Source organism: Providencia sp. wls1922 (assembly GCF_009706505.1).
GTDB classification, from domain to species: domain Bacteria; phylum Pseudomonadota; class Gammaproteobacteria; order Enterobacterales; family Enterobacteriaceae; genus Providencia; species Providencia lanzhouensis.
Genome location: NZ_WLUG01000089.1, coordinates 1 through 57,671, shown reverse-complemented (window position 1 = coordinate 57,671; position 57,671 = coordinate 1). Strand labels below are relative to the sequence as shown.

General features: G+C 42.5%; 52 protein-coding genes and 2 pseudogenes (1 of these 54 running past the window's edge). 21 read left to right on the top strand and 33 right to left on the bottom strand.

The annotated features are described in order from the left end of the window. From GKR71_RS10625 to GKR71_RS10615, 3 genes are all read right to left on the bottom strand, one after another. A protein-coding gene (locus GKR71_RS10625) for a helix-turn-helix domain-containing protein (protein ID WP_154609512.1) crosses the window boundary here: on the bottom strand, nucleotides 1-205 show its beginning. It extends 428 nt beyond the left edge of the window; only the first 205 of its 633 coding nucleotides appear in the window; the start codon lies at nucleotides 203-205; the stop codon falls past the left edge of the window. Nucleotides 206-422: 217 nt separating this feature from the next. Next, on the bottom strand, nucleotides 423-1,757 hold the full coding sequence (gene rimO / locus GKR71_RS10620) for a 30S ribosomal protein S12 methylthiotransferase RimO (protein WP_036955655.1): 1,335 nt from the start codon (nucleotides 1,755-1,757) through the stop codon (nucleotides 423-425). A gap of 165 nt (nucleotides 1,758-1,922) precedes the next feature. After that, a complete protein-coding gene (locus GKR71_RS10615) occupies nucleotides 1,923-2,852 on the bottom strand; it encodes a DUF7916 family protein (RefSeq protein WP_036955657.1) in 930 nt (309 codons plus the stop codon). A 266-nt stretch (nucleotides 2,853-3,118) separates the two neighbouring features. Here GKR71_RS10615 and GKR71_RS10610 point away from each other — a divergent pair, with 266 nt between their 5' ends. The 5 genes from GKR71_RS10610 to efeB all read left to right on the top strand — a co-directional run bounded on the left by GKR71_RS10610 (nucleotide 3,119) and on the right by efeB (nucleotide 7,163). Further along, nucleotides 3,119-3,676, top strand: a complete 558-nt coding sequence (locus GKR71_RS10610) for an iron transporter (protein WP_036955660.1) — start codon at nucleotides 3,119-3,121, stop codon at nucleotides 3,674-3,676. A gap of 101 nt (nucleotides 3,677-3,777) precedes the next feature. After that, entirely contained in the window at nucleotides 3,778-4,116 is a 339-nt protein-coding gene (locus tag GKR71_RS10605; protein WP_036955670.1) for a cupredoxin domain-containing protein, read from the top strand. 8 nt (nucleotides 4,117-4,124) lie between these two features. Beyond that, entirely contained in the window at nucleotides 4,125-4,982 is an 858-nt protein-coding gene (locus GKR71_RS10600; protein WP_036955673.1) for an FTR1 family iron permease, read from the top strand. Continuing rightward, entirely contained in the window at nucleotides 4,975-5,862 is an 888-nt protein-coding gene (locus tag GKR71_RS10595) for an EfeM/EfeO family lipoprotein (protein ID WP_154634270.1), read from the top strand. Before GKR71_RS10600 ends, GKR71_RS10595 begins: the two co-directional genes overlap by 8 nt. A gap of 11 nt (nucleotides 5,863-5,873) precedes the next feature. After that, on the top strand, nucleotides 5,874-7,163 hold the full coding sequence (gene efeB, locus GKR71_RS10590; protein ID WP_154634269.1) for an iron uptake transporter deferrochelatase/peroxidase subunit: 1,290 nt from the start codon (nucleotides 5,874-5,876) through the stop codon (nucleotides 7,161-7,163). Between the two features lie 73 nt (nucleotides 7,164-7,236). Here efeB and GKR71_RS10585 read toward each other — a convergent pair whose 3' ends face one another. The 3 genes from GKR71_RS10585 to GKR71_RS10575 all read right to left on the bottom strand — a co-directional run bounded on the left by GKR71_RS10585 (nucleotide 7,237) and on the right by GKR71_RS10575 (nucleotide 10,116). Then, nucleotides 7,237-7,971 carry a vWA domain-containing protein gene (locus tag GKR71_RS10585; RefSeq protein ID WP_036955681.1) on the bottom strand — a complete coding sequence of 245 codons (735 nt, stop codon included), beginning with the start codon at nucleotides 7,969-7,971 and terminating at the stop codon, nucleotides 7,237-7,239. A gap of 144 nt (nucleotides 7,972-8,115) precedes the next feature. Then, nucleotides 8,116-9,000, bottom strand: coding sequence for a hypothetical protein (locus GKR71_RS10580; RefSeq protein WP_036955684.1), 885 nt, complete (start codon nucleotides 8,998-9,000; stop codon nucleotides 8,116-8,118). 180 nt (nucleotides 9,001-9,180) lie between these two features. Next, on the bottom strand, nucleotides 9,181-10,116 hold the full coding sequence (locus GKR71_RS10575) for a LysR family transcriptional regulator (protein WP_036955688.1): 936 nt from the start codon (nucleotides 10,114-10,116) through the stop codon (nucleotides 9,181-9,183). 144 nt (nucleotides 10,117-10,260) lie between these two features. On the opposite strand from GKR71_RS10575, the gene GKR71_RS10570 reads away from it, so the two are divergent. Next, on the top strand, nucleotides 10,261-12,087 hold the full coding sequence (locus tag GKR71_RS10570) for an adenine deaminase (protein ID WP_154609509.1): 1,827 nt from the start codon (nucleotides 10,261-10,263) through the stop codon (nucleotides 12,085-12,087). Continuing rightward, nucleotides 12,087-13,430 (top strand): NCS2 family permease, encoded by a 1,344-nt coding sequence (locus GKR71_RS10565; protein WP_036955694.1) that lies wholly within the window; start codon nucleotides 12,087-12,089, stop codon nucleotides 13,428-13,430. The genes GKR71_RS10570 and GKR71_RS10565 overlap by 1 nt, the downstream gene beginning before the upstream one ends. A gap of 75 nt (nucleotides 13,431-13,505) precedes the next feature. Here GKR71_RS10565 and mdlC read toward each other — a convergent pair whose 3' ends face one another. Next, on the bottom strand, nucleotides 13,506-15,137 hold the full coding sequence (mdlC, locus tag GKR71_RS10560; protein ID WP_154600115.1) for a benzoylformate decarboxylase: 1,632 nt from the start codon (nucleotides 15,135-15,137) through the stop codon (nucleotides 13,506-13,508). 707 nt (nucleotides 15,138-15,844) lie between these two features. Here mdlC and gltS point away from each other — a divergent pair. From gltS to GKR71_RS10535, 5 genes are all read left to right on the top strand, one after another. Beyond that, entirely contained in the window at nucleotides 15,845-17,050 is a 1,206-nt protein-coding gene (gene gltS, locus GKR71_RS10555) for a sodium/glutamate symporter (protein ID WP_036955698.1), read from the top strand. Nucleotides 17,051-17,205: 155 nt separating this feature from the next. Further along, complete coding sequence (locus GKR71_RS10550) at nucleotides 17,206-18,114, top strand: LysR family transcriptional regulator (RefSeq protein WP_036955699.1); 909 nt, start codon at nucleotides 17,206-17,208, stop codon at nucleotides 18,112-18,114. Between the two features lie 56 nt (nucleotides 18,115-18,170). Further along, nucleotides 18,171-19,412: a D-amino acid dehydrogenase gene (locus GKR71_RS10545; RefSeq protein WP_154634268.1), complete on the top strand. Its 1,242-nt coding sequence runs from the start codon at nucleotides 18,171-18,173 to the stop codon at nucleotides 19,410-19,412. Nucleotides 19,413-19,415: 3 nt separating this feature from the next. Beyond that, a complete protein-coding gene (locus tag GKR71_RS10540; protein WP_036955705.1) occupies nucleotides 19,416-19,769 on the top strand; it encodes a RidA family protein in 354 nt (117 codons plus the stop codon). Between the two features lie 254 nt (nucleotides 19,770-20,023). After that, complete coding sequence (locus GKR71_RS10535; protein WP_036955708.1) at nucleotides 20,024-21,679, top strand: alpha-keto acid decarboxylase family protein; 1,656 nt, start codon at nucleotides 20,024-20,026, stop codon at nucleotides 21,677-21,679. Nucleotides 21,680-21,732: 53 nt separating this feature from the next. Here the strand turns inward: GKR71_RS10535 and GKR71_RS10530 are convergent, their stop codons facing one another. The 3 genes from GKR71_RS10530 to GKR71_RS10520 all read right to left on the bottom strand — a co-directional run bounded on the left by GKR71_RS10530 (nucleotide 21,733) and on the right by GKR71_RS10520 (nucleotide 24,641). Further along, complete coding sequence (locus GKR71_RS10530) at nucleotides 21,733-22,278, bottom strand: DedA family protein (protein WP_036955717.1); 546 nt, start codon at nucleotides 22,276-22,278, stop codon at nucleotides 21,733-21,735. Between the two features lie 202 nt (nucleotides 22,279-22,480). Next, nucleotides 22,481-22,750 carry a DUF1471 domain-containing protein gene (locus GKR71_RS10525; protein ID WP_108478370.1) on the bottom strand — a complete coding sequence of 90 codons (270 nt, stop codon included), beginning with the start codon at nucleotides 22,748-22,750 and terminating at the stop codon, nucleotides 22,481-22,483. A gap of 244 nt (nucleotides 22,751-22,994) precedes the next feature. Beyond that, nucleotides 22,995-24,641 (bottom strand): alpha-keto acid decarboxylase family protein, encoded by a 1,647-nt coding sequence (locus tag GKR71_RS10520; RefSeq protein ID WP_154634267.1) that lies wholly within the window; start codon nucleotides 24,639-24,641, stop codon nucleotides 22,995-22,997. Nucleotides 24,642-24,765: 124 nt separating this feature from the next. On the opposite strand from GKR71_RS10520, the gene GKR71_RS10515 reads away from it, so the two are divergent. Further along, complete coding sequence (locus tag GKR71_RS10515) at nucleotides 24,766-25,656, top strand: LysR family transcriptional regulator (RefSeq protein WP_154634266.1); 891 nt, start codon at nucleotides 24,766-24,768, stop codon at nucleotides 25,654-25,656. A gap of 169 nt (nucleotides 25,657-25,825) precedes the next feature. Here the strand turns inward: GKR71_RS10515 and rlmF are convergent, their stop codons facing one another. Further along, nucleotides 25,826-26,791, bottom strand: a complete 966-nt coding sequence (rlmF, locus tag GKR71_RS10510) for a 23S rRNA (adenine(1618)-N(6))-methyltransferase RlmF (protein ID WP_230085064.1) — start codon at nucleotides 26,789-26,791, stop codon at nucleotides 25,826-25,828. Between the two features lie 677 nt (nucleotides 26,792-27,468). On the opposite strand from rlmF, the gene GKR71_RS10505 reads away from it, so the two are divergent. The 6 genes and pseudogenes from GKR71_RS10505 to miaE all read left to right on the top strand — a co-directional run bounded on the left by GKR71_RS10505 (nucleotide 27,469) and on the right by miaE (nucleotide 34,338). Then, nucleotides 27,469-28,296 carry a TauD/TfdA family dioxygenase gene (locus GKR71_RS10505; RefSeq protein WP_154634265.1) on the top strand — a complete coding sequence of 276 codons (828 nt, stop codon included), beginning with the start codon at nucleotides 27,469-27,471 and terminating at the stop codon, nucleotides 28,294-28,296. A gap of 17 nt (nucleotides 28,297-28,313) precedes the next feature. Next, nucleotides 28,314-28,748: a lactate/malate family dehydrogenase gene (locus tag GKR71_RS10500; RefSeq protein WP_154634264.1), complete on the top strand. Its 435-nt coding sequence runs from the start codon at nucleotides 28,314-28,316 to the stop codon at nucleotides 28,746-28,748. A 17-nt stretch (nucleotides 28,749-28,765) separates the two neighbouring features. Next, nucleotides 28,766-29,833, top strand: a complete 1,068-nt coding sequence (locus tag GKR71_RS10495) for a PrpF domain-containing protein (protein ID WP_154634263.1) — start codon at nucleotides 28,766-28,768, stop codon at nucleotides 29,831-29,833. Continuing rightward, nucleotides 29,823-30,617, top strand: coding sequence for a sulfite exporter TauE/SafE family protein (locus GKR71_RS10490; RefSeq protein ID WP_195848345.1), 795 nt, complete (start codon nucleotides 29,823-29,825; stop codon nucleotides 30,615-30,617). Before GKR71_RS10495 ends, GKR71_RS10490 begins: the two co-directional genes overlap by 11 nt. A gap of 386 nt (nucleotides 30,618-31,003) precedes the next feature. Next, nucleotides 31,004-33,572, top strand: a pseudogene (mutS, locus tag GKR71_RS10485) (DNA mismatch repair protein MutS). Nucleotide 33,573: 1 nt separating this feature from the next. Then, nucleotides 33,574-34,338, top strand: coding sequence for a tRNA isopentenyl-2-thiomethyl-A-37 hydroxylase MiaE (miaE, locus tag GKR71_RS10480; RefSeq protein ID WP_154634261.1), 765 nt, complete (start codon nucleotides 33,574-33,576; stop codon nucleotides 34,336-34,338). 71 nt (nucleotides 34,339-34,409) lie between these two features. Here the strand turns inward: miaE and rpoS are convergent, their stop codons facing one another. From rpoS to cysJ, 15 genes and pseudogenes are all read right to left on the bottom strand, one after another. Further along, a complete protein-coding gene (gene rpoS, locus GKR71_RS10475; protein ID WP_108478377.1) occupies nucleotides 34,410-35,396 on the bottom strand; it encodes an RNA polymerase sigma factor RpoS in 987 nt (328 codons plus the stop codon). A 51-nt stretch (nucleotides 35,397-35,447) separates the two neighbouring features. Beyond that, on the bottom strand, nucleotides 35,448-36,512 hold the full coding sequence (nlpD, locus tag GKR71_RS10470; RefSeq protein ID WP_036955743.1) for a murein hydrolase activator NlpD: 1,065 nt from the start codon (nucleotides 36,510-36,512) through the stop codon (nucleotides 35,448-35,450). Between the two features lie 215 nt (nucleotides 36,513-36,727). Continuing rightward, a complete protein-coding gene (locus GKR71_RS10465; RefSeq protein ID WP_036955749.1) occupies nucleotides 36,728-37,354 on the bottom strand; it encodes a protein-L-isoaspartate(D-aspartate) O-methyltransferase in 627 nt (208 codons plus the stop codon). After that, a pseudogene (gene surE, locus GKR71_RS10460) lies at nucleotides 37,351-38,113 on the bottom strand (5'/3'-nucleotidase SurE). Before surE ends, GKR71_RS10465 begins: the two are co-directional and overlap by 4 nt. Next, complete coding sequence (truD, locus tag GKR71_RS10455; RefSeq protein WP_154634260.1) at nucleotides 38,091-39,140, bottom strand: tRNA pseudouridine(13) synthase TruD; 1,050 nt, start codon at nucleotides 39,138-39,140, stop codon at nucleotides 38,091-38,093. Before truD ends, surE begins: the two are co-directional and overlap by 23 nt. Then, a complete protein-coding gene (gene ispF, locus GKR71_RS10450; protein WP_108478380.1) occupies nucleotides 39,106-39,618 on the bottom strand; it encodes a 2-C-methyl-D-erythritol 2,4-cyclodiphosphate synthase in 513 nt (170 codons plus the stop codon). Before ispF ends, truD begins: the two co-directional genes overlap by 35 nt. A 9-nt stretch (nucleotides 39,619-39,627) precedes the next feature. Beyond that, the gene (gene ispD, locus GKR71_RS10445; protein ID WP_036955761.1) at nucleotides 39,628-40,356 is read right to left on the bottom strand and encodes a 2-C-methyl-D-erythritol 4-phosphate cytidylyltransferase; all 729 of its coding nucleotides are present in this window, start codon (nucleotides 40,354-40,356) and stop codon (nucleotides 39,628-39,630) included. A 60-nt stretch (nucleotides 40,357-40,416) separates the two neighbouring features. Further along, entirely contained in the window at nucleotides 40,417-40,713 is a 297-nt protein-coding gene (ftsB, locus tag GKR71_RS10440) for a cell division protein FtsB (protein ID WP_036955764.1), read from the bottom strand. Nucleotides 40,714-40,872: 159 nt separating this feature from the next. Then, entirely contained in the window at nucleotides 40,873-41,496 is a 624-nt protein-coding gene (gene cysC / locus GKR71_RS10435) for an adenylyl-sulfate kinase (protein WP_108478381.1), read from the bottom strand. Nucleotides 41,497-41,500: 4 nt separating this feature from the next. Then, nucleotides 41,501-42,943, bottom strand: coding sequence for a sulfate adenylyltransferase subunit CysN (gene cysN / locus GKR71_RS10430; RefSeq protein ID WP_154610009.1), 1,443 nt, complete (start codon nucleotides 42,941-42,943; stop codon nucleotides 41,501-41,503). A gap of 24 nt (nucleotides 42,944-42,967) precedes the next feature. Beyond that, nucleotides 42,968-43,876, bottom strand: a complete 909-nt coding sequence (gene cysD / locus GKR71_RS10425; protein WP_036955774.1) for a sulfate adenylyltransferase subunit CysD — start codon at nucleotides 43,874-43,876, stop codon at nucleotides 42,968-42,970. Between the two features lie 14 nt (nucleotides 43,877-43,890). After that, nucleotides 43,891-45,303: a siroheme synthase CysG gene (gene cysG / locus GKR71_RS10420; RefSeq protein WP_154634259.1), complete on the bottom strand. Its 1,413-nt coding sequence runs from the start codon at nucleotides 45,301-45,303 to the stop codon at nucleotides 43,891-43,893. Nucleotides 45,304-45,606: 303 nt separating this feature from the next. After that, nucleotides 45,607-46,341, bottom strand: a complete 735-nt coding sequence (locus tag GKR71_RS10415; protein ID WP_154634258.1) for a phosphoadenylyl-sulfate reductase — start codon at nucleotides 46,339-46,341, stop codon at nucleotides 45,607-45,609. Further along, nucleotides 46,338-48,083 carry an assimilatory sulfite reductase (NADPH) hemoprotein subunit gene (gene cysI / locus GKR71_RS10410; protein ID WP_036955784.1) on the bottom strand — a complete coding sequence of 582 codons (1,746 nt, stop codon included), beginning with the start codon at nucleotides 48,081-48,083 and terminating at the stop codon, nucleotides 46,338-46,340. The genes GKR71_RS10415 and cysI overlap by 4 nt, the downstream gene beginning before the upstream one ends. Further along, nucleotides 48,083-49,888, bottom strand: coding sequence for an NADPH-dependent assimilatory sulfite reductase flavoprotein subunit (gene cysJ / locus GKR71_RS10405; protein WP_154634257.1), 1,806 nt, complete (start codon nucleotides 49,886-49,888; stop codon nucleotides 48,083-48,085). The genes cysI and cysJ overlap by 1 nt, the downstream gene beginning before the upstream one ends. A gap of 265 nt (nucleotides 49,889-50,153) precedes the next feature. On the opposite strand from cysJ, the gene queD reads away from it, so the two are divergent. After that, the gene (gene queD / locus GKR71_RS10400; RefSeq protein ID WP_036955790.1) at nucleotides 50,154-50,519 is read left to right on the top strand and encodes a 6-carboxytetrahydropterin synthase QueD; all 366 of its coding nucleotides are present in this window, start codon (nucleotides 50,154-50,156) and stop codon (nucleotides 50,517-50,519) included. Nucleotides 50,520-50,572: 53 nt separating this feature from the next. Here the strand turns inward: queD and queE are convergent, their stop codons facing one another. Then, nucleotides 50,573-51,244 carry a 7-carboxy-7-deazaguanine synthase QueE gene (gene queE / locus GKR71_RS10395; protein ID WP_154634256.1) on the bottom strand — a complete coding sequence of 224 codons (672 nt, stop codon included), beginning with the start codon at nucleotides 51,242-51,244 and terminating at the stop codon, nucleotides 50,573-50,575. A gap of 177 nt (nucleotides 51,245-51,421) precedes the next feature. Between queE and GKR71_RS10390 the strand changes: the two genes are divergently transcribed. After that, entirely contained in the window at nucleotides 51,422-52,789 is a 1,368-nt protein-coding gene (locus GKR71_RS10390) for an amino acid permease (protein ID WP_154634255.1), read from the top strand. Between the two features lie 102 nt (nucleotides 52,790-52,891). Here the strand turns inward: GKR71_RS10390 and GKR71_RS10385 are convergent, their stop codons facing one another. From GKR71_RS10385 to GKR71_RS20055, 6 genes are all read right to left on the bottom strand, one after another. Then, nucleotides 52,892-54,082 (bottom strand): methionine gamma-lyase, encoded by a 1,191-nt coding sequence (locus GKR71_RS10385; protein WP_154634254.1) that lies wholly within the window; start codon nucleotides 54,080-54,082, stop codon nucleotides 52,892-52,894. Nucleotides 54,083-54,097: 15 nt separating this feature from the next. Then, entirely contained in the window at nucleotides 54,098-54,490 is a 393-nt protein-coding gene (locus tag GKR71_RS10380; RefSeq protein ID WP_108478388.1) for a hypothetical protein, read from the bottom strand. Between the two features lie 13 nt (nucleotides 54,491-54,503). Next, nucleotides 54,504-55,691 carry an NAD(P)/FAD-dependent oxidoreductase gene (locus GKR71_RS10375; RefSeq protein ID WP_036955804.1) on the bottom strand — a complete coding sequence of 396 codons (1,188 nt, stop codon included), beginning with the start codon at nucleotides 55,689-55,691 and terminating at the stop codon, nucleotides 54,504-54,506. A 243-nt stretch (nucleotides 55,692-55,934) separates the two neighbouring features. After that, nucleotides 55,935-56,468, bottom strand: coding sequence for a DUF1287 domain-containing protein (locus GKR71_RS10370; RefSeq protein WP_230083387.1), 534 nt, complete (start codon nucleotides 56,466-56,468; stop codon nucleotides 55,935-55,937). A gap of 116 nt (nucleotides 56,469-56,584) precedes the next feature. Next, on the bottom strand, nucleotides 56,585-57,376 hold the full coding sequence (locus GKR71_RS10365) for an endonuclease/exonuclease/phosphatase family protein (RefSeq protein WP_036955808.1): 792 nt from the start codon (nucleotides 57,374-57,376) through the stop codon (nucleotides 56,585-56,587). A gap of 63 nt (nucleotides 57,377-57,439) precedes the next feature. Next, a partial coding sequence (locus tag GKR71_RS20055; protein ID WP_230085063.1) for a hypothetical protein occupies nucleotides 57,440-57,671 on the bottom strand: 232 nt, incomplete at its 5' end.

Sequence of the window (57,671 nt, the reverse complement as noted above, 5' to 3'; positions counted from 1 at the left end):
TGGCGCTGCTGTCTGATTTACGGTTAGACCATAAAGTTTGACCGTATTTATCCAACAACATTCCTTCAATGTCGAAATCATGGATAGGTGATAAACCATTTGTGATGGCATCACTTGCCAGTTGTATCAATAACTCCGGATCAATGGAGCATGATGATTTTTCTGTAAGCTGTGCGAGTTTGGGAATTGTAAAATCAATAGTCATAATCAGCCTTATTCTTCGATAAGTATTCTCCCTGATTATGTCAAGTTATCAGTTAAGTTTTATATCCTAGATCAAGTTATGATTTGATAGATTTTGGCGGGATGATATAGATCAAGTATTTGAAATATAGAAAAAACCCAAAATAGTGGGTTATATCGAAAAAAGCCTGCAAACATGATTCGCAGGCTAAATTTCGAGCTAGATGATAGCCTATTTTTTATTCGCTAACAACGGAGCCCCACAGGTCATATTCATCAGCATGCTCAATCAGCACTTTAACGATATCCCCGGCTTTCACATCAAACTCGCCATTGAGGTACACCATACCATCAATTTCTGGCGCATCGGCCATACTACGACCCACTGCACCTTCGTCATCGACTTCATCGATAATAACTAAAAGCTCGCGACCCACTTTCTCTTGTAAGCGCTGAGTGGAGATCTCTTGCTGAAGCTGCATAAAGCGATGATAACGCTCTTCTTTAATCTCTTCAGGTACTTGGTCAGCCAGTTCATTCGCTTTTGCGCCTTCAACTGGGCTGTATTTAAAGCAACCAACTCTATCTAATCGCGCTTCTTGTAAGAAATCCAACAGCATTTGGAAATCTTCTTCTGTTTCACCAGGGAAACCAACAATAAACGTCGAACGTAATGTCAGCTCAGGGCAAATTTCACGCCAGCGCTTAATACGCTCTAACGTTCTTTCTACCGCTCCTGGGCGTTTCATCAGTTTTAAAATTTTCGGACTGGCGTGCTGTAATGGAATATCCAAGTAAGGTAACACTTTACCTTCTGCCATTAATGGGATCACATCATCAACATGTGGGTATGGGTAAACGTAATGCAGACGAACCCAAACACCCATAGAAGCTAGCTGCTCACATAATCCAACCATGCTGGTTTTCACCGGCTGACCATCCCAGAACCCCGTACGGTGTTTAACATCCACACCATAAGCAGAAGTATCTTGAGAAATCACAAGTAACTCTTTAACGCCTGATTCCACTAAACGCTTAGCTTCATTTAATACATCACCAATAGCACGGCTATCTAAGTCACCACGCATAGAAGGGATGATGCAAAAAGTGCAACGGTGGTTACAACCTTCGGATATTTTTAAGTAAGCATAATGTTTTGGCGTTAATTTTACGCCTTGCTCTGGGACTAAACTAAAGAACGGATCATGCTCTGGTTTTGGCACATAGTGGTGAACGTGATTTAACACTTGTTCATAACTATGTGGACCCGTAATTTCTAATACCTTCGGGTGAACTTCACGGATTTGGTTCTCTTTTGCGCCCAGGCATCCTGTCACAATCACTTTACCATTTTCGTTCAATGCTTCGCCGATAGCTTCTAACGACTCTTGAACGGCACTATCAATAAAGCCACAAGTATTCACGATAACCAAATCGGCATCGTCATAGCTAGGAACGACTTGGTAACCATCAGTACGCAGCTCCGTTAAAATACGCTCTGAGTCAACGAGGTTTTTTGGGCAGCCAAGTGAAACAAAGCCAATCTTTGGCACTGAATTCGTATTTTGCGACATAGCTCACTTCTTTATTATGTTATAGATATTGTTTTAAAAAATGGGCTGGATTTTACCTGAAGTATAGCGGGAATTGTATATTTTTTTAGCGATGGAAATGATATTTCGAGCGAAATTCCCGCACCATTTCGAGCTCGGGAATTTCACTCAGAAAAACAGCAAAGATTAGCGGTTAATTGAACGGGCGATACGGGAATAGGTGTGTCTAACACCGCGGATCACAATACTGTAATTCAAGATATTCTCCGGTAAGGCAATGCCGTTATAACCTGAGTCACCAATATGATGTAAATCTGTTCCTGCCATTTTGCACATTAACGCAATCTGGCGGATGGTTTGTAGGTCAGCCCCTTCTTGGGATGTGCCAATCGCGGTCATGGTCATCACTCGCTGAGAATGGCAATAACTCACCATTCTTTGCACAAATTCCGAGGATATGCCCGGAACGGTACCCGGTGCTGGCAATAAAATAATATCCGCACCACTCTTAATAAAGGAATGAATATCCTCTTCGGTAATTAACTGCTCAGCAGACGCATTGAGGACTCCCGCCGCATGCATTTTTCCCGTAATAAGAACAATCTCTTCCCCCACCACCGCTTTGAGTTCTTTGAGGCTTTGGTTGATTTCTTGATTAGTGACACCATTGCCCGGATTCCCAGTCAGGACAATAATATCTGCCCCCATCTGCTTTAATTTCAGGGCATTTTTGACAGTGGCCAAGCGCCCTTCAGAAATTTGCCACTGTTTATCTTGATGGGGATTATTAAATCCTGCTGGCACTGGTTCCAAATTCACGCCAATCGCGCGTCCTGTTAAGTGCTTTAAGGTACGGATAATGTCATCGGGTGCAATGCCTTCTGGTAAACCTTGCATCACCGGATTATTCACATCAAAAACATTCAATAGCAAAATATCTGCGCCTTGGCTTGCTGCCAGTTCCGCATTAGTGACATTCATCAAGACTGGCTGAATAGTCCCGATAGTTTCACTCACCAGTAATCGCCCTTCGCTGGCTTTAATCGCTTCCAGTAAGCTTTTCTTATTCATTTTCGCAATTTCAGAAGCGGAACAATCCAAATAACGTTTTTGCATCTCCAGTACCTCGACTTTATACCTAATAAATACCGTTCAACGTTTCGACTATAGCATGTGAAACCGACTACAGTGTCTGAAGCAAATCACCTTTCTAATACTTATTTTTTATCACTAAAAAAGAAAGTATTAACACTTTGATTAATATTAAATTTAAATATATTCATAGTAAGGATTGGATATAAGCCTAAAACATTCTGCTTGTTTTTGATTAATAGTAATGATTATCATTATGCTTCTAACTTCATTCAGGTAAGGATGTCACAATGAAATTCGCTTATCAGGCAGCCGTTTCGGGCTTAGCCTTATTCTCTCTATCCGCCTTTGCTCAAGAGTATCCTCTCGGTCACCCAGTCATTAAAAACGGCATGGAAATCCAAGGTGTTTATTTACAGCCTATCACCATGGACACCGAAGAAGGCCACCACAAGATGGCTCACCTGCCAGCGGATAAAGCCGACGTTCACTTAGAAGCCGACATCCACGCAGTAGAAGATAACCCGAACGGCTTTGCAGAAGGTGATTGGATGCCTTACTTAACCGTCGAATATACCGTCACCAAACTGGGCGATAAGCCACAGACTCAATCAGGCACCTTTATGCCGATGGTAGCAAGCGATGGTCCTCACTACGGTGAAAATATTAAACTGGACGGCAATGGTAAATATCGCGTTACCTACAAAATTTACCCACCTTCACACAATCAACAAGCCGCTTTCGGTCGTCACATTGATAAAGAAACTGGGGTTGCCCCTTGGTTTGAACCGTTTGAAGTCTCTTGGGACTTTGACTATGCCGGCATAGGTCGCAAAGGCAGTTACTAATTTTTCAATGATGCGCTGAGGGCTTTCGCGGGGGTAATATTCCGCGCGAGCCCTTTTTCGCTAGTAAGGAACTCTCAATTTTCAATAAGTTTGAGCCAACAATGAAAACATTACTCAGCTTTTTACTGGTTTTTATTTGTGCATTACTTCCGCAATCAGCCTTAAGCGCCGAAAAATATACCGTTGAATTAGAAATGAAAAATGGGGATTTAATCCCTCGCGTTCTGGAAGTGCCAGCGAAAACCATTATTCGTATCAAAATTACCAATACCGGCACTGAACCCGCAGAGTTTGAAAGTTTGCAACTGCGCAAAGAAAAAGTATTAGCACCCGGCGCCAGTTCCGTGGTGGTCATTGCACCGTTAAAACCAGGTAGTTACACATTTTTCGACGATTTCCATCTGTCACATCCAAAAGGCGAGATCATCGCTAAAGAGTAGGACTCAACATGGGACAAGTTCTCTTTGTAGTTTGGCGCGAAAGTTTTGAAGCGCTGTTAGTTATCGGCATCATTTATGCGTGGATCAAACGCCACCCTGACGCTCGCAATGGAATGAAATACCTGTGGGGCGGTGTTGGGCTGGGTATCGCCATGTCCATCTTACTCGCACTGCTGATTTACGGCGTATTCAATGTCCTTGATGACACTGGGCAATCTATTTTCATGATAGTCATGGAGATCCTCGCCTGTATCTTGATTGTTCAAATGGTCTATTGGATGAACAAAAGCGGCGGCTCGATGAAAAAAGAGCTGGAATCAGGTATCAATCGTAATGCAGAACACCATAGTTGGTGGGGCGCAACCTTAATTATCGCTATCGCGATTGCCCGTGAAGGTAGCGAAATTGTCGTTTTCCTTTCCAGTTTTATCATGTCGTTGACCGCTGAAAATGCCAACGAATTTATCTTTGAAGTTGCAGCGGGTGTCGTTATTGCGGGTATGACGCTATATGCCTTCTTATTAACTAACCGAATTATTTCATGGAAAATTTTCTTTAAAGTCACTGGCGTGATTTTACTGTTCCTTGCCCTCTCCTTGCTGCTTCGAGGCGTTGAAGAAATTTCAAACTTAATGATTGAGTTTGACTATCCAATTCCTGAATTTTTAATCTACCCAGCATGGGATACCAGCGCATTACTGGATGATTCTGGTGTAGCTGGCAACTTTATTTCATCATTCTTTGCATATCGTTCACAGCCAATTTGGCTCAGTGTTATCACCTTTGTTGTCTATTGGATTGTGATCCTCGCACTGTTTGTTTGGAGCAAAAAACATGCCGCTAAACGGAACTTACAAAATGCGTAAAATCACCCATTTAGCCATTAGCGTAATCGTTGCTTCACTCGTGGCATCTACCGCCTATGGAAAAGCCCTACGCTCCCCTGTGCAAACAGGGGACAACATCATTATTGCTAAGGGGGATATTCCCACCCCTGAAAAATATCAGCCTGCCATTCAAGAATACTTATCCTTCGTCAACAAGGAGTTAAGTGAAATGGTGGAGCAATTAGAAAAACTCAATCAAAGTGTGCAAAAAGGTCAATTAGCGCAGGCGAAAGCGGCCTATATTCAAGCCCACCAGCACTATGAAACCGTGCGTCCGATCATTGTTTTGTTTGGTAATACCGACCGAACCATCAACCCTCGTGCGGATTATTTTCTGGATAAAGAAAAAGACTACCGCTTCGTGGGATTTCACTTGGTTGAATACCTTTTATTTGCCAAGCAAGATCTCAAAGCAGCGCTGCCAGCATCTGATGAGCTGTTATTAAAAGGAAAAGATTTACAAAAGCGTGTCTTAACCGAAACCATTGAGATTCCGAAATTGGTGCAAGCCTCCGCAGATTTTATGGAGATGATCCTAGAAACAAAACTGTCGGGACAAGAGAATATTTATAGTCTCTCTGACCTGTCAGATATGGCGGCTAATGCCAAAGGTTCTCAAGCCATCATCGAGGTGATCAGTCCGTTTATTGAATCCAAGACCCTCGATCAGATAAAAGAAAATGATCAGAAAATTAATAAAATAGTGCGGTCATATCAATTAGTTAAAGGCCAATACAAGCCTTACAGCCAACTAAAACAACAAGACAAAATGGCGCTCTATTCCCCGTTAACGCAACAAGCCGAACTGCTCGCGACATTGCGCGCTCAGTTAGATGTTGATGTTTACTATAAATATTAAGGCATAAATTTATGCAAGCTAAACTAAAAAGCGAGTCACAACCTTTGGGGTTTTCTCAATCTAAAATTTCTCGCCGCCATGCGCTAAAAACCTTAGTCATGGGAGGTGCAATCCTCGCCGCCCCCGCCCTCAGCGCAAAAGCATCCATTGCGGATTGCGAACTGACTTATGATAAAAGCATCAATTATTTAGGTTCACACCAAGCGGGTGTGTTAACCCCAGAACAGAAAAATGCCTCGTTTATCGCTTTTCGAATCACGTCAACGACCCTTGATGAGCTGCAAGCGCTGTTCTCGGTATTAACTCAACGCATTGCTTTTCTGACCCAAGTACAAAAATCCACGCCAAATCAGAATGATAAAATGCCTCCCGCTGAGTCTGGGATTTTAGGCACGCTCATTCAACCTGACGCCCTGAGTGTCACGGTTTCCTTGGGAGATAGCTTATTTGATTCACGCTTTGGATTAGAAAAGCTTAAACCGAGTCAATTGGTGGAAATGACCAGCTTCCCGAACGACCGTTTAGAAGACAAATGGTGTGGTGGTGATGTGGTGCTGCAAATTTGTGCCAATAGCCAAGAAAGCGTGATTTATGCGCTGCGCGATATTCTCCGCCACACTTCACCTTATTGGTTCCCGCTATGGAAAATCGATGGGTTCTTACCATCACGGGATATCGATAGACGCTCTACCCCAATTAATTTATTTGGCTTTAAAGATGGCACTGGTAATGCACCAGCCGACGATAGCAAATTAATGGATCAGCTGATTTGGGTGACTGAGGATAACAAAGAGCCAGCATGGTGTGTCGGCGGTACCTACCAAGCGGTTCGCCTAATTCGTTTTAATCTCGAATTTTGGGATAGAACACCGCTGGAAGACCAAGAAAATGACTTTGGGCGCCATAAAGCAACAGGTGCCCCCATGGGGATGAAGCACGAAATGGATGACCCTGCATTCGACAAAGATCCGCATGGTGACCGCGTGTTATTTGACTCCCATATGCGCCGTGCCGAACCAAGAAATCCAACTCGCCACACCGCCAAGTTACGTCGCCGTAGTTACAGCTACTCTCTTGGCTTAACTGATAACGGCGCTCTGGATATGGGACTGATTTTCGTTTCATACCAAAAGAACTTAAAAACCGGCTTTATTGATACTCAAAAACGGTTAAATGGCGAACCACTGGAGCGCTATATTAAACCGTTTGGTGGGGGTTACTATTTCGTTTTACCCGGCATTCAATCAGAGCAAGACCAACTTGCTAAAGGGTTATTTGCCGCGCTGAAAGACACTAAATAGCACCATAAAAAAGCCCCGAATATAATTTCGGGGCTTCTAGCTCGTTCATTTACAGACTGATTTTATTATCTTCTTATTTTTTGCGATCCTTCGCGTCTTGCTCAACTTCCTGTTTCCATTCCTCTGATATTGGTGCAGCATTCTGTTTGGCTTCTACGGCTTTATTGACTGCTTTATATGCCTTATCGTAACCCGTGCCATCTTGAACATAACCTGTAGCATTCGAACTCTTAATACCGATATTATCCGCAGCCGTAATCGCATCAATATTGGCACCTAAGAAAATAAAGTCCCACTTATCTTCAACTTCTGCAGATTTAATCATAGATTTAATCTTAGCCTGACTATATTTGGTGCTACTGTTCTCTTCACCGTCAGTAATAATCACAAACAAAACATTATTGTTCTTGGTGATTTTTCTATTCTCACGCATTTTCACCATGGTATCGCCAATGGCATCTAATAATGCGGTGTTTCCACCGACAGAATAGTCATCTAGCGTGAGGTTTTTCACTTTATCAATAGGTTCTCTGTTGTGTAATAAACTGGTTTTATTATTAAACAACACCGTGGTAATAAAGGTTTTACCCGCTTTATTTCTATTTTCTGTCAGCACGCTGTTATATCCACCAACAGTGTCAGATTCAAATCCTGACATTGAACCGCTTTTATCCAAGATAAACACCAAATCTAATACTTCAGAATCTTTAGCGGGTTCAACAATGGATTTAGCGCCAGAAACGCTAGAAAAAAAGAGTAGGAATACAGCAGATATTGCAGTAAAAAATGAAGTCTTAAATAAATTCATCACTGAGCCTCTTTATAATATTATCCTGACGAAACTACCTTTTAGTTTCCGTGTTTCAGCGGGATATCACATAAGATTACTCTGCTTAATTTATAAGCAAATTCTTAATTATAAAGACACTCAGATAAACTTAATGGAATATACTTACCTTACCCACACACCATAATTTCTGAGTTTGTTAATTTCTTTAATAAACCCATTAAGTTTTATATATTCCTCAGCCATATTGCTCGAAGGACTTTCAGTATACGTTTCCACTAACTGAACAGTTAATTGATGATATTGTTTATTTAAGTCTTGATGAATATCGACTTTGTTCGCATTTTTCAGCGTTTCTGTTAACGCTATAATCTCATTCGCCACCGATTGAACCTGTGGATCACGGAAGGCCGCTTGAGGAACTTGATAACTTAAGTGCTGGCTAATTGAATTATTTTCTTCATTTTGCGGTGAATTAGGTACTAAATTTTGATCGTGTTCGTTCGCAAAATATTCAATTAACTCAGATTGATCAAAACATTTTGATTTAATATCTTCTTGCTTGTACTGCTTATTCTCTGCCCCCGGCAACGCTTTGCCAATTGGGTAAGTACAACGGAATAAATTGCCATCAATCACCACGGCATCACTGCTTTTGATAGGTAAGCTTAATTCATGCCCATAAATAGTGACATTTCGCGGCGCGGGTTGATACCCCTTTTTATCTTGCTCGGTATACACTTCAGAAAATGTGTAATACACCCCATGATTAGGGTTTAGGATCCCGCCTGAGTTATGTTCAAACACCATAAATTTGGTGACATGACCTGTATTATCTTCAAGTGTATGTTCACCACTGGCTAATGATACTGATCCATACTGACCAGGCTCGACCAGATAATCTTTACCATCCACTTTAAAGGAAATCGTGTTTTCTGTTGGATTGCTATAATAGAACTTTCCTTTATTTCCCATAATATCGAGATCACCACAGGCAGTAATCAATAGCATTACTGTTGTGAGCAGGCTGACTTTCAATATAGCTTTCATGTATATCCTCAACATATTACACATCAAAAAAATAGACCAAAAAACAAACAGCCAAGGGTAGTAATCTTATTCATCCCAATAAAAATAGTTTTACGATTAGTGCTTAACACTTCTTACTTGTTGAAAATCAATCAATAATGACGAACTATAAAAAATAAGGTATAGAAAAGCGCTGTAAAATTAAGATTGATGAGTGGGCGTACGACGTAATGCTTTAAATAATAGCTGGAAAACAGATTCCATCGTCGGCGTTAGCGTTTGGTTATTACGCATTAAGGATATCGAACGTGTTAATGCAGGTTGTTGTAACTGTAAAACTTTTAGCTCAGGATCCCGCAAATGCACCGTATATAACTGAGGTAAAATACCAATCGCTAATTTCGACCTGACTAAACCATATAAGGTTTCAATATAATCGACTTGATAACGCGGATTAATATTAAAGCGATTACTTTCAATTGTAGCGCTCACTAATCGATTAATATTTCCTTTCGAAAACATAGCAATGTCACGGTTATTTAAGAACTTCCACGGTAGATGAAATGCATTATCTGAAATAAATTCATCACGGTGGATTACTGCAACAAATGGGTCATCTTGCAAAGGATATAAAGTTAACTCTTCAGGAACCGAGCTATCCAATACACCTACCCCAAAATCAATTTCGTTATTCACTAATTTATTCACTAGTGTATCATTCGTTTGGTCATAAAATTCCACATTCAGTTTAGGAAAATGTTGCTGTAATTGTTCAGGAATAATCGGGAATAATAACGAACTGACAGAAGGAACCAATCCAATGCGTAATGTGCCATCACCGCCCTCTTCGATAATTTTTTGAATATCACTGAAGCCTCGGTGGGAGACACTTAAAATACGCTCTGCATGAGGTAAGATTGCGGCGCCTAGCTCCGTCAATGTTACTGACGCTGCCGTACGGTTAATCAACTTACCGCCAATTACGGTTTCAATCTGCCGTATCGCACTGCTCAATGCAGGCTGACTCACCGCTAAGCGATTTGCGGTTTCAGTAAAATGACGCAGATGTGCAAGAGTCACAAAATATTGCAACTGCTTTAGAGTTAATGCCGGAAGGCGCTGCCATGGCTCAGTCATTGTATTTCCTCGCAAATTGGATCGTCATTCTTATCATGATGCGCTTCATTATAACCTCTCTTTATGATTCGATAAATTTTATCATCTTGGCAAACGTTTGCCTTGCTCATAAAGTAGCGACATAAATCTTTGAGATGGTGTTTTATGAAGCTAACAAATCAAACTCGACGTCGAGCCGTACAAGCCGCAAAAGGCGAAGTACCTTTTGACCTTTTACTCACCAATGCCAATATTATTGATATGGTCACTGGGGAAATTCGATCTGCGGATATCGGTATCATTGAAGGGCTGATTGCCAGCGTACACCCAACAGGAAGTCGTACTGATAGCCATGAAACCCATAATTTATCAGGAAAATTTATTTCCCCAGGTTTTATTGATACCCACGTTCATTTAGAAAGCTCCCATCTTCCCCCTGCTCGTTATGCTGAAATTGTCCTCACACAAGGCACCACCGCCGTATTTTGGGATCCCCATGAACTTGCAAACGTATTGGGATTAGATGGCGTACGCTATGCCATTGATGCTAGCCGTAATTTGCCCCTTGATGTGATGGTTGCAGCCCCTTCTTCTGTGCCCTCTACACCAGGATTGGAAATGTCAGGTGCAGACTTCGCAGGACAAGAGATGTCCACGATGTTGAGCTGGCCGGAAGTACGTGGTGTGGCAGAAGTGATGGATATGTTCGGCGTGCTAAATGGCAGCGAACGCATGGAAGAGATCCTCGACGCCGGATTAAACTCAGGAAAAATCATTGAAGGTCATGCCCGCGGATTAAAAGGTGCTGATTTACAAGCTTACCTCGCTGCTGGCGTTACCTCCGACCATGAACTCACTTCCGCAGAAGACGCCCTCGAAAAATTACGAGCGGGGCTAACACTGGAAATCCGTGGTTCTCACCCTTACCTGCTACCTGAAATTGTGGCGGCATTGCAAACACTGCCGCATTTATCCTCACAAATCACGGTATGCACAGACGATGTTCCGCCAGACATATTGATTGAAAAAGGCGGCGTGATTGCGCTGCTGAATTTATTAATTGAGCACGGAATGAAAGCCACTGATGTGTTGCGCTTTGCGACATTCAATGGCGCAATTCGCTTACAGCGCAATGACTTAGGTTTGATAGCCGCAGGTCGTCGCGCCAACTTAGTGGTTCTTGATTCTCTCGATACCTTAAAAGCTCAGCAAGTTTATGTCGATGGCAAAAAAGTGGCAGAGAATGGGCAACTTGTTTCGCCGATTGCCACTGAAAATACGATTTTACCGCCACGCGATACCATGCACCTAGCGCCAATCTCGGCTCAAGATTGCCAGCTTCAATTAGCTGACTTGCAAAATGGTACTGCGCGTTTACGTCATATTAGCGGTGCCCGCTTTACTCAGTGGGGAGAGGTCGATGTTCAAGTCGAAAATGGCATCGTGCAACTGCCTGATGAATTTAGTTTGATCCGCGTACAACATCGCCATGGACGCCATAACGCCAAACCACAAATTGCCTTACTAAAAGGATGGGGAGAATTACGCGGCGCCATTGCCACCAGCTACTCCCATGATTCCCATAACCTTGTAGTGCTCGGACGTGATGCCAACGATATGGCAATGGCAGCCAACCTGCTGATTGAAAGCGGTGGCGGTATGGCGTTAGTTCAAGATGGTAAAATCCTTGCTCATGTGGCGATGCCCATTGCAGGTATGCTCTCGGAATTACCTGCACCTGAGCTGGCAGAACAATTTCGCCAACTCAGAGAATTGAGCAGCCAAATTGCTGACTGGGAACCCCCATATCGTGTATTCAAAGCCATCGAAGGCACTTGTCTTGCCTGCAATGCTGGCCCACATTTAACCGATTTAGGACTGACTTGCGGTACCACTCGCCAGATAGTTGATGCCGTCTTAGAACGTGCTGAAAGTAATAACGGTATTAAAAACACTCATCCAATAAAAAATAATGATAGGAGCGCCAATTAATGGCTAACGATTCTCTTCATCAGCCAACATCAGGGAGTTGGTTAGAAAGGCGTTTTGCGCTGCGTGAACGTGGCAGTTCAATCAGAACAGAATGCCTCGCCGGAGCCACTGGGTTCCTTGCAGCAGCCTATTTGCTCGTAGTTATTCCCGGACTGTTAGCCGCAGGCGGCATGGATAAAGGCGCAGCGACCACAGGCACTATAATCGTGTTTGTACTCGCTAGCCTATTAATGGCGTTCTACGCTAACTTGCCTTTTATTGTGGGTCCCGGTATTGGTGGCTCGGTATTAGTGGGGATTACCCTTGCAGGCAGTGAAGGAATTGATTGGCAAATCGGTTTAGGCATCGCCTGCTGGTCTGGAATTTTATTTTTCCTGCTCACCAAATTCGGTTTACGTGAGGTTGTGACTCGCTCCGTACCACAATCCATCAAATTAGGCTTAACAGCATCTATCGGTCTGTTTGTGGCAGTGTTGGGCTTTCGTAATGCAGGCTTAGTATTAGCCAACCCAAAAACCAACGCATTAATGCTGGGGGATTTTCTCTCTCCGGGTGCCTTAGTCGCTCTTGCAGGCTTCTTTGTGGCTATCGCATTGCAAGCTCGCCGCATTCCCGGTGGGATCTTATGGGCGATTTTGTTCGCCACCGTGTTAGGCATTCCGTTCGGCGTCACAAAGTTACCAGAAAGCTTTATTGGCATGCCGCATTCTATTGCGCCAGTCTTAGGTCAGGTGGATTTAATTGGCGCCTTAAATATCGCCTTCTTACCTTTCTTATTTGTGTTCTTCGCCGCGGAGTTTTTCTCTACTATGGGAACCACATTAGCTGTCGGCGGTGAAGCCGGATTGCTGGATAAAGAAGGCAACATGCCAAATATCAACCGCCCGTTTATTGTCGACTCCATCGCCGCGGCGTTAGGTCCAATGGTCGGTATTCCAGCGGCAACCGCATTAATTGAATCTTCAGCAGCCGCTGAAGCAGGCGGTAAAACCGGTATGACAGCATTAGCGGCGGCGTTCATGTTCCTGCTTATGTTACTGTTTACCCCAATCGCACTAATGATCCCGGCACAAGCTACCGCTCCTGCATTAATTTTAATTGGCTTAAATATGTTCAGCGGATTACGTAAAGTGGACTTAGCGAACTTTACCGACGGTCTGCCAGTATTAATGATGGTGATGATCACTTTAATCGCGAACAGCTTTGGTACAGGGATTGCAGGTGGGTTACTGTTTTATATCTTAATTAAAGCGGTGGCAGGCAAGTGGCGTGAAATTCCAATCAGTCTGTGGATCCTCGCTGTGCCATTAGTGTATTACTTCTCAACGTTAGTGAAGCACTAAGTCTGCTCCCCTTTTTATTAAAATAGCCTCTATTTGAGGCTATTTTTCTATTTGCATCTTATTTAAATCTGCATATTAAATCAGTGGGGGAATTTGAGGCTGAATTGGCACTTCGATCACCGTTGGGCCTTGACGCTTAAATGCCTCACGGCAAGCCGCTTTGACCTCATCTACCGTCGTGGCTTTTAACGCCGTGCAACCATAACCTTTACCCAGCGCCACAATATCCAAGTTTGGAATATCCAGCCCCGGAACTCCTGGCGTTTCTTCTAACACCGCGAAGGATTTCAAAATGGCGTACTCGCTATTTCGTGGGATCACAAACACAATCGGTAAATTATGTTGTGCCGCACTCCATAGCCCTTGAATCGAATATTGCATCGAGCCATCACCAATAATCGACATCACAGGGCGGTGTCGACCACTGTCTTTTTCCGCTAAAGCGATTCCCACGCTTGCTGGTAAGTTCCAACCTAATGATCCACTGGCAAAGGTATAGAACGAATCCGGTGCATCAATTGGCCATTCACGATGTAATTCGCCGAGGTTTGACGGCGATTCTTCCACCAAGATAGTCTCTTTCGGGGAGACTTCTCTCAGCGCTTTAAACAGCTGCGCTGCACTTAATACCGTTGAATCCCCCTTCACCCCTGGTGCGGCAGGGTGTGGAGCCATACCATGGGACTGTTTCTCAACCTTATTTTTCGCTGCCGTTCTGGCGTTCACTAACGGAGTCAGCCCTTCAATCGCGAGTACCGCATCACTGAGTAAGCTATCACCAACCGGTGCTCTTCCTACCTCAATAGGGTCATCGGTAATGTGCAGTAAACGCATGCCATCTGGCAAATAACTCCCTGCTACATAAGGATAATAACGGAAAACAGGCGCCCCGATAATCAACGCCAAATCATACCCTTTTAGCTTATCGGACAGCGGTCCCATCGCGAAAGGCAACCCGCCAGCATACAGAGGATGCGTTTCAGGGAATGGCGGACGTTCCGATGCTGGCGCCGCCCAAACAGGTACATTCAATTTTTCGGCTAACGCAATGCCCGCGTCCCAGCCTTCCCCCCGCGCAATGGCGGAGCCATAAATCAGCACTGGATTTTTGGCAGAATTCAGAGCATCCGCAAATGCTTGTAAACGAACAGGATCATAACCAATGCGCTGGGAAACTTCACGCACAACCGCCTCTTGGGCAACGGCAGGTTTATCCCAATCATCAAGGGGGATTGATAAGAAAACGGGTCCCGCTGGTGGCTGAAGTGCCATCGCATATGCTCGCATAAATGCCGCTGGCACATCTTCCGCACGCTCCGGCTGGTAACTCCATTTGACCCATGGTTTTGGTAAGGTTTCAGGCTCAATATTGGTTAGCCAAGGTTCCATCAGCAACATTTCACGGGTTTGGTTACCCGCCGTGATAATCAGTGGCGTACGGTTCATATAGGCGGTGAGAATATTACTCATCCCATTACTTAGCCCCGCGGAAGTATGCAAGTTGACCATTGCCACTTTGCGCATTCCCTGAGCATAACCGTCAGCTGCTGCTACAGCAGATGCTTCATGTAATGTTTGGATATAACGAAAATCACTCGGAAAATCTTTTAAGAATGTCTCTTCAGTTGAACCAGGGTTACCGAAAATGGTCGTAATATTCAATTGGCGTAGTAAATCAAAAGTCACTTGGCGAATGGTTTTCTTCATTTAAAATACCCTAATTAAGATACCTGAATTAATCCCCATCATAACCAATCCCCCCAATGAAAAACATTTTCCTCTCAGAGAATTAATCTTATTTAAAACCTAAAGATTGCTTTTTATTTTATTTAAATACAATCAGTTAAATGAACATCTTGTTTCGATGATAACAATCCAATGGGAATAAATACTGCACTCTAAGATTTAATCCATATAAAGCATGAAAGATGCTTAAGAATATTGGTCTTTATACTAATTTCAGCTTCAATTTGACGCGGAAAAAGCAGATTAATCGCCAACAAAACTGACTAAAACGTGAGTTATGTAGCAATTTTTTAACATTCATTAACAATATAGCGGCTTTTATGTCACCCATCACATTTCCAACAATTACCACGACTTAGCGCCAGCGCTAATACACCAAAAGAGATGATGAAATCACGTTATTTTCCCGCCAGATAAGAGAAATTAAAATGCCTAATAAAATCAATTCGTTATTTTATTATTATTTATTTCTTTGATTAAATCCTCCTCTAGTAATGACTTAAACCAATCAATGAAAGTACTTTTTTCATACGATTTACTTAACTAAAAGTTATATCAACCTCAACAAAACTCATTGTTAAACAAAAGTTAAGCAAAGTAACTTCATTTAACACTAATGTTAAATCGCAAAAGTGAATGCTCTGGTAAACAAATGTGAGGTAAAAATAATGACACTAGATGCCAGCTATACGCTATTGTTTGCATGCTTAGCGCTGCTTATTGGGATGATTGTGGTGAAAATCAGCCCTTTTCTACAGAAAAACCATATTCCTGATGCTGTTGTCGGTGGATTTATTGTTGCTATCGTTTTATTAATTGTTGATAAAGCAGCAGGCTATACTTTCTCGTTTGATACCTCATTACAAAGCACATTGATGATCGCTTTCTTCTCATCAATTGGTTTAAGTTCAGATTTTTCGCGATTAATAAAAGGCGGGAAGCCTCTCGTTATTTTAACACTCGCAGTTACCATTTTAATTGTGATCCAAAATGCTGTGGGCATGGGTATGGCTGTCATGCTAAATGAAAGTCCATTTATCGGTCTGATTGCAGGTTCAATCACATTAACAGGCGGTCACGGTAACGCTGGTGCTTGGGGTCCTATCCTTGCCGATAAATATGGTGTAACAGGGGCTGTTGAGCTGGCGATGGCGTGTGCGACTATGGGCCTGGTTCTTGGTGGGCTTGTCGGTGGGCCAGTAGCACGCCACTTACTAAAAAAAGTGACCATCCCAAAAGCAACTGAGCAAGAAAAAGAGACTATCCTTGAAGCATTTGAGCAACCAACGGTAAAAAGAAAAATCAACGCCAATAACATCATTGAAACCATTTCAATGCTGATTATCTGTATCGTTGCGGGTAGCTATATCAGTGAGTTAGTAAAAGATACGCCAATGCACTTACCAACTTTCGTTTGGTGTCTGTTTGTCGGTATCATCATTCGTAACGTCTTAACCCACGTGTTTAAACATGAAGTTTTCGAACCAACCGTTGACGTTTTAGGTAGCGTGGCACTCTCGTTATTCCTTGCTATTGCGCTAATGTCATTGAAGTTTGGTCAATTAGCTAGCATGGCGGGTCCAGTATTAATCATTATCGCAGTACAAACCGTTGTGATGGTGTTATTCGCCTGCTTTGTCACATTCAAAATGATGGGCAGTGACTATGATGCTGTCGTTATCAGTGCGGGTCATTGTGGATTCGGAATGGGGGCAACGCCAACGGCAATCGCCAACATGCAAACCATTACTCGTGCATTCAGCCCATCACACAAAGCCTTCTTAGTAGTACCAATGGTCGGTGCTTTCCTGGTGGATATCACCAACAGTATCATCATCAAGCTATATATTGAATTAGGCGCAGCCATCGCATAATCCTCAATAGCATATGCCGGCTCATAACCAAAAGTATATGAGCCGGCATTTTTCATTTCTGGTAAGTGACCCCGATATCGGATCCATGACACCTTTTTCTGTAGAATAAGAAAAAATGCAAAGTATTACCTAGTTCTAACCATGGACGACCAATAATGAAGTTAAGGCACCTTGATATCTTTTATGCTGTGATGACCTGCGGTTCACTCACTCGAGCAGCAGAAGTTCTGCATATTTCCCAGCCAGCGGCGAGTAAAGCACTCAAGCATGCTGAACAGCAATTGGGACTCGTTTTATTCCAACGGATCCGAGGGAAATTACTGCCAACAGATGAAGCCAATTTATTATTTGAAGAGGCAAAAGAGGTTTATCAGAATTTAGATAGACTCAGAATTTTGGCACAGAATTTATCTAGAAACCCACAAGGTAAGTTGGCTATTGGGTGTTTACCTAGCCTAGGGCTTAACTTAGTGCCTGAAGTCACCGCACTGTTTATTAAAAAGCATCCAAATATCAAACTCACTATTGGTACCCATCACACCACAGATATTTTGCAATTATTAACTCAACAAGATCTCGATATTGGTATCGCATTTAATTTGGCCATTGAAGGTGGGATCACCGTATTGCCTGTTGCTGATATACCTCTCGTCTATGTGGATAGTCAGGCTCCCGCGAAATCTCCCGTCTCACTGGTGGATATCGACCAAGACCGCTGGATCCACCCAGGCTCCGACTCCCTCTCTCAACTGCTACAGCAGAGGCATGAGTTCCAAGAATCCAATATTAGCGTGCACACTTACCACATGGCTGCGGAGTTTGTTCGTGCAGGCCTAGGTTGCAGTATTACTGACATTTTTTCTGCGGAACATACGCTGCCAGAATCAATGATCTATCCGCTTAAAGAAAATTTGCATTTAGCCGTATCCGTTTTCCATCGAGCAGATAGACCGCTCACGAAAGCCGCACAAAATTATGTAAACACCTTGTCGCTAATACTAAAAAAACGCAACGCAGTAGTTAACCAAAAGTTATACTCCGGTGATGAAAACTCAATTGTTTAGTCTGACTATTCGCCGTTAAATGATAACTCCTAAGTTATTATTGGTTGCGGAATATTATGACTAAACATGTGGTAGTGATTGGTGCTGGAGTGATTGGATTAAGTACCGCATATGCTTTAATTAAAGCGGGTCAAACAGTCACATTAATTGAATCTGATTCTGGCGTTGGCATGGAAACCAGCTTTGCCAATGGCGGACAATTAAGTTATCGCTATGTTTCGCCGCTTGCAGATGCAGGCGTTCCATTACAAGGCTTACGCTGGATGGGTAAAAATGATTCCCCATTAAATTTAAGAATCGATTTTACATTACAGCAGCTTTCTTGGATGACCCAATTCACCTTAGCCTGTAACCGCACCTCCAATAAAATTAATGGCGCTCATTTATTACGATTATCACTACTCAGTCAAAATGTCATGAATACGTGGCGTATGAATGGTGATATTGCCGATTTCGCTTGGGAAAAATCAGGAAAATTAATTATCCATCGCGAACAATCTAGCTTTAAAAAAGCCAGTGAAACCGTAGATAAGGAATTTCAAAAAGTTTTGAATGCCAATGAAATCGTTGAGTTAGAGCCTGCATTAAAAAATATTCAATCAGAGTTAGTGGGTGCGATTTACGCCCCCGATGATGAAACCGCTGATTGTTATTTATTCTGCAAAAATATTCTGGCTTATTTATCAACACAGCCGCAATTTACATTATGCCTTGAGCACTCGGTCAAATCCTTTATTAAACTTGGCAATACCATTACGGGTGTAGAAACAAATCAAGGCTCAATTCAAGCAGACGATGTGGTAATTTGCGCAGGTAATGGTAGCCGTGAGTTATTAAAACCCCTTGGCATTGATGTGCCAATTCTCGGTTTAAAAGGCTATAGCCTCAGTGTGGAATATCCACAAATGGCACATATCGTTCCTAAACTTAGCGTGACCGACTACGGCAATAAAATTGTCTACGCCAAACTAAATGATCAATTACGCATCGCTGCTATGGTCGATATTGGTTATGACAAATTTGGATTACGAGAAAACAGAATTTCTGCATTAAAAAATATTATTAAAAAAACATTCCCGGATTTACCTAAAATTGATAAAGCTGAAACATGGTGCGGTTTACGTCCGTCAACACCAAAGGGACCACCAATGTTAGGCAAAACTACACACAGCAACTTATGGCTCAATGTGGGTCACGGCAGTTTAGGTTTTACATTAGCAGCGGGTAGCGCAGAGATATTAACTCAGCTCATTACCCAGCAACGCTCCCCTATTTCATTAGAAGGATTAACGAGGTAATTAATGTCCATTAAACGTAATAACCCAAAACCACGCTTAGCAGACAGCGTTGAATATGCTGGATTAGTTTACTTATCTGGACAAGTGCCTACAGATTTAACCGGAGATATTACCGCTCAAACCCAAGATGTATTAAACAAAATTGACACATTATTAGCTGCTAGCAATAGCGATAAAACCCGTATTTTATCAGCTCAAGTGTGGGTAAAAGACATGAAGCGTGATTTTGCTGACTTTAATACCGTTTGGGAAAATTGGATGCCAGCTGAATTTAGCCCTGCTCGTGCCGCTGTTGAAGCGAATATGGCTCGAGATCAAGTACTCGTTGAAATCATGGTAACCGCAGCACAACGCTAATTTTAATTTACTCTATGGCATTCAAAAGACTAAATTTATTCTCTTGAATGCCTTTTTTATGCCTTTTATCATCTTTTTTATCCAATTTCCCTCTTAATAACTCTTTTTATTATCACTTCTAATAAAAAAAATGCTCTCCTCTTGGTTATTCCATCTACTATTATCTATATATATATATATTGAAATAATTGTTTGAAAAATAAAAATAAAACCAATGATTATCGGTTAGTTTTATACCAACGTGGAGAAATTACATGATCCAAACCGTCATTGAGCATGTTTTATCCAGATTACAGTCTCTCGGCATTAATGATATTTTTGGTGTTGCAGGTGATTATGCCTTTCCTATTAATGATGCCGTCTGCGCCTCCCCAAATTTACGTTGGATAGGAAACTGTAATGAATTAAATGCCGCCTATGCTGCAGATGGCTATGCCCGTTTAAAAGGCGCCGCAGCGCTTGCCACTACTTTCGCAGTTGGAGAGCTCAGTGCATTAAATGGCATTGCAGGGGCTTATGCAGAAAGATTACCTATTTTTCATTTAGTCGGTATGCCTGCCAGCCATATCCAAGAAAATCAGGCTATTATGCACCACACTTTAGGCGATGGTGATTTCGAGGTATTTTACAAAGTCGCTCAATCCTTTTCGTGTGCTCACGCGATTTTGACACCAGAAAACTGTGTCAGTGAAATGACCCGTTTAATAACTCAAGCTTTTGCGCAAAGACGCCCAGTTTATATTGGCATTCCGGCTGATCAAGCAATAAAACGCATCGTTGTACAGAACATCAGACCGCTCACATTACCCAGTAGTCGTCCTGATAACTTAAAAAAAGTCATCAGTTTGATAGTCAATAAACTCAGCCACAGCGAATCTCCATGCGCCTTACTGGGTTCACTCATATCACGGTTTGATTTAGTCAAAGAAGCAGAAGCATTTATTAAAGTCACTCAATTACCTTATGCCACCATGTTTATGGATAAAGGCGTTTTAAATGAAACCTACTCACAATATATAGGCATGTACAGTGGGCATTTAATGAATCCTACCATTGCTGAGTTTATTGATAGCTGCGATTGTATTATAAATATTGGCGCAGTAATGAGTGATGTGAATACAGGGTTTTTCACCGCAGATCTTCACGCCAATAATATGATCCATATAATGGATAATTATGTGGTTATAGATTCAACGGTCTATTCTGATGTCTATATCTATGAGCTACTTTCTGAGCTAAAAGATATCCTGACATTTATTCCGAGTAACTCAATAAAAGTTCACGGCTTAGGCGAACCAACCAGCAATGATAACGGAAAAATAACTAGTCATTACTTATACCCGCGATTTGAAAAATTCATTAAGCAAAATGACATCGTGATAGCGGATACTGGGACATTTTCCATGGGGCTAGGCTTTGCACTTCTTCCTAAAGAAGTTTCTTTTCAAACTCAATCCCTATGGGCGTCGATTGGTTGGGCAACCCCTGCGGCACTAGGAGCAGCACTTGCCGCACCTCACCGGCGAGTGATCTTGGCTACCGGCGAAGGCTCCCATCAATTGACAGCGCAAGAAATTAGTTTATTTGCCCGCTGGGGGCTGAAACCACTGATTTTTGTTCTCAATAATGATGGTTATTTAATTGAGCGCCTTTTCTGCCATGAACCCGAGACCTATTACAACGATGTCCACCCCTGGAACTATGCCCAGCTTCCCGCTGCTCTTGGATGCAAAAATTGGTATTGTCAGAAAGTTACCACTTGCGATGAACTCAACCGAGTTCTCAATACACTCGAAAGAATAGATACTGCGGCTTATATTGAAATCATCACGGATAGATATGAAGCCTCAGATTTACTGCGAGCAATGGGAAAAATGATCAAGGCTGAGATACCAAAACATCTAAAATAATGACACTTAGCCCCCTAGGCTACGGAGGCTCACAATCATAAACGGAGAGATCCTCAGCGTCGCCTCCTGCGGATCCACCAAACTCCAACAATCACCAATACAATAATAGCTAGCCAAGAGAAATGCGGGTGAAATGGGAGCGCAAAGATAAGAGAGCTAACAAAGTAACCGATAGAAACAATCAAGCATCCCCAAATGGCGCCGCCAAGGATATTTAATGCAAAAAATCTGAGTGGATTTACCTTGCTGGCACCAATAATAATCGGTCCAACAGTTCTCATTCCATACGCAAAGCGGATCCCAATAATAATCCAATTTTCATGGCGTTGTATTAACTGCTGAACCCGTACAATCTTACTCTGATGTTTTTGAAATTTAGGTAATACCCGAGCACCAGCATAACGCCCGACAAAAAAAAGCACATTGTCACTGACGACACCACCAAGCGCGGCAAATAACATCGTCAAAGGATAAGAGAGTAATTGATTATGTGCGGCCACTCCCGATAGAAAAGCAGCCGTTTCCCCTTCGAGCATCGCGCCAAGAAATACGGCCCAATAGCCATATTCCATTAACCACTGAGTTAATACTTCAGACATAAGACCGAGATCCCTTCCTGAACAACTGATAATGGATATCTTTAGCTAAAATCTTAACACAGATAAAATTAAATTTTTGCTTGTATTCTTGGTCATTCAATAAGGTGGGAGCCTTACGGCTAAAACGAATGGCACATAAAAAAACTGCACTTAACGACAACTTAAGTGCAGGGGATCACGACGCATAAAATATAAATATAGACTATTTATTGTATAAGCTAGCATTGATTGAAATATCGTTACCTTCACCTTCAGAGTTCACTGAGGTAATAATAAAGTATTTTGCGCCCGCTTCATCCGCTTTTTGTGAAACCGCATTAACATAATCCGTTGTGGTCGCTGCATTCATTACGATATTAATATTGCCAACTAATTTCATTTCCATGGACTGAACATAATTAATCTCAGTTGCACTCATCGCAAATGGACTTAAAAACATCAAAGAAACCAATGCAATTTTTAATTTATTCATCAACATCACCTTTTATTAAAATAACGCCTTCATTTAATTACATTCTTTTTTAGAGAATGAAATTATGAGCATCGTTAAAAGAATATTAATTTCCTGATAATATAAGACTATATTTACCTATTAAAATAAAGAATGTAGCGATGAATATCAAATTTAATATCGTGTGAAACTTAGCATAAATTGCTTTTATTTATGCGATTTCTGACGTTTTAAATCAGTACTAAAAATATGTCCCAGTCTGATGCTAAAACGAATATAACGATGCCACTGACTTACCTAATTTTTTGGCCAGATCAGAAGAGGCATACCTATCCATGACTATCTCAATATAGGCTGCTGAATCCGCGACTTCCGCTTGTTTAATGACAGCATCTAACTCATCGCAAGTGGTGACTTTTTGACAATACCAATCAGTGCAACCTAATGCAGCTGGCAATTGTGCATAATTCCACTGCGGTAAGTCGTTATAGTATGCTTCAGGCTCTTTACATAATAATCGCTCAATTAAATAACCATCATTATTGAGTACAAAAACAATCGGCTTTAATCCAAAACGTGCAAACTGACTAATTTCTTGCGCTGTTAATTGGTGTGAACCTTCCCCCGTCACTAAGATCACGCGCTTATGGGGTGCTGCTATTGCTGCACCAAATGCCGCTGGCGTTGCCCAACCAATTGAACCCCATAATGTTTGGTTATGAAACTGAGCATCTTTAGGCAGTAAAGCAAAACCTAAACCCATTGATGCAGTTCCTGTTTCGGCCATCACAATATCCTGTTCCTTGAACATTTTCTCTAAACGCGGATACAGATATTGTGCGGTAATTTGACCATTATCGCCTTGTCGAGGCTCACCCAATCCTTGAGCTGCAATACCTTGATGTTTTAACGAAGGTGCTAATGTTTGCAATTTATCCAATACCTCTTTCATCATCACATTTGGGTAAACCGCAGAACCTACTTTCACCTGATCCGCTAAAATATTAATACGTTGCTCAGTAGAGATAGATGCCGTAAAACTGCCGGAGTTAAAGTCAGTTAATACCGCGCCAATGCCTAAAATACAGTCGCAACTTTCAACAAACTCCCCAACTTGAGCATTCATTAATTTGCCATTATAGATTCCCATATACGTCGGGTTAGATTCACTCACAATACTTTTATCCATAAACATCGTGGCATACGGCAGGCCTGTCTTATCAATAATTGCCTGCACATCATCCGAATACCCTAAGCGCGCCGTCAGAATCCCCGGAATAATACAGGCTTTTTGGCTGGCATTAAGTTTATCTAAAATGGCATTTACTGCTGCATTGAGTGACTGCGTATCACTTTTCTGTGGCTCAATTTTTTTATGTTTTCCATTGTCAATGACAGGCATCACTGCGTAATCAGATGGGAATCCCATATAGACAGGACGACGCTCTTTTAGGGCTGTTGCAATTAATCGCTCGGTTTCATCAATGCAATTTTCTGGCGTCAATATCGCATGGGCGCAGCTCAAATGTTGGCTCATTTGATAAAACACATCAAAATCACCGTTGCCTAAAGTGTGGTGAACAAGACGATGATTTTTCTGGACGCCACTCGCAGGCATGCCCACTAGATGAAAGACGGGCAAATGCTCAGCATAAGACCCCGCAAGACCATTCAATGCGCTGAGTTCACCCACACCAAAGGTTGTCGAAAGTGCGGCAACACCTTTGATTCTTGCATAACCATCTGCGGCATAAGCGGCATTTAACTCATTACAATTACCAATCCAACGCAATGAGTCACTTTCACAAACCGCATCTTCAATAGGAAAAGCGTAGTCCCCCGCAACCCCAAAAATTTCGTTGATACCCAGCGCTTGCAAGCGTTCAAGAACATATTCGATAACAGTTTTCATAATATCATTCCCAATAATAATTTATGCTGATTGTTCAGCCTTGTATTATTACTAGTCCTAATATTGCATTAGCGGAAATTATTTATAATCATTATTGCTATAACAAAATGTAATAGAGGTCACGATGGATATTCGAGGGTTACGCTATTTTGTCGAAGTGGTACAAGAAAATAACTTTAGCCGAGCGGCGGATAAATTATGCGTCACCCAGCCTGCAATCAGCCGCAGCATTCAAAAGTTAGAGCAAGAACTTGAAGTGACCTTACTGATCCGAGAAACCGATGGCGTCAAACTAACCGATGATGGTGAGATTTTATTCCGTCATGCGCAGCAAATTTTGGCGCAGTTCGACACTCTTAATAACGCACTAAAAGACAAATCGGGTCCACTCACTGGAGTTTTGAAAGTTGGTTTACCACCTGTAATCGCCTCAACCTATTTTGCCGATATCATCATGGCATTTAGTCAGAAATATCCTCAGGTTGAGTTGCAGATCATCGAATTAAGTTCAAACCATATGATGAATTCCATGCTCAAAGGAGATGTAGAAACGGCAGCGGTAATGTCACCATTTGATGGGCAACGATTTAATTTATACCGCTTTGCTACCGACCGATTGATGCTATTAGCGAGCGATAAACATCCATTAGCCACCCAAAATAGTGTTAAATTTGCAGAACTTCTGAATGAGCCTTTTATCTTTTTTCAAGATAGCTTCCGAATTAATGAATTAGTTGTGAGTGCTTGCGGGATCTATGGCAAAAAACCGATTATTGCAGGACGTAGTGGGCATTTAGATCTCGTGATGGCGATGGTGCGCGCAGGTGTCGGTATTACCTTACTCCCTGAAAGTATGTGGAAAAAGAACCATATTGAGGGGCTTTCCATTATTCCAATCACAGAGCCTATTCTTGCCTATGAGCTAGCACTGGCAACATTAAAAGAGTCCCATCAAAGCCGCCGAGCAATAGCATGGAATGAGTTAGCGTTAAAAATGCTGAATACACGCCCATAATTATGAACTATTACAATGGATTATAACTGACAGACACCGACTTGATAGATACCTTTAAGTTAGACAAGCTTGTTTTAGGAAGACATATTGAGAATAACGCGACATGTAGAAATTGAAAGAAAAATGCGAGATTTTATCGGTGCCGGTTAAATAACCGACACCAGAGAAATTAACACCAGCGTTCTGCCGCCCATTCGGCCTGCTGTTGCGCATCGTGGAATGTCCAGGCCACGAAGCGACTGATTTTTTGCCCTTGCGCCATTTCAATGGTGCGAACTTCGGCCGCACCCACTTGCTTCAACGCGTGATAAATCGAAGGCAAGGTCGCGCTTTTAGAAATCAACGAGGTGAACCACAGGCAGTTTTTCGCCAGGCTCACGCTCTCCTCTACCATTTTACGTACAAAGGCTTCTTCACCGCCTTCACACCATAGCTCTTTATTTTTTCCACCAAAGTTCTGTACTGGCGTGTCGGCCACCTCGCCTTTACCCAGCTTTTGCAGTTTGCGGCGGGTGCTGGCTTGCGCTTCCTGTTCAGAGCTATGGAACGGAGGATTACACATTGTGGCATCAAATTTCTCCGCCACGCCGATGATACCGTTCAAAATAAATTCGGGTTGTTTTTGCAAACGCAGACGCACGCTGTTTCTCAGCGTCGGATTCATCTCCACGATCATTTTGGCCGCATTGAGTGATACTGGTTCAACCTCCGAACCGGTAAAACGCCAGCCGTACTCACGCAGGCCAATGATAGGATAAATACAATTGGCGCCAACGCCCACATCAAGGATAGCCACGCCTTTACCACGAGGGATCTCGCCGCCGTTACTGGTCGCCAGCAGGTCAGCCAGATGGTGTAAATAGTCGGCACGCCCAGGGATCGGCGGGCACAAATAACCGGCAGGAATGTCCCAATGTTCGATGCCATAAAAATGTTGCAGCAACGCACGGTTAAGCATTTTAACCGCCGTAGGATCGGCAAAATCTACCGAGATGTCACCCCAAGCGTTCGGTTTGACGAACGGCTCCAGTGCCGGGCAACTGGCGATCAGTGCTGGGAAATCATAGCGCGAGCGATGACGGTTACGCGGGTGTAAGCCGCTTTTCTGCTGCGGGAAGGTTTTCTTTTTTTCCACCGTGACGGGCTCTCTTAAAGGTATTTCTGACGCGTACGATACCATATACCCTAGAGCTTTCAAGTTGCAGCTAACAGCTTGGATGAAACCATATTAAGCCTGCATTAAAAGAATCCCATCCAAGTCGTCGGGCTACGACATGGATCGAGTTAGCGTTGGAAATGTTGAATACACACTCATCATTATGAACCATAATAATGGGTTATAACATTCATCATGAGTTCAATTAAGTTTCGCCCACCTGTAATGCGATTAACATTTCTAGGGATGACAAGCCCACAGAAGAATCTTTTTTAAAGAGGAGGCTTTTCATAATAGCCTCTCAAATTTAAAGGAAAGTGAGTGCCATGAAGTTCTCATTTTATTAGAATTTAATTCAACATCCCGTTTTATACATTTAGTTAAAATTAATTCAATCGATTAATTAATTCATCAACGTATGAGAAGAAACCTTCGAAGTCTCAAAAAAAACACTTATTTGAAATTAAATTAATTTAATTTATTCCTCATGAAAAAATTTAAATACAATCTAGTTTAATTAATCGCAGCAATAAACACCTCATGTCAATTCAATTAAATATTTATTAACTTCAGAGTTGACATTCAATGTGAAAGTCACATATAACTAATATTCAATTAACACAAACCCCCATTTCAATCAACATACTGATATATATATGATCTTCATTAATAGAAATAATAAATTCCCTTTTGACTTTAGTTTTGATGTATCAAAAGTACAGATTAACATTGATTCTTTAATAAATATTTCCTTTGATAAACTAAATGCTTTGGTTGATTGTTTGAACCAATATGGATTTACCATTGTTGACTTTGGTGAAAATAAAATTCAACTAGACGAATTCCTACATCTTAAATTTTTATTTGGTAATCCAAAATCACACCCTAGAGCAGATTCTAATGGCGTTGTTCCTATAAATTCATTTAATCCGTTAAAAGGGCATCTTGATTCTACAAATTCAGAACATCTGCTACACACAGATGGTTCTTTTTCATCATCTCCTGGGAATATTCTAGCTCTTCAATGTAATATCGCATCTAAAGTTGGCGGCTTATCGATTATTGCTAGTGCGCAGGCTGCTTACATACATATAAAAGAAAAATTTCCAGATACATATCATTTGGTTCATTCTAAAGATGCGATTGAAATTAAAAGAAATTCACAAAAAACATTAGCACCGATTTATGATCTACATAACGGTAGATCTAAAATTAGATTCCGATTTCCAGATGGTGCAGCAGAGATAACACCAAGCGAGGAAGTGGCTCCTATATATAAAGAGTTATGTGAATTTTTTAAAAATAATAATAATGTAGTGACATTCCAGCTTCATAACAATCAAATGTTAATTGCTGACAATGGTTCTATTGTCCACGGAAGAACTAAATATCCAGAATCTGAATTAAGGGACCTAAGAAGGCTTAATTTGGATGGTAATGGAATATTGAATGGAAAAGTTCAATACGGAATAAAATTAGATTAAATAATAAGAGATGAATTATGGAAAATATTATAAAAATAGTTATTACCGGATCAGCTGGTAAAATCGGGTCAAGTATTGCATTTAGAATAGCTGCTGGGGAATTATATGGCTCGGAACAAAAAATAGATTTGCATCTTTTAGAAACATCAAAAGGAATGGAAGCCTTAAAGGGCATTGTAATTGAATTAGAAGATTCAGCCTTTCCATTACTAAATAAAATCGTGGCGACGGATGTAAATGATATTGCATTTGCTGATGCAGATATAGCACTCTTAATAGGCTCGACCCCTAGAACAAAAGGAATGGAAAGAGGAGACTTACTTGAAGAAAATGCAGCCATCTTTAGGGAGCAAGGAAAATCTATAAATAAGTACTCGTTTAGCAAGAATAAAATTGAAGAGTCAATTCAAGAGCTGCAATCAGAAAGTTTTCGAGTATCAAATTATTTATAAAGATAAGGTAAAATCAAATGAAATATTCAGTAAAAACCATATTAATGAGAGGAGGTGTTGCTAGAGGTGCTTTTTTTAATGAAAGCGATTTACCTCAAGACACTGAAGAAAGAAATTCATTTTTTCTATCAGCTTTTTCCTCTCCATTAGACTGCCAAAATGATGGAATAGGAGGAGGTAGCCTTACATCGAATAGGATTGCCATTATAAAAAAATCAAATAATAATGCAGATATTGATTTTACTTTTGCACAAGTGCTACCCAATGAAAATAAAGTTGATTACTCATCAAATTGTGGAAATATGTTAGCTGCTGCAGGGCCATATGCAATAGAGGCTAAAATCATAGTTCCAAAAATAAATAATGATAAAATTAAATTAAAGATTTACAATAAAAATACAGGTTCATCTGTTAATTCAACATTCTGCATTGAGAATGGAACAGTTAAATATGCCGGCGATACTTTATTAGATGGTATTCAACGTAAATATTCACCTATAGAATTAGACTTTGGAAATGCTATTGGATTAGCTACCGGAAAGGTATTCCCAACAGGTTCAAAAATAGACACAATCTGCGGGATAGATACTACATGCATTGATGCCGCAATGCCGATTATTATAATACGCTCAATAGATTTAGGCCTTACTGGCCTAGAATCAAAGCAAGAAATAGATGATAACATAGATTTAAAAAGCAAACTTTTGAAAATACGCCTTCAAGCAGGGATATTAATGGGATTTGATAACGTCAAAGATATGGCTATACCAAAAATTTGTATTTTTACACATCCAAGCGATGGTGGTACCGTTGCTGCCAGATATATTGATCCTATATTCTGTCATCCACAGTTTGGAATCACAGCAGGACTAGCTTTGGCTACTGCTGCTAAAATACCAGGAACTAATATAAATGAATATCTTAAACCAGATAATAATATTGAGAAATTTATAATAGAACACCCAAGTGGTACCCTGCCATTAACACTAAATATAAAAATTGATAATGATGCTATATTTCTAAATAAAGCAGCAAACATCACAACAGCAAAGAAGATATTTAATGGTATTTTATATGCTGAATAGTATTTCATCAGTATTACCACCAGAACTTAGCATTTGGATTATATTCTCTATCATTTTAGTTATTGCGTTATCTTCATTCATTCATGGATTAATAGGTGTTGGGTTCCCTTTAATATCCACCCCTTTAATCGCTGCTTTTACTGATATAAAAACTGCTGTAATTATAACTATAGTGCCAAATATAATTTTGAATTTGATAATTATTTTCCGAAAGAGTGATTGGAGGAAAACAATAAATAAATTCATCTTCATTGCGACTTGTGTTACCGCTGGCACTATGTTGGGCAGTAAAATTTTGATTCATTCAAGTGAAATATTTTTAAAAGGGATACTTGTTTTCATGTTGATAATGGCAGTGTTGACAACCAATAAAAAATTTTTTCAATTAAAGCAATATAACTTATCAGGTAAACTTTCACAGTTTCTATTTGGATTTACCGCTGGAATAATGGGTGGGGCAGTAAATATATCCGTTCCTTTTTTAACAATATACTTTACTAATACCGAGTACTCTCCAGCTGTAATGTCTCAAGCATTTAATGTGTGCTTTATATTTAGTAAGATCAGCCAAGCATTTATCCTTGGAATCGATGGAAATTTTGGGTTGTTAGAGATACTGATTGGTATATTCTTAAGCTTGGTAGCAATAAAATCACAAAAACCAGGACTAAAATTACAGGATCGTATTAGCAAAGAGGTTTATAAAAAATATTTAAATATTTTTACTATTTTAATAACACTCTTTGTCTCCATTGATTTTATATATTCAGTCGTTAATCTGTGAACTAGATTTTTGCATTAGCATTATGAAATGAGTTTTTAATCTTCATGGTCCTAGCCCTTTATAAGGGGCCAGGGCCATACCACTAAAATAGAAAAGTGACTTCTTTAGTACTGTGTAACCTGTAATAGAGAGGAATTTATCATGGAATATTCATAGCCAAAGTCTATGTAAGCTGCATATTTTGTTGTCCTCCCCCACCACTCAATAACATTTTGAGGTAAATTCCCCGTTATTAGCAGTACAAGTTTTCCCTTAACTGGGCTACTATGAGGGTCGCAAACGCCCTTTCAACTTTCCGCGAATTCCCCCTAACAACAAGATAAAATAGCGTTTACGCCGAAAGTCAAAAGCCCATAAATACATCAAATATTCAACAAGTTAAAAACATGACAGAAAACCAAAGTTTCGAATCCCATACGCCGATGATGCAGCAGTACTTAAAACTCAAAGCACAACATCCCGATATTTTGCTGTTTTATCGTATGGGGGATTTTTACGAACTGTTCTTTGATGATGCTAAAAAAGCCTCTCAGTTACTGGATATCTCTCTCACCAAGCGTGGTCAATCTGCAGGTCAACCTATCCCGATGGCGGGCGTTCCTCACCATGCAGCCGAAAACTATTTAGCGCGATTGGTACAGATGGGAGAATCTGTCGCCATTTGTGAGCAAATTGGTGATCCTGCCACCAGCAAAGGTCCTGTTGAGCGTCAAGTGGTGCGCATTGTGACACCGGGTACCATCACCGATGAAGCCTTACTTAATGAACGCCAAGACAACTTACTGGCAGCGGTATGGCAAGAGTCCCAAGGGTATGGCTTTGCGACCTTAGATATCGCATCGGGTCGTTTTATCATCAGTGAAATTGATGATGAAGAGTCATTAAAAGCCGAGCTTCAACGTACCCGTCCAGCGGAATTACTTTATCCTGAAGATTTCGCTAGCATGTCATTGATTGAACTTAATAAAGGCTTACGCCGTCGCCCATTATGGGAATATGAATTAGACACTGCAAAACAGCAATTAAACCTGCAATTTGGTACCAAAGACTTAATCGGATTTGGCGTCGAAAATGCGCATAAAGCCTTACGGGCTGCGGGTTGTTTGCTGCAATATGTGAAAGATACTCAGCGAACTGCACTGCCGCACATTCGTAGCATTATCATGGAAAAACAACAAGATAATGTGATTTTAGATGCCGCAACTCGCCGAAATTTAGAGCTAACCCAAAACCTTGCGGGGGGAACCGAAAATACCCTTGCCGCGATTTTGGACAAGTGTGTCACCCCAATGGGGAGCCGTATGCTAAAACGCTGGCTTCATACCCCATTGCGTAACCTCACTGTGTTGAATAACCGCCAGCAAGCCATTGGCGCACTGCAACAATACGACTTTGAGTTACAGCCGTTCCTTCGCCAAATTGGTGATTTAGAACGCGTGCTCGCTCGCCTCGCATTACGCTCAGCGCGTCCTCGTGACTTAACGCGTATGCGCCATGCATTCCAGCAATATCATGATATTCACCAAATTCTGGCGAAATCCGATTGCGGCTACCTCGGTGCGTTAACGCAACGTATTGGTCAATTCGATGAGCTTCAAAGCTTGCTCGAAAAAGCAATTGTTGATGCCCCTCCGGTTTTAGTTCGTGATGGCGGTGTCATTGCCCCAGGTTACAACGGCGAACTCGATGAATGGCGAGCGCTGGCAGACGGTGCAACAGATTACCTCGACCGTTTAGAAATTCGTGAGCGTGAAAAACTGGGTATCGATACCCTAAAAGTGGGCTATAACGCGGTACACGGTTACTACATTCAAGTAAGTCGTGGACAAAGCCACCTCACGCCAATTCATTATGTTCGTCGCCCAAACGCTGAAAAACGCGGAGCGCTACATTATCCCTGAATTGAAAGAGTATGAAGATAAAGTCCTGACATCAAAAGGCAAAGCGCTAGCTATCGAAAAAGCCTTGTATGATGAACTGTTTGATATACTGCTGCCACATTTAGCCGCGTTACAAACCAGTGCCGAAGCGCTGGCTGAGTTGGATGTCCTTTCCACCCTCGCAGAGCGTGCAGACACCCTTGGTTACGCCTGTCCTCAATTAACAGATAAACCTGGAATTCAAATTACTGAAGGTCGTCATCCGGTTGTCGAGCAAGTGCTTAGTGAGCCTTTTATTTCTAACCCGCTATCCCTTTCTCCCCAACGCCGCTTGCTGATCATTACTGGTCCCAATATGGGCGGTAAAAGTACCTATATGCGCCAGACTGCACTGATCACCTTACTGGCCTATATCGGTAGTTTTGTGCCAGCCAGTAAAGCCGTCATTGGGCCAATTGACCGTATTTTCACACGCGTCGGAGCCTCTGATGACCTCGCATCTGGGCGTTCAACCTTTATGGTAGAGATGACCGAAACGGCGAATATTCTGCACAATGCCACTGAACACAGCTTAGTATTGATGGATGAGATTGGTCGCGGTACATCTACCTATGATGGGCTTTCTTTAGCGTGGGCATGTGCTGAAAACTTAGTTAATCGCATCAAAGCAATGACCTTATTTGCAACTCACTATTTTGAATTAACCACCTTACCGGAAAAGCTGGAAGGTGCGGTCAATATTCACCTCGATGCGATTGAACACGGTGATACCATCGCCTTTATGCATAATGTGCAAGACGGCGCGGCAAGCAAGAGTTACGGTTTAGCCGTGGCTTCACTGGCTGGCGTCCCAAAAGAGGTGATCAAACGCGCGAAGCAAAAACTCAAAGAACTGGAAGTTATCTCCAATAATGCCAATGCGAGTCATGTAGATAGCGCTCAGCTGAGCTTCTTAGGGAGTGTGGAAGAGGAACCATCTCCAGTATTAGCCGCTTTAGAGGAAATCGACCCTGACAAGCTAACGCCACGCCAAGCCCTTGATTGGCTATATCGTTTAAAGGAAATGGATAAGTAGCATGGATGAGTACGCTGAATTATTAGCGCCAATTAAGCAATTTTTGCAGTGTGAAACTCCCGATGCGTGGATCCACAAAGCCAGTCAGCCTGAAAATTTACCGACGATTTTGAAGGATCATCTGCTGTGTGAATTAAAAGCGGCGCAAAGTGCCATGTTTTTAATTCGCAAATATGCAGTGGATAAAGAAAGTGCGGCGATTTTATTAGAGTGGTTCAAACCCTATGAAGCCTTTGCATATGATCGCATTGGTGATGTTCACACATTGAAGAATAAGAACCAAATTTCAAAACAGATCCTAGCAAAAAAACAGTCTCCGTATAGCCAAGATTTGATTAATAAAATGGTGTTGTTAATCAAAGAGGAATTGCACCATTTTTACCAAGTGCTAGAAATTATGCATCAGCGAGACATTGCGTATGATGGCATCACCGCAGGGCGTTACGCAAAAGGGTTATTCAACCATTTAGATCCTCATGATCCGAAAACCTTGGTGGATAAGCTTATTATTGGAGCTTACATTGAAGCACGCTCTTGCGAGCGGTTTGCCAAATTAGCGCCACACTTAGATGAGCAACTTGCCAATTTTTATACCTCATTACTACGTTCAGAAGCGCGCCATTATCAGGATTACCTACAACTTGCCCAGTTGATTAGTAAAACAGATATTACTGAGCGTGTACGTTTTTATGGAGAAGTTGAAGCGCAGTTGATTTCAACGCCAGATGATGATTTTAAATTCCATAGCGGCGTACCGATTGATTAACTCCACCGACTAAAAAGAAAAGCCTCTGTTATCAATGACAACAGAGGCTTCATGTGTTTTAACACGGCAGATTACATATTGAATAACGCTTCCAGCGTTAAATCTTCGCCTTGTAAAATATCTTTTAGACGTCTTAAACCTTCAACCTGAATTTGACGAACTCTTTCACGAGTGAGCCCAATTTCGCGCCCAACCTCTTCCAGAGTTTCCGCTTCATATCCCAACAAACCAAAACGACGCGCTAAGACTTCACGTTGCTTAGGATTGAGTTCATATAACCACTTAACGATATTCTCTTTTAAGTTGTTATCTTGGATAGTGTTTTCAGGCCCTGAATCATTATCATCCGATAATACTTCCAGCAATGACTTCTCAGAATCCCCTGCGATAGGCGTATCAACCGATGTAATGCGCTCATTTAAACGTAGCATTCGGCTGACATCTTCAACAGGTTTATCTAATTGTTCAGCTATCTCTTCAGGACTTGGCTCGTGATCGAGCTTTTGAGCAAGTTCACGGGCTGTACGAAGGTAAATATTGAGTTCTTTGACGATATGAATCGGTAGACGGATTGTTCGGGTTTGATTCATGATGGCACGTTCAATCGTTTGACGGATCCACCAAGTCGCATATGTTGAAAAACGGAAGCCTTTTTCAGGATCAAACTTTTCAACTGCACGAATCAACCCAAGATTTCCTTCTTCGATCAGATCGAGCAAGGCAAGACCTCGGTTGTTATAACGGCGAGATATTTTTACCACTAAGCGAAGGTTGCTTTCTATCATGCGCTGACGCGATGCCACATCCCCCCGAAGGGCTCTGCGGGCATAGAAAACTTCTTCCTCTGCGGTGAGGAGTGGAGAGAATCCAATTTCACTGAGATAAATTTGGGTTGCATCCAAAACACGTTGACTCGCGCTTTGGAGTAACTCCGTGTCTTCATCCAGTTCTGAAACTAGATCCTCTTCTTTGAATTGACTCTCATCAAATGCTTCATCCATCGCATTTTCATCGAGGTCATTATACAACTCGTTAACTTTCAGCGAACTTTGGCTCATCAGTGACTCCGACCCAAGATAATGAGGACGGAATGTGTCACTCCGCCCAGTTTATCGCTGCGGTAAATAACGCAACGGGTTTACTGATTTTCCCTTATAACGAATTTCAAAATGCAAACGAACAGAACTTGTTCCGGTGCTACCCATAGTGGCTATCTTCTGACCTTCAGCAACATCCTGTTGGTCACGCACAAGTAACGTATCGTTATGTGCGTAGGCACTTAAGTAGTCATCGTTATGTTTTATTATTATGAGATTTCCATATCCGCGCAGTGCATTGCCAGCATAGACGACTTTACCAGGAGCAGCTGCAATAACAGATTGACCGCGAGAACCAGCAATATCAACACCTTTGTTTCCACCTTGCGCATCAGAGAAGCCTTCAATCATCTTCCCATCAGCAGGCCAACGCCATTTAATTGACGAATTGTTGGTGCTACTTCCTGTTGTTGCTGTTGCAGTCGTAGTGGTTGGGCTCGCTGTTGTCGTTGAAACCGTTGAGGCTGGTTTCTTGTTATTCGGCAACATCTTACCTGAATTCTGCCCGCTACTATTTTCAGGATACCCATTAGTTGGTTGAATATCAACCGGGCGCTGTTGACTATTTGACGCCGTTTGTGTGATCGGGCTCACATTTGTATTACCAATATTTATCACCTGACCTACATCCAAGCTGTATGGTTCAGAAATATTGTTTTTCGATGCTAACTCACGGAAATCATTACCCGTTATATAGGCGATATAAAACAGAGTATCGCCGCGCTGAACGGTGTAGGTGTTGCCGTTATAACTGCCTTTAGAAATGCGGCCGTAGTCTCGATTATAAACAATACGTCCATCGCTGCTGGTTGAAACAGGTCTAGAGGTATTATTTCCCATCGAACTATTAGACGACAAATTAGGTCTGTCTGAAGGCATCGCCGTACTCATTCCAGTATTGGACGGAGGATTAGGCACCGTTCTTGGTGCAGATTGTTGGCTAGATGAACCTCCATCATTCACACTCGAAATCGGTGCTGCGGGATGATAAGGCGTTGAGCATCCTGCTAATAAAGCACCGCTAAATGAAAAGATAACCGCCCATCGAATTCTGTTTATTGGGCTAACAATTTTCATATTTCTTCTCCCGTGAAGAAAAATCTGACCTGATACTAAAGGGTTAGAATGCAATTAATGCTTATTGAATATTAGTATCTTAAAATATTTCGCTTATTAAAGCAGAAATATAAAATAATGGACAAGTTAAATGTATCAAAAGTATAACAAATTGAGATTATCACTTAACAGTTTGAGCGAAATAACCCATTAATTCCAAATAACTTAAAGGGCTATTAGCTCAAATCACCGGCAACAAGAGGGACAAAACGTACTTTTTCAATCACATTGGTGTGATAGTCATTACCGCGACGGGTAATTAATTTCAGAGCCTGATCTTTGTCACCGACAGGGAGCACTAGGCGCCCTCCATCTTTTAACTGCTTAAGTAACAATGACGGAATTTCGCTAGGTGCGGCAGTGACAATGATCCCATCAAAAGGACCTTTTGATTGCCAGCCTTCCCAGCCATCACCGTGGCGAGTAGAAATATTGTGTAAATCTAACAACTTGAAGCGACGTTTTGCCGTCCACTGCAAGCTTTTGACTCTTTCGACTGAATACACATGCTCACAAAGATGAGCCAAAACCGCCGTCTGATACCCAGATCCCGTGCCAATTTCCAGCACATGGTCCGTCGGTTTAACCGCCAATAAGGCGGTCATTTTTGCCACAATATACGGCTGTGAAATGGTCTGCCCATGACCAATTGGTAATGGGATATTATCGTAGGCTTGATGAGAGAGCGCTTCGTCAACAAACCGTTCGCGAGGAACTAGCGCGAGCGCGTCTAATAGGCGCTCATCGTGAATTCCCTGTTGGCGCAACTGTGCCAGCAGTTCTTTCATGAGCCCGATTTTCATTTTGCCTTCACTCCTGACTTATCTAGCCACTCTTCTAATACTGACTGAGTTTTATAAGACGTTAAATCCACTTGCAATGGCGTTATTGAAACATAGCCATTTTGTACGGCTTCAAAATCCGTGCCCGGACCTGCATCACGAATTTCCCCAACCGGTCCTAACCAATAAAGCATATTACCGCGAGGATCTTCCAAATTATAAACTTCAGATGCCGCATGACGGCTGCCACAGCGGGTAACTTTAATCCCTTTTAACTCATCATAAGGAATATCTGGCACATTGATATTCAAGATATTTCCCGCACGTAATGGATTTTTTTTGCAGCATAGTGAGGATATCGCACGTTACCTTGGCCGCCGTTTCATAATGCACATCGCCATCCAATGAAACCGCAATAGAAGGCAAACCTAAGTGACGCCCTTCTGTCGCCGCTGCAACGGTACCAGAATAAATCACATCGTCCCCAAGATTTGGACCACAGTTAATTCCAGAGACCACAATATCAGGGCGAGGACGCACAACTTTATTCACCCCAATATACACGCAATCCGTCGGTGTACCTTCTTGAACAGCAAGGTCACCATTACTTAATGTTTGGATTTTTAATGGTCTATCCAACGTTAGTGCGTTTGAAGCACCACTACGGTTGCGATCGGGTGCAATCACCTGCACATGATAATGTTGGCGTAATGCCGCCGCCAAAGTTTGAATCCCCGGCGCAGTCACCCCATCATCGTTACTCAATAATATATTCAGCATCCACACAATCCTGATTAATAATTTCGCGTACTACACTCGTGGCAAAACTGCCTGAATTTAGGAAAAAACACAGCTTCACGGTTGACGAGTCTAGCCACTGCCATTGCAGATTTTGCGGCTTAACCAGTACAGCCCGTCTCGCTGGAGACACTCGCTCACTTTTCATTAGTGCCATAAATGGCTGATAATCTTGTAGACAGTGAGTCTCGAAAGCAAGGGCATCATCTTGGGTGCCTAAATCACCATCCCCAGGAAGCGGCGCTGTCACACTTAGCTCAGCAGATTGTAAACGAACTTGCAGAGAGTCTAACTCTTCTGCTGTCGCCACAAACCAGCTACCACGCCCGGTTAATTGCAGTGCATCCCCTAACATTGCGTGTTGCTGTGTCTGATTTGCAATTCGCGCACTGGCGATATCATTAAACATAGCACTTCGCGCGGCAGAGAGATAAAAACTGCGTTTATTTCGTTCACGTACTGTAATTTCTTGATTTGCCCAGCGGCGAGCTTGAACCAAGTTTTGCCCATCCCGACCAAAACGTTGTTCGCCAAAATAGTTCGGAACACCTAAATCAGCCACTTTTTGTAGGCGTTGTTCTACATCATCGGTGTCCGTAATATCCCGCAATGTCACTTCGAATTGATTCCCTTTTAGGGAACCAATACGTAATTTGCGTTTCTGACGAGTGACCGCTAATACACGGCACCCTTCAAGCTGCCAAGCAGAAAAATCGGGCGTGTCTTTACCCGGCATTTGCAGACAGAACCACTGCTCTGTCACCGCATGTCTATCTTTTAATCCCGAGTAACTGACTGCTCTGGCTGAGATTTTAGCAAATTTTGCCAGTTGCTCCGCAACAAATAATGTATTGCAGCCTGTTTTTTCGACGCGAACCATAACGTGCTCGCCTTCGCCATCAAGCTCAAAACCTAAATCTTCTTTCACCACGAAATCTTCAGGAATACTTTTTAGTGTCCCTGAAGAGAGGGGTTTACCATGCAGGTACTGAACATTCATAACTTTCATTACTATTATCTTTGATAAGTAAAACCACAGCGGCGCAAGCAATCCCTTCTTTTCGCCCCACAAAACCCAATTGTTCTGTGGTGGTTGCTTTCACATTGACGTCGTCCATGTGGCATTCGAGATCTTCGGCAATATTCACGCGCATTTGTGGGATATGCGGCAACATTTTGGGCGCTTGTGCCATGATAGTGACGTCGATATTGCCAATCAAATAACCTTTTTTACGTACTTGGCAAAAGGCTTCTCTGAGTAATACTCGGCTATCTGCGCCTTTATATGCCGGGTCAGTATCTGGGAATAATTTTCCGATATCCCCGAGTGCCGCAGCACCTAAAATGGCGTCTGTCAGCGCGTGTAAAACCACATCACCATCCGAATGTGCGATAAGACCTTGTTCGTAAGGAATGCGAACGCCACCAATAACGATAGGGCCTTCACCACCAAACTTATGCACATCAAAACCGTGTCCGATTCTCATTTTTTTTCCTTATGATTTCATTCTTGAAAGATAAAATTCCGCTAGCGCCAAGTCCTCTGGTCGCGTCACCTTAAGGTTATCAGCTCGCCCTGATACTAATATCGGTTGATAACCGCAATGCTCAAGTGCGGAAGCCTCATCCGTGATTACTGCATTTTCTTTCAATGCTTTATCTAAACAGTCACGTAGTAATACTAATGGGAAAAACTGCGGTGTTAAGGCATGCCAGAGCGCTTCTCGCTCAACAGTATGGGAAATACTTTGCGTTCCCTCCACGCCCCGTTTCATCGTATCCCGAACCGGAGCCGCCAGTATCCCCCCACAACAATCATTCTGAGTGGCTAACTGAACGATAGTATTTAAATCATCTAAATGCAGACACGGACGTGCCGCATCATGCACCAATACCCAAGCATCATCATACTCAGGTTGCGAAACCAGATAGTTTAATCCTGATAATACTGAATTTGCACGCTCTTTCCCCCCGATAACCGTGACAACGCGAGGATCTTTGGCAATATCGAGGTGATGGAAATAATCATCTTCAGCGCTTAATGCAACCACGATTTTTTGTACGTCTCCACTGCGCAATAAGGCATCAATGGTGTGTTCAATAATGGTTTTCCCTGCGATCGACAAATATTGCTTTGGGCAATCTGCATTCATACGACTGCCCACTCCGGCAGCGGGGATCAACGCAACAATCGGTGCTGCGCTGGATGTTCTTGGATTTATCATGATTCGAATCTTACATCAGAAATTATCAGGCTCTTGGGTGTGGTCGACCCTACACGATGATTATTGAGATGACGGTGGATTATTACGCTCTTTGACCATTCGATAGAATGATTCCCCAGGTTTTAACATACCTAGCTCGCTACGTGCGCGTTCTTCAATTGCATCCTGACCATCATTCAAGTCATTGATTTCTGCAAATAGCTGCTCATTACGCTGTTTTAAACGCGTATTCACAATTTCCTGCGCAGCAACATCATCCTTGACTTTGACATAGTCATGGATGCCATTTTTGCCTAACCATAAGGAATATTGTAACCAAGCTAATATCGCAATTAATAGTAGCGTTAATTTACCCATCTTGCCCCCTGAAATGATTTGCTAATCATCCCATAACTAAGCGCATGACGCTACTGCGATGCAAATATTGTCTAAAAAAGTCAGAATTGTTCGCGCTAGAAGAGATTAAATATCACCCAATTCCCTATAAATGTAGAAAAGGATGATATTTATGTAAAATCAATTTGCTATAGAAATGATATTTCGCTGTTGCAGCAGTTGAATCACCTGCGCTAAAGAATCATGAATAGGACGCAGGCCATCAAGGTGAAGTTCTGGATTTTGTGGTGGTTGATAAGGCGAATCAATCCCCGTGAAATGAGATATTTTCCCTGCTCGCGCTTGCTGATATAACCCTTTGGGATCTCGCTTTTCACAAACTTCAATGGGCGTATCCACATACAACTCATAGAACTGATCAGGTTCAAACAATTCGCGAACTCGCTGTCTATCTTCTTGATAGGGAGAAATAAACGCCGTCGCCACAATCAGCCCCGCATCCACCATTAACTTTGCAACTTCGCCAATTCGTCGAATATTTTCCTGCCGATCCCCATCACCAAATCCAAGGTCACGACATAATCCATGGCGAACATTATCTCCATCTAGAAGATAGGTTTTGATCCCCAAATTCGCCAATTGTGTCTCTATCGCCCCCGCCAACGTGGACTTTCCTGATCCCGATAAGCCCGTCAACCACAGCACTGCGCCTTTGTGACCATTGTGCTGCTCTCGCCATTGCCGAGTCACATTATGGGAATGCCAAACAATATTCTCCGACCGACCATTTTCCAATGTATCCATAACGTTACTTCCCACCTAACACATCGCGGGCACCCCAATGAGGGAAGTGGCGGCGGATCAGTTGGTTAAGCTCAATTTCGAATTGGCTAAATTCACCACGGTGTACCGTTTCTTCTGGCTGCGCTTCTCGAACTAGCCCTGCCCCCACCGTCACGTTTGTTAGCCTATCAATCAAAATCATCCCACCGGTATCCCCATTATTTTGGTAATTTTCCAGTAGTAACGGTTCATCGAATGAAAACTCCACCAAACCGATGCCGTTCAATGGCAGTTCAGTGGCCACTTTCTGAGTTAAGTTATTCACATCCACTTGATACTGAATGTTTTCAACTTTGCCTCGGCTTCGCTTGCCTGCCACTTTAATATCCACTTGTTGACCTTGCACCAGCGGCTGTTCTGACATCCACACCACATCCACTAATGCATGCTGACTCGCAAGCAGCTCCTCATTTTCAGCGACAATTAAATCGCCGCGACTGATATCAATCTCATCGTTTAGTACTATCGTAATCGCCTCACCCGCAATGGCTGAAGTCGGGTTACCGGAAAATGTCACAATCTCTTTGATGGTTGAAACGCTTCCTGAAGGCAGCACTTTCACTCTTTGCCCTACCTGTACAACCCCCGATGACACGGTGCCACTGTAGCCACGAAAATCTAAGTTTGGACGATTCACATATTGCACAGGAAAACGCAATGGCTGGTCAGCGGCCGTCTGAGTGACTTGCACCGTTTCCAGTAACGACAATAACGTTTCCCCTTGATACCATGGCAAATTCTCGCTTGGTGATACGATGTTGTCCCCATCCAGTGCAGAGATTGGCACAAACCAGACGTTTAAATCTACCGGAAGTTGCTGCGCAAATTGCTGGTAATCTTGCTGAATTTTATCAAACACGGACTGACTATAATCCACCAGATCCATCTTATTCACCGCCACGATCAAATGGCGGATCCCCAAGAGCGTACTAATAAAACTGTGGCGTCGCGTTTGCTCTTGAATGCCTTTTCGAGCATCGATCAACAGAATAGAGAGTGAGCACGTTGATGCGCCTGTCGCCATATTGCGGGTATATTGTTCATGTCCCGGGGTATCCGCGATGATAAACTTGCGTTTTTCCGTCGAAAAATAGCGATATGCCACATCGATGGTGATCCCCTGCTCGCGTTCAGCCGCTAATCCATCCACCAGCAATGCCAGATCCAATTTCTCGCCTTGAGTCCCTATCCGCTTACTGTCGCTTTGTAAAACTGACAATTGATCTTGGTAGATTTGTTGAGTGTCATGCAGCAAGCGTCCAATCAAGGTACTTTTCCCATCATCCACATTGCCACAGGTAAGAAATCGCAATAATCCCTTATGTTGCTGAGCCAGCAAGTAAGCTTCTACGCCACCTTGCTGTTGAATTTGATGCGCCATTGCGTCGTTATACGCTAATTCAGCCATGATGTTGCTCTCCTCACCGATTGATTAAAAATAGCCTTGGCGCTTTTTCAGCTCCATAGAGGCGGATTGGTCACTATCAATCAAACGCCCTTGGCGTTCACTGGTGGTGGATAGCAACATCTCTTCGATAATTTCAGGTAGTGTGCTGGCATTCGACGGCACAGCCCCCGTCAATGGCCAGCAGCCTAATGTCCGAAAACGTACTTTTTTCTTGGCGATGACCTCTCCCGCTTTTAGCTCTATACGCCCATCATCCACCATGATTAAGGTGCCATCACGCTCAATCACAGGACGTTCATCCGCAAAATAGAGTGGGACAATATCGATGTTTTCTAAGTAGATATATTGCCAAATATCCAGCTCAGTCCAATTGGATAATGGGAAGACGCGGATACTTTCCCCTTTATTAATTTGCCCGTTGTAATTGTGCCAAAGCTCCGGTCTTTGGTTTTTCGGATCCCAGCGATGCGAGCGATCACGGAATGAATAAATTCGTTCTTTTGCGCGTGATTTTTCTTCATCACGCCTAGCACCACCGAACGCGGCATCAAAGCCATATTTATCTAGCGCCTGCTTTAAACCCTCGGTTTTCATGATATCTGTATGCTTAGCGCTACCATGAACAAACGGATTGATACCGAGACGCTCCCCTTCAGGATTTCGGTGAATCAATAATTCAAAACCGTATTTTTTCGCCGTCTCATCACGGAACTGGTACATTTCACGAAATTTCCATCCGGTATCCACATGCAGCAAAGGGAAAGGGATAGTCCCAGGGTAAAATGCTTTTCGAGCCAAATGCAGCATCACGGATGAGTCTTTACCAATGGAATAGAGCATCACAGGGTTAGCAAATTCCGCCGCCACTTCACGAATAATATGAATACTTTCCGCTTCTAATTGCTGTAAGTGGGTTAATTTTTTTTCGTTCACGATTTACTCCTCGATTAAGCCAATTCCAGCACGGCTGAGCGCCATTGAATGGTTTCGGATTGCTGACCAAACCACGCCAGCTGCTGATGTAATGCCGCCACTTCACCAATGACGATTAATGCAGGTGCTGGCGCTTGCTGAGCCAATGACTCCAATTCATGCAACGCTCCCACAATCACTTTTTGATTTTGCCGAGTCCCACAACCAATCACGGCTACGGGGGTATCTCGATGACGTCCATATTGAATAAGCTGCTGGCGAATATTAGCGGCTGTCACAGTGCCCATGTAGATAGCCAGAGTTTGGTGACCGCGAGCTAATGCTTGCCAGTCCAACTCCGCTCCTTCTTGTCGGCAATGTCCGGTAATAAACGTGATACTCTGCGCGTGTTCTCTGTGGGTCAGTGGGATCCCCGCATAAGCCGCCGCACCAATAGCGGCGGTGATACCGGGTACAACTTGAAAAGGAATGTTGGCTTCGGCAGCAACTTGCAACTCTTCACCACCACGACCAAAAATAAACGGATCCCCACCTTTTAAGCGAACAACCTTTTTGCCTTGCTGAGCATAGTTGACGATCAATTGATTAGTTTCCTCTTGGGAAACGCTATGATTTCCTGCTCGCTTACCCACACAGACTTTGTCTGCATCACGGCGAACAAGATCAAGGATTTCCGTGCTCACCAGATGGTCATACAGCACCACATCCGCATTTTGCAGAACTCTCAAGCCTTTAAGTGTTAATAGCCCCGCATCACCCGGTCCAGCCCCCACTAAGGTTAACTCCCCTTGGTTATCCGGCTTCGCTAGCTGTTGCTCCAGCTGCTTTTCGGCATCATCCAGTTGCCCGCTTTCCACCAAAGAGGCAAAGCGCCCGCTAAAACTCAATTCCCAAAAACGTTTACGCTCACTGAGCTTAGTCAGATTCTGTTTTACGCGCTCACGCCAGCGCCCTGCAATCTCCGCCATTTTTCCCAACGATGTTGGCAGCAAGGTTTCCAGTTTTTCCCGTAATAATTTTGCTAACACAGGCGCGGTGCCACCCGATGAAATCGCCACCATAATGGGAGAACGGTCGATAATCGAGGGAACAATAAAGGAACAGAGGGGCTGGTCATCCACCACATTGACAAAAATATGTCTCTGCTGTGCATCATGAAAAACTTTCTCATTGAGCGCTTGGTCATCCGTGGCAGCAATCACCAAGTAAGCATCATCAAGGTGATAAGCTTGATAAGGTTGCTGTACCCAGTGCAATTGTTTTTGCTGATAAGCCAACTGCAAGCTTTCGCAAAGTTCAGGGGAAATCACCACCAGCGAGGCATGGGCTTTCAATAGTAATTCGGCTTTACGTGCGGCGACCACACCGCCGCCAATCAAGACAACTTGTCTTTCTCGCACACTCACAAATAAGGGTAGATAATCCATAAATCGCTTCCATCCAACATTTTAATTATAAGAGCAATGAAATTGACTATATGGCGTGAATTGGTCACTTTGAAATGACAAAAAAGCATGAATAGGAACAGAAAGGCATAAGCTAAATAAAGAGGGGAAAACCCAGTAAATTAAGCCTATCTTCCGCGATTTGACATAAATAAAAAATAAAGGGACACCCTTATTTTAGATAAAGGCATCCCTTTGTTATTACACAAATAAATTAACTTTCTACTTATTAGTAATGTAAGTAATTAATTATTTAAACGAAGTCTTTAGTTTTTTAAAAAAACATTAATTTTCATGTAGCCCGCATTCACGCTTTAAACCAAAGAAACGAGTTTGCTCTTCACTCATACCGGGTTCCCATGGACGACTGGTATGAGTATCTCCCACCGATAAATACCCTTTTTCCCATAATGGATGGTAGGGTAAATTATGTTTGGTCAAATACTGATAAACTTCTTTATTATTCCAATCAATCACTGGCAGAATTTTAAAAATCCCGCGACCAATACTCAGCACTGGTAACGCTGCTCGGCTCGCCGATTGTTCTCGTCTTAGTCCTGAAAACCAACTTTGCGCCTGCAATTCATGCAGCGCCCGCGTCATAGGCTCTACTTTGTTCAATAGGTTATAACGCTCAATTCCTTCAACCCCTTGAGTCCACAACTGCCCATGAATGGCTTCTTGCCATGCAGGGCTGGTTTCCGCTCGGTACACTTTCAAGTTTAAGTTTAACCGTTCCGTTAACTGTTCAATAAACTGGTAAGTTTCAGGAAACAAATAACCCGTATCCGTTAAAATCACAGGAATATTGGGGACCACTTGCGTGACTAAGTGCAGCGCCAAAGCACCTTGGATGCCAAAGCTTGATGACAACACGAATTCAGCAGGAAGATGTTCAACCGCCCATTCAACGCGAGCTAGCGCAGTCATTTCTTCAAGTTTCGCGTTGAATTCCGCTAAATAAGCAACTTGAGCCTGTTTATCTAACGGCTGAACTTGCGCTAATTGAAGTCGGCTCATACCGCCTCCTTGACCTCGTAAAAGTCGATAGCTGAGTTGAGTACTGGCTTCACGACGTTAGCGCGGATCAGGTAATCACCAAAACCTTCATTCGGTTGACGTTCAGCCGCCCAGCGACCAATCAGCTCATCCATGATGGCTAAAATCTCTGCACTGCTGATATTTTCCTTATACATTCTAGGGATACGCGTACCGATGCGATTTCCACCTAAATGTAAGTTATAACGGTCGAGAGCTTTACCCACCAGCCCAACTTCCGCCAGCATCGCGCGACCACAACCATTTGGGCAGCCAGTTACACGTAAAACAATATGCTCATTCGCCACATGATGCGCCGCCATGATGTTTTCAACTTGCGTGACGAACTCCGGTAAAAAGCGCTCCGCTTCCGCCATCGCTAGCGGACAGGTTGGGAAAGAGACACACGCCATCGAGTTTTCACGCTGACGCGTCACTTCATTGCTCATCAAACCGTGCTCAATAGCAATTTTCTCTATTGCCGCTTTGTCTTCTTCCTCAATCCCCGCCACAATTAAGTTTTGGTTGGCCGTCAGGCGAAAGTCCCCTTTATGGATTTTCGCGATCTCGGCGACGCCGGTTTTTAACGGTTTGTCCGCTAAGTCGATTAAGCGCCCATTCTCCACAAATAAGGTTAAATGCCAGCGATTATCAATGCCTTTTAACCAACCAATTTGGTCGCCACGCTCCGTAAATTGGTAAGGACGAATAGCGTCAAACTGCACACCAGCTCGTTTTTCCACTTCCGCTTTAAACACCTCTATCCCAACTCGCTCAAGGGTGTATTTGGTTTTGGCATTTTTACGATCAGTCCGGTTTCCCCAATCACGCTGCGTAGTGACAATCGCTTCAGCAATTGCCAAGGTTTTATCTAAGGGAATAAAACCAAATTCACTGGCAAGACGTGGGAACGTGTTGGTATCGCCGTGGGTCATCGCTAAACCGCCGCCCACCAGCACGTTGAAACCGATCAATTGCCCTTTTTCAGCAATCGCCACAAAGTTCATATCATTAGCATGGAGATCCACATCATTTAGCGGTGGGATCACCACGGTAGTTTTAAATTTCCGAGGAAGATAGGTTTGCCCTAGAATCGGCTCTTCATCGGTGGTCACAATCTTTTCTTTATCCAACCAAATCTCAGCATACGCACTGGTGCGAGGTAGCAAATGCTCAGAGATTTTTTTCGCCCATTCATAGGCTTGCTGATGCAGTTCAGACTGCACAGGGTTAGACGTACACAGTACGTTACGGTTTACGTCATTGGCGGTAGCTAACGCATCCAGCCCCACATGGCTGAGCATTTGGTGCGCCGGCTTCACATCCCCTTTGAGAATACCGTGAAACTGGAATGTTTGACGGTTGGTAATACGAATGCTGCCGTATAACGTGTGCTCAGAGGCAAATTTATCAATATCGAGCCACTGTTTCGGGGTAATGATGCCTCCCGGTAAGCGACAACGCAGCATCATGGCATGACGCGGTTCTAACTTCTGCTCTGCTCGCTCTGCGCGAATATCTCTGTCATCTTGTTGATACATTCCGTGAAAACGGATCAGCAAGAAATTATCTCCGTCAAAACCGCCTGTTAAGCCGTTTTTGAGATCGTCTTTGATAGTGCCTCGTAAATAGTTACTTTGCTGCTTCATCCGCTCGCTGTCAGCGAGCTTTCCTTCAACCACTAAGGCCGGCTGAGGTGCAACTTTTTGATGTTCATTGCTCATTAATAAACGTCCCTCTGATAACGGCGCATCACACGCAGCTCACTTAAAAAATCATCCGCTTGCTCTTCATCCATGTGCCCGTGCTCGCTGATGACATCCAATAATGCTTGTTCCACATCTTTCGCCATGCGATTTGCATCCCCACACACATAAATATGTGCGCCTTGTTGGATCCAGTCCCACACTTCGCTACCTTGTTCGCGCAATTTGTCTTGCACATACACTTTTTCAGCCTGATCCCGCGACCACGCTAATGAAATATGGGTCAGCAAACCGTCTTTGACATAACGCTGCCATTCGACTTGATATAAGAAGTCGTCAACAAAGTGCGGATTGCCAAAAAACAGCCAGTTTTTACCTTCGCTACCGTCGTTATCACGTTGTTGTAAGAAAGCGCGGAATGGGGCAATTCCCGTTCCCGGACCAATCATAATCACGGGAGTATTTGAGTCTGCGGGTAGGCGGAAATTATCATTATGTTCAATAAACACCCGCAGTTCGTCACCTTCATTGAGACGATCCGCTAAGAAGCCAGAAGCACCGCCTGTTCTTGGACGTCCATCAATCTCATAGCGTACAACCCCGACGGTAGCATGGACTTCATCCGTCGCTTCTGCCTGTGAAGAAGAAATGGAATACAAGCGTGGCGTTAATGGGCGCAGTAAATCCACAAACTCTTGCGCACTTGGTTGAGCCGCCGCTTGGCGTACCATATCAACGATAGGCGTGGTTTGTGCATACTGCATAATGGCTGGCTTATCACTGATCAAGCCTAATAAGCTATCATCTTTGGATAACTGAGCGTATTTTTCGACGATCAAATGGGTATTTTGGGTCAGTTCCAGCTGGTAAGTTAACGCATCACGCAGCGAATGGCGCTGTTGACCAATAAATACGTCTTCATCCCCTTGTAGCCATAACAGGCTAATCAGCTCATCCACTAACGCAGGGTCATTATCAAACCACACGCCTAGTGCATCTCCCGGCTGATAGCGTAAACCAGAATTCCCCAAATCAATCTCAATATGGCGCACATCTTTGTCCGATCCGCGCCCCGTGATCTTTTGGTTACTCAACAGCGAAGCGGTTAATGGCGCCGTTTTGGTGTATGGGGAAGAATCGAGCTGATTCACACTGCCAGATTGAGTATTGATGAGCTGGCTATCTGACTGAGCAGGTACTCGCGCTTTTAAAATCTGCGTCAAAGAGCTTACCCACTCGTCTGCCAATGCCTGATATTCAACATCCGCATCGACCCGAGGAAGCAACGCACTCGCCCCGAGTTTCTCAAACTGGCTATCGAAATCTTTTCCGGCTTGGCAAAAATGCTCATAAGAAGAATCGCCAAGTGCAAAAACCGCGTAATGGGCGGCTGAGAGATCGGGGGCTTTCTTCGAATTCAAATATTTATGTAATGCAACGGCCTCTTCGGCTGGCTCCCCTTCACCTTGGGTGGATGCCACAACGATCACCACTTTCTCTTGGTTTATCTGCTTAAACTTGTAATCACCAGCATTGACTAAATTGGCACTGATTTTCTCACTCAGTAGCTTTTCTCGAAGCTGCTCAGCTAAACGACGGGCATTACCCGTTTGGGAGGCTGAAATAATGGTCACGGTTTCTTGAGGCGCATTGCTTGCAGGAACAGATTCACTTTGCGCACTGTTTTGATTCACCATTCCCCACAAATAGCCAGATAGCCAAGCCAGTTGATGGGATGAATAATCCCCCACTGCGGTTTGTAAGCGCCCTAATTGCTCCGTCGAAATCGGTAATGCTGATAATGGAGGTTGCTTGTTTTGCATTATTTTGTCACTCCAACGTGATCCATCATTGAATAGTCAATAAAACGTTATATATGCCATTCTCTATCCCAAATGAAGATAAAGGTTATAACAGCCATAACTAGGAAGATAAGAAACTATAGCCATAACTAATAGCTAAAAATCCTAAAGAAAATATTCGATGATGAATATCGAATAAAAAGATTAGCCAGAAATCGATAAATAACGACATTTTGAGTAAAAATAACAGTAGAATACGCTACTAAACATTAGTAAGGAGAAATTTATGAGCACAACCATCTACAAAGATTTTCACTTTGAAGCAGCCCACCGCCTTCCTCATGTACCCGAGGGGCATAAATGTGGTCGCCTGCATGGGCACTCTTTCATGGTGCGCTTAGAAATCACGGGTGAAATTGATGCGCATACGGGATGGATCATGGATTTTGCTGATGTGAAAAGCGCCTTTAAACCTATCTATGAGCGTCTAGACCATCACTATTTAAATGAGATTGAAGGGTTAGAAAACCCAACCAGTGAAGTACTTGCTCGCTGGATTTGGCAGCAAACCAAGCCACTGTTACCACTATTAAGTGCCATTACGGTTAAAGAAACCTGCAATGCAGGCTGTGTATATCGCGGAGAAGCCTAAGCCAAATAGGTGCTGAGCTGTAAGTTATCACCTACAGCTCAAAGACATAATGATTACTGAATATTTAAATATTTATGGGTTTGAATGGATAGCCGCCAGTTGCGTTGGATGCAGGTATCAATACATAGCTTCATCGCTGACATTTTTTGGCTAATAGGCTGAAGCGCCACAATCGGTGGCTCCCCTTGAGTTCGCAAAGATAATAGCTGATCAAGGGCTTCAATATCCTTTTCACGCGCTACAGGATGCTTGATTTCATTGGCACGATTAATCGCCTGTTCGAGTACTTGCAATCCACCTTTCATACCCACTTTCGGCGAGACAGTGACCCAGGTATTTTCAGTGCAGATGATTGGGTAAGTGCCGCTGGTTTCAATCTGACATTGAAACCCCTTCGCTTCAAGGGATTGCGTTAAGTTCGTTAAATCATAAATACACGGTTCTCCGCCCGTTATCACGATGTGTTTTGCGGTATAGCCGTTTTGTTGCATCAGTTGGATTAAGCTTTCGGCATCGGACATTGCCCATAAATCACTGTCTTGTGTTTTTAATGCAATATCACCCAATGTGGATTCCTTCGCGGGCTCTTTGTCCCAGGTCTGTTTGGTATCGCACCAACTACAGCCCACTGGACAGCCTTGCAAACGAATAAAAACAGCAGGGACGCCAGTAAAAACACCTTCCCCCTGTAAAGTTTGGAAGATTTCATTAATTGGGTATTTCATATTGCTCCTAGAAGATTCCATTTGGCGCATATTATATTGCAGATATCTATCTCGCGGGCAATGCACTTTGTGATAATGTAGTCACCCTGCGTTCAGGAAAGTACGTCAACTCAAACAACGAAACCGAAACAATATTCGGTACAATATTTCGAAATAAAGTCAATGACAGGAAAAGACATGCAAAGTAGTGAACAAAATCAACTCAGAAAGGGGCTGAGTGTCCGGCACATTCGCTTTATGGCCTTAGGGTCAGCGATTGGTACTGGGCTATTCTACGGTTCTGCGTCTGCGATTCAGGCAGCAGGTCCTGCGGTGTTACTTGCCTACATGTTAGGTGGTGCCGCTGTATTTATGGTGATGCGTGCCCTCGGCGAAATGGCGGTTCATCATCCAGTCCCTGGTTCATTCTCTCACTACGCAAGCCATTATATGGGTCCTCTAGCGGGTTTTTTAACAGGTTGGAACTACGTATTTGAAATGCTGGTAGTCTGTTTAGCCGATATTACGGCCTTCGGGATGTATATGGGCTTCTGGTTCCCGCATGTCGACCAATGGGTATGGGTATTGAGTATCGTGCTATTTATTAGCGCCCTCAATCTTTGCCACGTTAAGATTTTCGGTGAGATGGAATTCTGGCTATCGATTATTAAAGTTAGTGCTATTATTGCCATGATTGTCGGCGGTGCCTTCTTGATGATCTACGGTTTTGGTCAAGAAACTAACCATGAAGTGGGTATCCAAAACTTATGGGAGCATGGCGGCTTTATGCCAAATGGCATTGAAGGGGTGATAGCCTCTCTAGCCATCGTTATGTTTGCTTTTGGTGGTATTGAGGTAATTGGTATCACGGCAAGTGAAGCGCAAAATCCTGAAAAAACCATTCCTAAAGCTATCAATGCGGTGCCTATCCGTATTCTATTATTCTATGGATTAACGCTGTTTATCCTGATGTGTATCTACCCATGGAATCAAATCGGTCAAAACGGTAGTCCGTTTGTCCAAATCTTCGATAGCTTAGGTATTCAATCCGCAGCCAATATCCTGAATATCGTGGTGATCACAGCTGCAATTTCCGCTATCAACAGTGATATTTTTGGCGCAGGTCGCATGATGTATGGTATGGCTCAAGATGGGCAAGCACCGAAAGTCTTTACTAAACTGACCAAAAGCGGTGTGCCATGGGTAACAGTGCTGGTGATGTCCGTTGTGATGTTATTAGGGGTTTATCTGAACTACCTGTTACCAGAAAAAATCTTTGTGATCATCGCGTCAATCGCGACCTTCGCAACGGTGTGGGTCTGGTTAATGATTTTACTGTCACAAGTGGCAATGCGCCGCAAGATGAGCCAAGAAGAAATCAAAAAACTGAAATTCCCTGTACCGTTCTGGCCTGTAGGTCCAGCAGTCACCATCGCATTTATGGTGTTTGTTATCGCTTTATTAGGCTTCTTTAAAGATACGCAAGTGGCGCTGATCGTAGGCTTTGTGTGGGTGGCTTTACTCAGTATCACTTTCTTTGCGATGCGTTATTACCAAAAACGTTGATCCCTTTTCATTAAGAGATCAATAAAACAGCCCTACATCGAACAGATCTAGGGCTGTTTTTTTAATGATTTTTGATTTTATGGAACCGTTAGTTCTACTACATCACGCTGACGCAAGCGCCTGTTCAATATCTGCAATTAACTCATCGACATTTTCTAAACCAATAGATAGTCGAATCAGCCCATCACCAATGCCATATTGCAGCCTTTCTTCCGGTGTATAGGTCGAATGAGTCATACTGGCAGGATGCTGCGCCAATGACTCGCAATCTCCCAAACTCACCGCCCTAGAGAACAGCGTTAAATGGTTTAAGAACCGCTTACCTGCTTCCAGCCCCCCTTTTAGCTCAAATGCAATCATGCCTCCGGCTAATTTCATCTGCTTTTGAGCTAAATGGTACTGCTCAAAACTCGGCAAACCCGGGTACATAATGGTAGCGACTTTTGGGTTCACTTCTAAATATTCAGCAATTTTCTGTGTGCTTTGGACTATCCTATCCATACGAACAGACAAGGTTTTCATTCCTCGAATAATCAGGTTAGCGTCATGAGGAGATAAGCATGCCCCCGTCATATCCTTCAACCCCACTAATCGAATTAGTTTTGCGTACTCTGCCGTTGTGGCTACCGCTCCCCCCATAGCATCCCCATGACCATTCATGTACTTGGTCAACGAGTGCAGCACAATATCCGCCCCCAATGTCAGTGGTGTTTGAATATACGGCGTGCAATAGGTGTTATCGACTACCACTAAGATATTATGTCGATGAGCAATCTCACTCACCGCAGCAATATCCACCAAACGCATGTTCGGGTTAGCGGGTGACTCAAAGAATATCATGCGCGTTTTTTTCGTAATGGCTTGAGCGACACTCTCTGGATCACTCATATCAATGTGCTTAATTTTCACACCAAATCGAGCCAACCCATGATGAAAAAAGGCATAAGTACAGCCATAAACTGTTAAGTCCACTAACAGTTCATCACCCGGATTTAATAATGTCCAAAATGTAGCCGTGATTGCGCCCATACCTGACGAGAACACAATTGCCGCCTCTCCCTCTTCAAGAGAGGCAATTCTATTTTCCAATAGATTTAATGTTGGGTTATTAATTCGGGTATAAATATAGCCATCTTTTTCACCACTAAAACAGGCTGCGCCCTCTTCGACACTTTTAAATACATAAGTCGATGTTTGATAAATTGGCGATGCCAATGAACCTAAATGATCTTGTGCATTATAGTGACTATGAATTGCCCGTGTTTCGAAAGAACGTTTTATATCTAAACTCATACCACCTCCGAAAAATTACCCTCCTTGGGATTGAGATAATCGAGAACCGACAATTTGCATTGTTCGCAAAAGCGTCGTAATTCCACGCAATGTATTTGGATCTTTTAATAATCCATACACTGAGCGAAAGTTAGGATTTTTACTATCATGTATTCCTTCCATTTTTGCCATATTGTAGGCAGTACCTAATTCCCATACAGGCACTAAAGTATCTTCAAAAGAATTTGATAATCGTTCTACTGTACTGTTATCTAATATATCGACAAGGTCAGATACTAGTGAAAGCAGATCCACAATATTGTCTAAGCGATTTAAGTGTAATAACGGTGCTAATTTTTCAGCAAGATGATTACCAGATTCGGAACTTAATAGTTCAAGCAATTTACTTTGATTTTCATTATTCGACATTTTTAATTCCTTATTAAACTAAGCCACGGATTGCTGCCCAATAAATACCTCTATTGAAGCCATTTCTTAGTAATCCACCGAGCTTTGTTGGCGGAGTTGGAATAACATCGTGCTTGTAATCGTATTGCAAAGGCATACCCGCCGTTAATCCCATTTGAGCAACAGCTTGTACTCGACCATCATAAATAGCCGCTGGGTAACCATAAATTAACTCACCACAAATATTATCAGCAATAATTGCAGCTTGGTTATGGCAGCTCCCCCCCGCTTTACTAATTGGTAAATCAACTGTATCACCAATAACATAAACACCTTCAACACCATAGACTTGCATTGTTTCATGGTCTGTTGGTAACCAACCTTCACCATTATTGTGTTCACTTAATCCGGTATTTACGACCGCCTCTACTGCGGTAATAGGTGGAGTGCTAATTAATAAATCGAAAGGCTGCTCATCACCTTCTTTGGAATAAGCTAATTTCTTATCTGGGTCGACTTTATTTAAAGTAAACCCTCTTTGAGCTTTAATATTTCGAGATACAAATACTTCAGGAATGACTTCGCAAACCGGCTGTTGCATGAATAAACAATTACGCAGTAATTGTGCAACCGTTGGATAGGTATAAACAATTTCAATATTATCTCTAACTCGACGTTTACGTAAAAACTCATCAATCATGAGTGTTGTTTCCATCGGCGCTATACCACACTGATGGGGAACGTTTGGTGTTTCAGGAAATGAAACGGTAATAAAAATACGACCTTTTTCAATCTTAGATAATTGGTCGGCTAATTTACGCGAGGCATCATAGGCATAAAAATGGTTACCTATTTCCTTTAATCCTTCAATACGCTCAGGCCTAGGGATACACCCTGTGGCAACGACTAAATAGTCATAGTGATATTTTTTATTATTTCTTGAGTATAATTCTTTATTTTTAAAATCAAATGAGTCAACTTTATCAATGACTAATTCAATTTCTGGTCTTAATAATTCACGCTCAGGTCGGCTTAGTTCTTCTTTAAAGAACATATTAAAAGCCACATACATAAATGCAGGTTTATAATAATGTATCGGATTATCTGTTATTAACGTTATTTTTATTCTTTGAGAAAAAATGTCTTTATTAAGTTTTCTAGCCAAAATATTAGCTAACATGGTACCGCCAGTACCACCACCCACAATAACTATATTTTTCATGATTTAAAATCCTTAAGAAATAAAACAGCCCGATAAATAAAACCTGCTCATCGCCGTGCTTTACACTTAATAAATATAGTTTAATGCCAATAACAACCAATACAATAAATTGCATATAATTCGAGAATCAACAAAAAAAACTAATCACTTTGAGATATTAAAACGCTTTCTCTGGTAAAAGAAAAGTGAAGCATTCATAAGTGATAAAATTAAATTTCATTGCAGCTCATTGAAAGAAAAAGATTAATATGAATAATGTCCAACTATCTTCCATTTAAATAAGACATCCTCAGCAACTTGTCCATATCCAATATTGTGCATCACTAAGTAATATCGACTATTCGATGCTTTGATGGATGTCACAATTCCTATATGTGGACGGCCGTTATCTAAACGCCATGAAACGATATCACCGGGTAAATAATCCTCCCCTTTTACCGTAATAGGTTTAACAGTACCTTTTCGAGCAAAAAAGGTTTCTAAGTTAGGTACTCGCCGATGATCAATATTGGTATCAGGCTTACGAAGCCCCCACATTTTTTGACTTGGATACTGGCTAAAGTTTTTTTTAATATCTTCATGAAGCTGTTTTTGAAGATCAATACCCAACTTACGATAACTGCGTATCACAACATCAGAACAGACACCATAATGGCTGGGAACATCCCCATTAGGGTAATCTATCTGGCGATAAGATGAATCATAAACAACAAGGCGAGGTAATTGTTCGGCTTGTTTTGCCAACTCAAGGTTACTTTTTCCTAATGCATAGGGCATGCAAAATAGTAAAGCGATAGATAGTAATCGTTTCAAGGTATGAATCCCCATAAAATAGAGAATAAAATCTACAATAATTACAGGGATAAATAAGGTGGGATAATCTTAAAAAGGTATTAATTAGTTAATTTAAATTGGGTAATGATAGGATTATGATCTGACGCATCTGTCTGTAATACGTGGCTTTCTTTCAGTGTTAAGCCGCGATAAAACATAAAGTCTAATGGACGACCAAAAGCTTTTGTTCGTAAATCTAAATCGTAGAGAACTTCCTTCAAGCCAACTGAACGAATAAAGCGTTTCAATGCATTTACTCGCTGACGGCTCCATGCATTAAAGTCCCCCGCGAGAATAACGGGACCGACATGTTTGCTAATATGAGAACCTAACTTACTCAATTGCTTTCTATACACATCAACACCAAAACTAAAGTTAATGGCATGTACGTTAGCAACCATTAAATGCTTACCATTAGGCAATGGATAAACCGTGATCAAAGCCGATTTCGCTAAACGTAATAGCGGCTCTTTTTCTCGTAATGGACAACAATAAATAGGGTGAGCTGTCGCGAGAGTCATTACCCCTGATGGATGAGGAGAAAAAGGTAAGGCAGGGACTTGGTCTGCTACCAATTGATGTGAAGCAGCAAAAGAAACCAATTCTGGTGACATTTGTGCTTCCTGGAGCAATAACAGTTTTTTCTCTTTAACGAGCTCTGCTAACGTAGATTTCCAATTTGGTCGCTGCTGCTTATAAATATTCCACGTAACCACATCCAGCATTTCACCCGCAGGAAACAGAGGAAGACCAATAGGAAGAGAATCACCTAGCATATGAATTGGCATAGGCTGAATACGTTTTGCAGGCTCGCCAGCAATGTACCGAACAGAATAGGTTCTTTTAGCCACGTACCGGATTCCCTACGAAATTGATAACAACAGTATTATTGGTAACAACAGTATTGCTGCCAACTATGCTAGTTTAGCATTGGTTTGACTGACTCGCGTACAGTATATCAAATATCTTACCGGTAATCTTAAGGAACTTATTATTCCTTTTTGTGACCTTTCTAAGTCAGTCTGACTATCTCCATCAAATTCTCTATCATTCACCGTGATAAATATTCTAAATAACGGCTTAACAAAAGAAAAAAGTGCGTGTAATGGAGGCATTTTTTGCTGTTTGGTTAGGATATAAAGTAGA

What these genes read in the sequence shown, in the direction of transcription:
- rimO (WP_036955655.1), bottom strand. Translation starts at nt 1,757, where the DNA reads ATGTCGCAAAATACGAATTCAGTGCCAAAGATTGGCTTTGTTTCACTT.
- GKR71_RS10615 (WP_036955657.1), bottom strand. Translation starts at nt 2,852, where the DNA reads ATGCAAAAACGTTATTTGGATTGTTCCGCTTCTGAAATTGCGAAAATG.
- GKR71_RS10610 (WP_036955660.1), top strand. Translation starts at nt 3,119, where the DNA reads ATGAAATTCGCTTATCAGGCAGCCGTTTCGGGCTTAGCCTTATTCTCT.
- GKR71_RS10605 (WP_036955670.1), top strand. Translation starts at nt 3,778, where the DNA reads ATGAAAACATTACTCAGCTTTTTACTGGTTTTTATTTGTGCATTACTT.
- GKR71_RS10600 (WP_036955673.1), top strand. Translation starts at nt 4,125, where the DNA reads ATGGGACAAGTTCTCTTTGTAGTTTGGCGCGAAAGTTTTGAAGCGCTG.
- GKR71_RS10595 (WP_154634270.1), top strand. Translation starts at nt 4,975, where the DNA reads ATGCGTAAAATCACCCATTTAGCCATTAGCGTAATCGTTGCTTCACTC.
- efeB (WP_154634269.1), top strand. Translation starts at nt 5,874, where the DNA reads ATGCAAGCTAAACTAAAAAGCGAGTCACAACCTTTGGGGTTTTCTCAA.
- GKR71_RS10585 (WP_036955681.1), bottom strand. Translation starts at nt 7,971, where the DNA reads ATGAATTTATTTAAGACTTCATTTTTTACTGCAATATCTGCTGTATTC.
- GKR71_RS10580 (WP_036955684.1), bottom strand. Translation starts at nt 9,000, where the DNA reads ATGAAAGCTATATTGAAAGTCAGCCTGCTCACAACAGTAATGCTATTG.
- GKR71_RS10575 (WP_036955688.1), bottom strand. Translation starts at nt 10,116, where the DNA reads ATGACTGAGCCATGGCAGCGCCTTCCGGCATTAACTCTAAAGCAGTTG.
- GKR71_RS10570 (WP_154609509.1), top strand. Translation starts at nt 10,261, where the DNA reads ATGAAGCTAACAAATCAAACTCGACGTCGAGCCGTACAAGCCGCAAAA.
- GKR71_RS10565 (WP_036955694.1), top strand. Translation starts at nt 12,087, where the DNA reads ATGGCTAACGATTCTCTTCATCAGCCAACATCAGGGAGTTGGTTAGAA.
- mdlC (WP_154600115.1), bottom strand. Translation starts at nt 15,137, where the DNA reads ATGAAGAAAACCATTCGCCAAGTGACTTTTGATTTACTACGCCAATTG.
- gltS (WP_036955698.1), top strand. Translation starts at nt 15,845, where the DNA reads ATGACACTAGATGCCAGCTATACGCTATTGTTTGCATGCTTAGCGCTG.
- GKR71_RS10550 (WP_036955699.1), top strand. Translation starts at nt 17,206, where the DNA reads ATGAAGTTAAGGCACCTTGATATCTTTTATGCTGTGATGACCTGCGGT.
- GKR71_RS10545 (WP_154634268.1), top strand. Translation starts at nt 18,171, where the DNA reads ATGACTAAACATGTGGTAGTGATTGGTGCTGGAGTGATTGGATTAAGT.
- GKR71_RS10540 (WP_036955705.1), top strand. Translation starts at nt 19,416, where the DNA reads ATGTCCATTAAACGTAATAACCCAAAACCACGCTTAGCAGACAGCGTT.
- GKR71_RS10535 (WP_036955708.1), top strand. Translation starts at nt 20,024, where the DNA reads ATGATCCAAACCGTCATTGAGCATGTTTTATCCAGATTACAGTCTCTC.
- GKR71_RS10530 (WP_036955717.1), bottom strand. Translation starts at nt 22,278, where the DNA reads ATGTCTGAAGTATTAACTCAGTGGTTAATGGAATATGGCTATTGGGCC.
- GKR71_RS10525 (WP_108478370.1), bottom strand. Translation starts at nt 22,750, where the DNA reads ATGAATAAATTAAAAATTGCATTGGTTTCTTTGATGTTTTTAAGTCCA.
- GKR71_RS10520 (WP_154634267.1), bottom strand. Translation starts at nt 24,641, where the DNA reads ATGAAAACTGTTATCGAATATGTTCTTGAACGCTTGCAAGCGCTGGGT.
- GKR71_RS10515 (WP_154634266.1), top strand. Translation starts at nt 24,766, where the DNA reads ATGGATATTCGAGGGTTACGCTATTTTGTCGAAGTGGTACAAGAAAAT.
- GKR71_RS10505 (WP_154634265.1), top strand. Translation starts at nt 27,469, where the DNA reads ATGATCTTCATTAATAGAAATAATAAATTCCCTTTTGACTTTAGTTTT.
- GKR71_RS10500 (WP_154634264.1), top strand. Translation starts at nt 28,314, where the DNA reads ATGGAAAATATTATAAAAATAGTTATTACCGGATCAGCTGGTAAAATC.
- GKR71_RS10495 (WP_154634263.1), top strand. Translation starts at nt 28,766, where the DNA reads ATGAAATATTCAGTAAAAACCATATTAATGAGAGGAGGTGTTGCTAGA.
- GKR71_RS10490 (WP_195848345.1), top strand. Translation starts at nt 29,823, where the DNA reads ATGCTGAATAGTATTTCATCAGTATTACCACCAGAACTTAGCATTTGG.
- miaE (WP_154634261.1), top strand. Translation starts at nt 33,574, where the DNA reads ATGGATGAGTACGCTGAATTATTAGCGCCAATTAAGCAATTTTTGCAG.
- rpoS (WP_108478377.1), bottom strand. Translation starts at nt 35,396, where the DNA reads ATGAGCCAAAGTTCGCTGAAAGTTAACGAGTTGTATAATGACCTCGAT.
- nlpD (WP_036955743.1), bottom strand. Translation starts at nt 36,512, where the DNA reads ATGAAAATTGTTAGCCCAATAAACAGAATTCGATGGGCGGTTATCTTT.
- GKR71_RS10465 (WP_036955749.1), bottom strand. Translation starts at nt 37,354, where the DNA reads ATGAAAATCGGGCTCATGAAAGAACTGCTGGCACAGTTGCGCCAACAG.
- truD (WP_154634260.1), bottom strand. Translation starts at nt 39,140, where the DNA reads ATGAAAGTTATGAATGTTCAGTACCTGCATGGTAAACCCCTCTCTTCA.
- ispF (WP_108478380.1), bottom strand. Translation starts at nt 39,618, where the DNA reads ATGAGAATCGGACACGGTTTTGATGTGCATAAGTTTGGTGGTGAAGGC.
- ispD (WP_036955761.1), bottom strand. Translation starts at nt 40,356, where the DNA reads ATGATAAATCCAAGAACATCCAGCGCAGCACCGATTGTTGCGTTGATC.
- ftsB (WP_036955764.1), bottom strand. Translation starts at nt 40,713, where the DNA reads ATGGGTAAATTAACGCTACTATTAATTGCGATATTAGCTTGGTTACAA.
- cysC (WP_108478381.1), bottom strand. Translation starts at nt 41,496, where the DNA reads ATGGATACATTGGAAAATGGTCGGTCGGAGAATATTGTTTGGCATTCC.
- cysN (WP_154610009.1), bottom strand. Translation starts at nt 42,943, where the DNA reads ATGGCTGAATTAGCGTATAACGACGCAATGGCGCATCAAATTCAACAG.
- cysG (WP_154634259.1), bottom strand. Translation starts at nt 45,303, where the DNA reads ATGGATTATCTACCCTTATTTGTGAGTGTGCGAGAAAGACAAGTTGTC.
- GKR71_RS10415 (WP_154634258.1), bottom strand. Translation starts at nt 46,341, where the DNA reads ATGAGCCGACTTCAATTAGCGCAAGTTCAGCCGTTAGATAAACAGGCT.
- cysI (WP_036955784.1), bottom strand. Translation starts at nt 48,083, where the DNA reads ATGAGCAATGAACATCAAAAAGTTGCACCTCAGCCGGCCTTAGTGGTT.
- cysJ (WP_154634257.1), bottom strand. Translation starts at nt 49,888, where the DNA reads ATGCAAAACAAGCAACCTCCATTATCAGCATTACCGATTTCGACGGAG.
- queD (WP_036955790.1), top strand. Translation starts at nt 50,154, where the DNA reads ATGAGCACAACCATCTACAAAGATTTTCACTTTGAAGCAGCCCACCGC.
- queE (WP_154634256.1), bottom strand. Translation starts at nt 51,244, where the DNA reads ATGAAATACCCAATTAATGAAATCTTCCAAACTTTACAGGGGGAAGGT.
- GKR71_RS10390 (WP_154634255.1), top strand. Translation starts at nt 51,422, where the DNA reads ATGCAAAGTAGTGAACAAAATCAACTCAGAAAGGGGCTGAGTGTCCGG.
- GKR71_RS10385 (WP_154634254.1), bottom strand. Translation starts at nt 54,082, where the DNA reads ATGAGTTTAGATATAAAACGTTCTTTCGAAACACGGGCAATTCATAGT.
- GKR71_RS10380 (WP_108478388.1), bottom strand. Translation starts at nt 54,490, where the DNA reads ATGTCGAATAATGAAAATCAAAGTAAATTGCTTGAACTATTAAGTTCC.
- GKR71_RS10375 (WP_036955804.1), bottom strand. Translation starts at nt 55,691, where the DNA reads ATGAAAAATATAGTTATTGTGGGTGGTGGTACTGGCGGTACCATGTTA.
- GKR71_RS10370 (WP_230083387.1), bottom strand. Translation starts at nt 56,468, where the DNA reads ATGCCCTATGCATTAGGAAAAAGTAACCTTGAGTTGGCAAAACAAGCC.